The organism is Streptomyces sp. NPDC048751, assembly GCF_043198595.1.
In the GTDB taxonomy this organism is placed as follows: domain Bacteria; phylum Actinomycetota; class Actinomycetes; order Streptomycetales; family Streptomycetaceae; genus Streptomyces.
The window spans coordinates 282,377-338,225 of record NZ_JBICUX010000001.1 but is presented as its reverse complement, the minus strand read 5'-3'; the positions used below and the strand labels follow the sequence as shown (position 1 = coordinate 338,225).

51 protein-coding genes, 1 tRNA gene and 3 pseudogenes (2 of these 55 cut by a window edge) are annotated in these 55,849 nt (G+C 71.4%); 21 read left to right on the top strand and 34 right to left on the bottom strand.

Annotation, left to right across the window (positions count from 1 at the left end; translation table 11 throughout):
* Positions 1 to 110, bottom strand: the 5' portion of a protein-coding gene (locus ACGFNV_RS01495; RefSeq protein WP_393618461.1) for a PPOX class F420-dependent oxidoreductase. The gene continues 337 nt to the left of window position 1, outside the view; only the first 110 of its 447 coding nucleotides appear in the window; it begins with the start codon at positions 108 to 110; the stop codon falls past the left edge of the window.
* 80 nt (positions 111 to 190) lie between these two features.
* Between ACGFNV_RS01495 and ACGFNV_RS01490 the strand changes: the two genes are divergently transcribed.
* The 3 genes from ACGFNV_RS01490 (at position 191) to ACGFNV_RS01480 (ending at position 3,619) form a co-directional block, all read left to right on the top strand.
* Positions 191 to 772 (top strand): TetR/AcrR family transcriptional regulator, encoded by a 582-nt coding sequence (locus ACGFNV_RS01490; protein WP_393618459.1) that lies wholly within the window; start codon positions 191 to 193, stop codon positions 770 to 772.
* Positions 769 to 2,328: an MFS transporter gene (locus tag ACGFNV_RS01485; RefSeq protein WP_393618458.1), complete on the top strand. Its 1,560-nt coding sequence runs from the start codon at positions 769 to 771 to the stop codon at positions 2,326 to 2,328. Before ACGFNV_RS01490 ends, ACGFNV_RS01485 begins: the two co-directional genes overlap by 4 nt.
* A 64-nt stretch (positions 2,329 to 2,392) precedes the next feature.
* Positions 2,393 to 3,619: a serine hydrolase domain-containing protein gene (locus ACGFNV_RS01480; RefSeq protein WP_393618456.1), complete on the top strand. Its 1,227-nt coding sequence runs from the start codon at positions 2,393 to 2,395 to the stop codon at positions 3,617 to 3,619.
* 13 nt (positions 3,620 to 3,632) lie between these two features.
* Here ACGFNV_RS01480 and ACGFNV_RS01475 read toward each other — a convergent pair whose 3' ends face one another.
* The 4 genes from ACGFNV_RS01475 to ribA form a co-directional block, all read right to left on the bottom strand.
* A complete protein-coding gene (locus ACGFNV_RS01475; RefSeq protein WP_393618455.1) occupies positions 3,633 to 4,820 on the bottom strand; it encodes a saccharopine dehydrogenase family protein in 1,188 nt (395 codons plus the stop codon).
* Complete coding sequence (locus tag ACGFNV_RS01470; protein ID WP_393618453.1) at positions 4,813 to 5,883, bottom strand: saccharopine dehydrogenase; 1,071 nt, start codon at positions 5,881 to 5,883, stop codon at positions 4,813 to 4,815. The genes ACGFNV_RS01475 and ACGFNV_RS01470 overlap by 8 nt, the downstream gene beginning before the upstream one ends.
* Entirely contained in the window at positions 5,880 to 7,025 is a 1,146-nt protein-coding gene (locus tag ACGFNV_RS01465) for an NAD(P)/FAD-dependent oxidoreductase (protein WP_393618452.1), read from the bottom strand. Before ACGFNV_RS01465 ends, ACGFNV_RS01470 begins: the two co-directional genes overlap by 4 nt.
* Positions 7,026 to 7,133: 108 nt before the next feature.
* Complete coding sequence (gene ribA / locus ACGFNV_RS01460) at positions 7,134 to 7,793, bottom strand: GTP cyclohydrolase II (protein ID WP_393618450.1); 660 nt, start codon at positions 7,791 to 7,793, stop codon at positions 7,134 to 7,136.
* Between the two features lie 39 nt (positions 7,794 to 7,832).
* Here ribA and ACGFNV_RS01455 point away from each other — a divergent pair, with 39 nt between their 5' ends.
* Positions 7,833 to 8,612 (top strand): creatininase family protein, encoded by a 780-nt coding sequence (locus ACGFNV_RS01455; protein ID WP_393618449.1) that lies wholly within the window; start codon positions 7,833 to 7,835, stop codon positions 8,610 to 8,612.
* A gap of 155 nt (positions 8,613 to 8,767) precedes the next feature.
* Here ACGFNV_RS01455 and ACGFNV_RS01450 read toward each other — a convergent pair.
* The 5 genes and pseudogenes from ACGFNV_RS01450 to ACGFNV_RS01430 form a co-directional block, all read right to left on the bottom strand.
* Positions 8,768 to 9,517, bottom strand: a pseudogene (locus ACGFNV_RS01450) (YbhN family protein); the annotation flags it as partial.
* A 218-nt stretch (positions 9,518 to 9,735) separates the two neighbouring features.
* Positions 9,736 to 10,932, bottom strand: coding sequence for a methyltransferase domain-containing protein (locus tag ACGFNV_RS01445; RefSeq protein ID WP_393618448.1), 1,197 nt, complete (start codon positions 10,930 to 10,932; stop codon positions 9,736 to 9,738).
* Positions 10,929 to 12,125: a glycosyltransferase family 4 protein gene (locus tag ACGFNV_RS01440; protein ID WP_393618446.1), complete on the bottom strand. Its 1,197-nt coding sequence runs from the start codon at positions 12,123 to 12,125 to the stop codon at positions 10,929 to 10,931. The genes ACGFNV_RS01445 and ACGFNV_RS01440 overlap by 4 nt, the downstream gene beginning before the upstream one ends.
* Positions 12,122 to 12,520 (bottom strand): 6-carboxytetrahydropterin synthase, encoded by a 399-nt coding sequence (locus tag ACGFNV_RS01435; RefSeq protein ID WP_133925701.1) that lies wholly within the window; start codon positions 12,518 to 12,520, stop codon positions 12,122 to 12,124. The genes ACGFNV_RS01440 and ACGFNV_RS01435 overlap by 4 nt, the downstream gene beginning before the upstream one ends.
* 116 nt (positions 12,521 to 12,636) lie before the next feature.
* Positions 12,637 to 13,620 carry a zinc-binding alcohol dehydrogenase gene (locus ACGFNV_RS01430; RefSeq protein WP_393618445.1) on the bottom strand — a complete coding sequence of 328 codons (984 nt, stop codon included), beginning with the start codon at positions 13,618 to 13,620 and terminating at the stop codon, positions 12,637 to 12,639.
* 107 nt (positions 13,621 to 13,727) lie between these two features.
* Here ACGFNV_RS01430 and ACGFNV_RS01425 point away from each other — a divergent pair, with 107 nt between their 5' ends.
* Positions 13,728 to 14,537, top strand: coding sequence for a CDP-alcohol phosphatidyltransferase family protein (locus ACGFNV_RS01425; RefSeq protein WP_393618444.1), 810 nt, complete (start codon positions 13,728 to 13,730; stop codon positions 14,535 to 14,537).
* 110 nt (positions 14,538 to 14,647) lie between these two features.
* Here ACGFNV_RS01425 and ACGFNV_RS01420 read toward each other — a convergent pair whose 3' ends face one another.
* Genes ACGFNV_RS01420 through ACGFNV_RS01405 form a run of 4 tightly spaced genes read right to left on the bottom strand, consistent with a single transcriptional unit; the run spans position 14,648 to position 19,757 of the window.
* Entirely contained in the window at positions 14,648 to 15,865 is a 1,218-nt protein-coding gene (locus ACGFNV_RS01420) for an MDR family MFS transporter (protein ID WP_393618442.1), read from the bottom strand.
* Entirely contained in the window at positions 15,862 to 17,673 is a 1,812-nt protein-coding gene (locus ACGFNV_RS01415) for an ABC transporter permease subunit (RefSeq protein ID WP_393618440.1), read from the bottom strand. The genes ACGFNV_RS01420 and ACGFNV_RS01415 overlap by 4 nt, the downstream gene beginning before the upstream one ends.
* Positions 17,674 to 17,693: 20 nt before the next feature.
* On the bottom strand, positions 17,694 to 19,193 hold the full coding sequence (locus ACGFNV_RS01410; protein WP_393618439.1) for an ABC transporter substrate-binding protein: 1,500 nt from the start codon (positions 19,191 to 19,193) through the stop codon (positions 17,694 to 17,696).
* Positions 19,194 to 19,196: 3 nt separating this feature from the next.
* Entirely contained in the window at positions 19,197 to 19,757 is a 561-nt protein-coding gene (locus tag ACGFNV_RS01405; protein WP_393618437.1) for a GNAT family N-acetyltransferase, read from the bottom strand.
* Positions 19,758 to 19,913: 156 nt separating this feature from the next.
* Between ACGFNV_RS01405 and ACGFNV_RS01400 the strand changes: the two genes are divergently transcribed.
* On the top strand, positions 19,914 to 20,873 hold the full coding sequence (locus tag ACGFNV_RS01400) for an ATP-binding protein (protein ID WP_393618435.1): 960 nt from the start codon (positions 19,914 to 19,916) through the stop codon (positions 20,871 to 20,873).
* 82 nt (positions 20,874 to 20,955) lie between these two features.
* Positions 20,956 to 21,348, top strand: a complete 393-nt coding sequence (locus ACGFNV_RS01395) for an SCO5389 family protein (RefSeq protein ID WP_393618433.1) — start codon at positions 20,956 to 20,958, stop codon at positions 21,346 to 21,348.
* Between the two features lie 83 nt (positions 21,349 to 21,431).
* On the opposite strand, the gene fusA is transcribed toward ACGFNV_RS01395, so the two are convergent.
* Both fusA and ACGFNV_RS01385 read right to left on the bottom strand, forming a co-directional pair.
* Positions 21,432 to 23,504 (bottom strand): elongation factor G, encoded by a 2,073-nt coding sequence (gene fusA / locus ACGFNV_RS01390; RefSeq protein WP_393618432.1) that lies wholly within the window; start codon positions 23,502 to 23,504, stop codon positions 21,432 to 21,434.
* Positions 23,505 to 23,850: 346 nt separating this feature from the next.
* Positions 23,851 to 24,552, bottom strand: coding sequence for a DNA polymerase beta superfamily protein (locus tag ACGFNV_RS01385; RefSeq protein WP_393618430.1), 702 nt, complete (start codon positions 24,550 to 24,552; stop codon positions 23,851 to 23,853).
* Positions 24,553 to 24,723: 171 nt separating this feature from the next.
* Between ACGFNV_RS01385 and ACGFNV_RS01380 the strand changes: the two genes are divergently transcribed.
* Positions 24,724 to 25,542, top strand: a complete 819-nt coding sequence (locus ACGFNV_RS01380) for a hypothetical protein (RefSeq protein WP_393618428.1) — start codon at positions 24,724 to 24,726, stop codon at positions 25,540 to 25,542.
* Positions 25,543 to 25,864: 322 nt separating this feature from the next.
* Here the strand turns inward: ACGFNV_RS01380 and ACGFNV_RS01375 are convergent, their stop codons facing one another.
* Entirely contained in the window at positions 25,865 to 26,863 is a 999-nt protein-coding gene (locus ACGFNV_RS01375) for a YdcF family protein (protein ID WP_393618427.1), read from the bottom strand.
* 693 nt (positions 26,864 to 27,556) lie between these two features.
* Here ACGFNV_RS01375 and ACGFNV_RS01370 point away from each other — a divergent pair.
* The gene (locus tag ACGFNV_RS01370; RefSeq protein ID WP_393618425.1) at positions 27,557 to 28,174 is read left to right on the top strand and encodes an SUKH-4 family immunity protein; all 618 of its coding nucleotides are present in this window, start codon (positions 27,557 to 27,559) and stop codon (positions 28,172 to 28,174) included.
* Between the two features lie 270 nt (positions 28,175 to 28,444).
* On the opposite strand, the pseudogene ACGFNV_RS01365 reads toward ACGFNV_RS01370, so the two are convergent.
* The 3 genes and pseudogenes from ACGFNV_RS01365 to ACGFNV_RS01355 form a co-directional block, all read right to left on the bottom strand.
* Positions 28,445 to 28,564, bottom strand: a pseudogene (locus tag ACGFNV_RS01365) (NAD(P)-binding protein); the annotation flags it as partial.
* A gap of 397 nt (positions 28,565 to 28,961) precedes the next feature.
* Complete coding sequence (locus tag ACGFNV_RS01360) at positions 28,962 to 29,132, bottom strand: hypothetical protein (RefSeq protein WP_393618423.1); 171 nt, start codon at positions 29,130 to 29,132, stop codon at positions 28,962 to 28,964.
* A 717-nt stretch (positions 29,133 to 29,849) separates the two neighbouring features.
* Positions 29,850 to 30,074 (bottom strand): hypothetical protein, encoded by a 225-nt coding sequence (locus tag ACGFNV_RS01355; RefSeq protein WP_393618421.1) that lies wholly within the window; start codon positions 30,072 to 30,074, stop codon positions 29,850 to 29,852.
* Between ACGFNV_RS01355 and ACGFNV_RS01350 the strand changes: the two genes are divergently transcribed.
* Positions 30,066 to 30,959 carry a hypothetical protein gene (locus ACGFNV_RS01350; protein ID WP_393618419.1) on the top strand — a complete coding sequence of 298 codons (894 nt, stop codon included), beginning with the start codon at positions 30,066 to 30,068 and terminating at the stop codon, positions 30,957 to 30,959. The two genes, ACGFNV_RS01355 and ACGFNV_RS01350, sit on opposite strands and share 9 nt — an antisense overlap.
* A 60-nt stretch (positions 30,960 to 31,019) precedes the next feature.
* Here ACGFNV_RS01350 and ACGFNV_RS01345 read toward each other — a convergent pair whose 3' ends face one another.
* The 4 genes from ACGFNV_RS01345 to ACGFNV_RS01330 form a co-directional block, all read right to left on the bottom strand.
* Entirely contained in the window at positions 31,020 to 31,775 is a 756-nt protein-coding gene (locus ACGFNV_RS01345; protein WP_358643180.1) for a class I SAM-dependent methyltransferase, read from the bottom strand.
* Positions 31,776 to 31,802: 27 nt separating this feature from the next.
* Positions 31,803 to 32,144 carry a hypothetical protein gene (locus ACGFNV_RS01340; RefSeq protein WP_393618417.1) on the bottom strand — a complete coding sequence of 114 codons (342 nt, stop codon included), beginning with the start codon at positions 32,142 to 32,144 and terminating at the stop codon, positions 31,803 to 31,805.
* 547 nt (positions 32,145 to 32,691) lie between these two features.
* Positions 32,692 to 33,042, bottom strand: coding sequence for a hypothetical protein (locus tag ACGFNV_RS01335; RefSeq protein ID WP_393618415.1), 351 nt, complete (start codon positions 33,040 to 33,042; stop codon positions 32,692 to 32,694).
* Entirely contained in the window at positions 33,039 to 33,476 is a 438-nt protein-coding gene (locus tag ACGFNV_RS01330) for a hypothetical protein (protein ID WP_393618414.1), read from the bottom strand. Before ACGFNV_RS01330 ends, ACGFNV_RS01335 begins: the two co-directional genes overlap by 4 nt.
* 178 nt (positions 33,477 to 33,654) lie before the next feature.
* Here ACGFNV_RS01330 and ACGFNV_RS01325 point away from each other — a divergent pair, with 178 nt between their 5' ends.
* The 8 genes from ACGFNV_RS01325 (at position 33,655) to ACGFNV_RS01290 (ending at position 41,661) form a co-directional block, all read left to right on the top strand.
* Positions 33,655 to 34,806: an NAD(P)/FAD-dependent oxidoreductase gene (locus tag ACGFNV_RS01325; protein WP_393618413.1), complete on the top strand. Its 1,152-nt coding sequence runs from the start codon at positions 33,655 to 33,657 to the stop codon at positions 34,804 to 34,806.
* Positions 34,803 to 35,102 carry a (2Fe-2S)-binding protein gene (locus ACGFNV_RS01320; RefSeq protein WP_393618411.1) on the top strand — a complete coding sequence of 100 codons (300 nt, stop codon included), beginning with the start codon at positions 34,803 to 34,805 and terminating at the stop codon, positions 35,100 to 35,102. Before ACGFNV_RS01325 ends, ACGFNV_RS01320 begins: the two co-directional genes overlap by 4 nt.
* On the top strand, positions 35,095 to 36,507 hold the full coding sequence (locus ACGFNV_RS01315; RefSeq protein WP_393618409.1) for an FAD-dependent oxidoreductase: 1,413 nt from the start codon (positions 35,095 to 35,097) through the stop codon (positions 36,505 to 36,507). The genes ACGFNV_RS01320 and ACGFNV_RS01315 overlap by 8 nt, the downstream gene beginning before the upstream one ends.
* Positions 36,508 to 36,538: 31 nt before the next feature.
* Positions 36,539 to 37,471, top strand: coding sequence for a dihydrodipicolinate synthase family protein (locus ACGFNV_RS01310; RefSeq protein ID WP_393618407.1), 933 nt, complete (start codon positions 36,539 to 36,541; stop codon positions 37,469 to 37,471).
* Positions 37,472 to 37,508: 37 nt separating this feature from the next.
* Positions 37,509 to 38,510 (top strand): proline racemase family protein, encoded by a 1,002-nt coding sequence (locus tag ACGFNV_RS01305; RefSeq protein WP_393618405.1) that lies wholly within the window; start codon positions 37,509 to 37,511, stop codon positions 38,508 to 38,510.
* Positions 38,511 to 38,542: 32 nt separating this feature from the next.
* Positions 38,543 to 39,241, top strand: coding sequence for a GntR family transcriptional regulator (locus ACGFNV_RS01300; protein ID WP_393618403.1), 699 nt, complete (start codon positions 38,543 to 38,545; stop codon positions 39,239 to 39,241).
* Between the two features lie 144 nt (positions 39,242 to 39,385).
* The gene (locus tag ACGFNV_RS01295) at positions 39,386 to 40,081 is read left to right on the top strand and encodes a type 1 glutamine amidotransferase domain-containing protein (protein ID WP_133925735.1); all 696 of its coding nucleotides are present in this window, start codon (positions 39,386 to 39,388) and stop codon (positions 40,079 to 40,081) included.
* Positions 40,082 to 40,347: 266 nt separating this feature from the next.
* Positions 40,348 to 41,661 (top strand): flavin-containing monooxygenase, encoded by a 1,314-nt coding sequence (locus ACGFNV_RS01290; protein WP_393618401.1) that lies wholly within the window; start codon positions 40,348 to 40,350, stop codon positions 41,659 to 41,661.
* A 121-nt stretch (positions 41,662 to 41,782) separates the two neighbouring features.
* On the opposite strand, the gene ACGFNV_RS01285 is transcribed toward ACGFNV_RS01290, so the two are convergent.
* From ACGFNV_RS01285 to ACGFNV_RS01260, 6 genes are all read right to left on the bottom strand, one after another.
* Positions 41,783 to 42,928, bottom strand: a complete 1,146-nt coding sequence (locus ACGFNV_RS01285; protein WP_393618400.1) for a tryptophan dimethylallyltransferase family protein — start codon at positions 42,926 to 42,928, stop codon at positions 41,783 to 41,785.
* Between the two features lie 295 nt (positions 42,929 to 43,223).
* Positions 43,224 to 44,579 (bottom strand): cytochrome P450, encoded by a 1,356-nt coding sequence (locus tag ACGFNV_RS01280; protein WP_393618399.1) that lies wholly within the window; start codon positions 44,577 to 44,579, stop codon positions 43,224 to 43,226.
* 8 nt (positions 44,580 to 44,587) lie between these two features.
* Positions 44,588 to 45,181, bottom strand: a complete 594-nt coding sequence (locus tag ACGFNV_RS01275; RefSeq protein WP_133925739.1) for an ATP/GTP-binding protein — start codon at positions 45,179 to 45,181, stop codon at positions 44,588 to 44,590.
* On the bottom strand, positions 45,156 to 45,533 hold the full coding sequence (locus ACGFNV_RS01270; protein WP_133925740.1) for a DUF742 domain-containing protein: 378 nt from the start codon (positions 45,531 to 45,533) through the stop codon (positions 45,156 to 45,158). Before ACGFNV_RS01270 ends, ACGFNV_RS01275 begins: the two co-directional genes overlap by 26 nt.
* Complete coding sequence (locus ACGFNV_RS01265; RefSeq protein ID WP_037680888.1) at positions 45,530 to 45,931, bottom strand: roadblock/LC7 domain-containing protein; 402 nt, start codon at positions 45,929 to 45,931, stop codon at positions 45,530 to 45,532. Before ACGFNV_RS01265 ends, ACGFNV_RS01270 begins: the two co-directional genes overlap by 4 nt.
* Positions 45,928 to 47,115, bottom strand: a complete 1,188-nt coding sequence (locus tag ACGFNV_RS01260) for an ATP-binding protein (RefSeq protein WP_393618397.1) — start codon at positions 47,113 to 47,115, stop codon at positions 45,928 to 45,930. Before ACGFNV_RS01260 ends, ACGFNV_RS01265 begins: the two co-directional genes overlap by 4 nt.
* A gap of 460 nt (positions 47,116 to 47,575) precedes the next feature.
* On the opposite strand from ACGFNV_RS01260, the pseudogene ACGFNV_RS01255 reads away from it, so the two are divergent.
* Positions 47,576 to 48,970, top strand: a pseudogene (locus ACGFNV_RS01255) (endo-1,4-beta-xylanase).
* 84 nt (positions 48,971 to 49,054) lie between these two features.
* On the opposite strand, the gene ACGFNV_RS01250 reads toward ACGFNV_RS01255, so the two are convergent.
* From ACGFNV_RS01250 to sucC, 4 genes are all read right to left on the bottom strand, one after another.
* A tRNA-Leu gene (locus ACGFNV_RS01250) sits at positions 49,055 to 49,142 on the bottom strand.
* A gap of 176 nt (positions 49,143 to 49,318) precedes the next feature.
* On the bottom strand, positions 49,319 to 50,887 hold the full coding sequence (locus ACGFNV_RS01245; RefSeq protein ID WP_393618396.1) for an aldehyde dehydrogenase family protein: 1,569 nt from the start codon (positions 50,885 to 50,887) through the stop codon (positions 49,319 to 49,321).
* Positions 50,888 to 51,052: 165 nt separating this feature from the next.
* Positions 51,053 to 51,925 (bottom strand): succinate--CoA ligase subunit alpha, encoded by an 873-nt coding sequence (gene sucD, locus ACGFNV_RS01240; RefSeq protein WP_393618395.1) that lies wholly within the window; start codon positions 51,923 to 51,925, stop codon positions 51,053 to 51,055.
* 11 nt (positions 51,926 to 51,936) lie between these two features.
* The gene (sucC, locus tag ACGFNV_RS01235) at positions 51,937 to 53,067 is read right to left on the bottom strand and encodes an ADP-forming succinate--CoA ligase subunit beta (RefSeq protein ID WP_393619960.1); all 1,131 of its coding nucleotides are present in this window, start codon (positions 53,065 to 53,067) and stop codon (positions 51,937 to 51,939) included.
* 144 nt (positions 53,068 to 53,211) lie between these two features.
* Here sucC and ACGFNV_RS01230 point away from each other — a divergent pair, with 144 nt between their 5' ends.
* Together ACGFNV_RS01230 and frc are read left to right on the top strand one after the other, a co-directional pair.
* A complete protein-coding gene (locus ACGFNV_RS01230; RefSeq protein ID WP_393618393.1) occupies positions 53,212 to 54,894 on the top strand; it encodes a thiamine pyrophosphate-binding protein in 1,683 nt (560 codons plus the stop codon).
* A 9-nt stretch (positions 54,895 to 54,903) separates the two neighbouring features.
* Positions 54,904 to 55,849, top strand: partial view of a formyl-CoA transferase gene (gene frc / locus ACGFNV_RS01225; protein WP_393618392.1) — the 5' portion only. 296 nt of this gene lie beyond the right edge of the window; only the first 946 of its 1,242 coding nucleotides appear in the window; it begins with the start codon at positions 54,904 to 54,906; its stop codon lies off the right edge, out of view.

Here is a 55,849-nt window from a genome sequence, read left to right as displayed (position 1 = left end):
CTCACGTTCGACAGCTGGGGGCGGCCGTCGCGTTTGAGGGTGACCAGCACCCCGGTGCGGCCGTCGGAGAGCAGCGCGAGCAGTGCGTTCTGGTTCGCGTCCTGAGTCATGACTGCAACAACCCGTGTCGGCGAGCCGCGATTCCCCCCGCGAGTAGACACTGTCTACGCGCTGCTGGTAGACAGTGTCCATGACCTCATCCGAACCAGGGCTGCGTGCCCGGCTCGTCGACGTCGGTGTGGACCTGGTGACCCGCGAGGGCGCCCAGGCGCTGACCCTGCGGGAGATCGCCCGGCGGGCCGGTGTCTCGCACGGCGCGCCCCGCCGGTACTTCCCCACCCATCTGGAACTCCTGTCGGCCATCGCGCGCCGCGGCTTCGCCGACCTGGGCCGGCGGGCCGCGACGGCGATCGGCGACGGTACGGCGAGTCCGCGCGCACAGCTGACGGAGCTCGGGCGGATGTACCTGGACTTCGCGCTCGGCAACGCCGGGATGTACGAGCTGATGTTCCGTCACGACCTGCTGGAGAGCGGTCATCTGGGCCTGCGCGACACCAGCCTTCCGCTCTTCGGTGTGCTGGTGGACCTGGTCGGGCGGACCCGTCCCGACGTGGACGCCCGGGCCGTCGCGGGCGCGTTGTGGGCGAACCTGCACGGCATCGCCCAGCTGTGGGCCTGGGGCAGTCTCCAACTGGCCACCGGCACGGAGGACTTCGTACCGCTGCTGCGGACGGCCCTGGACGCGCACCTCGGGCCGGAGGACGGCCGGTGAACCGCGCTCTGACGCTGACGAGCAGCGTGGCCGGAGCGGTGATCGTCGCCCTGGACGGCACGGTGCTCGTCATCGCGCAGCCCACCCTGCGGCACGACCTGGACGCCTCCCTCACCCAGGTCCAGTGGACCAGCACCGGGTATCTCATCGCGGTGGCGGGCCTGTTGGTGTTCGCGGGGCGGCTCGGCGACCGGTACGGGCACCACCTGACCTTCGGGGTCGGCATGGTCGGCTTCGGGCTCGCCTCGGCGGGCATCGGGTTCGCGCCCGGGGTCGGCTGGGTGATCGCACTGCGGATCGCGCAGGGCGTGTTCGGCGCGCTGTCGCAGCCGGCCACCCTCGGCATGCTGCGGGCCGCGTACCCACCGGAGCGGCTGCGGCGGCCCCTCGCCCTACGGACCGCCGGCATCGGTGTGGCCGCCGCCGTGGGGCCGGTCGTCGGCGGAGCCCTGGTGACCGGCTTCGGATGGCGGGCGGTGTTCTTCCTCACCGTGCCACCGGCCCTGGTGCTCGGCGTGCTCGCCCTCACCGTCAGGAACCCGCCCAGGGCCTGTCGTTTGGATCAGGCCGGCTGTAAGTCCCGGTGCCTTGCAGCCGACCCGAGCGGGGGCTGGTGCGTGCAGCTGCAAGGCGGAGGAGGGCGTCAACGCGGAGCGTTGGCAACTGACGACAACGCGGCAGATGTGCGTGCCAGCCCCCGCGACGCCGGGCTGATCCAAACGACAGGCCCTAGGCCCGCCCGCAGCGGGGCGCCCGGTCTGGACCTGCCCGGTGCCCTGCTCCTCGCGCTCTGTCTGGCCTGTCTGGTGCACACCCTCGTCGCGCTCCCCGCGTCCGGGCGGCTCCCGGCCGGCGGGCTCGGCCTCGCCGTCGCCGTCGTCGCCGGTGCCGTCCTCGTCCGGCACGAGCGGCGCACGGTGAGCCCGCTCGTGCCGTCGGACGTCGTCGGCGTACCGGCCGTGAGTGCGGCGCTCGGGGTGCTGGTCGCCGCGTCGGCCGCCCTGAACGGCACGCTGTTCGCGTGCGTCCACATCCTCCAGGGCGAGCTGGGCCTCGACGCGTTCCGCAGCGCCCTGGTCAGCGTGCCACTGGCCGTCCTGATGGTGGTCGCGGCGATGGGCTGTCCGGTGCTGCTGCGCCGGGCCGGTGTCCGGCGCACGACGGTGGGGGCGACGGTCGTGCTCGCGCTCGGCGTCCTGGTGCTCTCCCGGGCGGCGGACACACTCACGCTGTGCGCCGGTTTCGCGCTGCTGGGCGCGGGGTTCGGGACCGTGATGGTGGCGGCGACGCATGTCGTCGTACGGCGGGCTCCCGTGGCGTCGGCCGGGGTGGCGGGCGGGTTGCAGCAGACCGCGATGAACGTCGGACCGGTGCTGGGCGTGGCCGTGGCGGCCCTGCTCATGGGGCTCGGCACGGCTCGCTCGCCGATGCTCGTCCTGGCCGCTGTGGCCCTGGTCGGGGCGGTGGCCGGGTGCGCGCTGCCGGGGCGCGCTGTCGCGATGATCACAGATCAGGACGATGCGGAGGACCGCTCAGGTGTTCCTGCGCGACGATGAGTCTGAGGCCGTCCGGGCGAGTATGCCCGAGCGCACCTCGACGAACGCGATGGAGGACAGAGTGATGGCACAGCTGCGGCAAGAGGTCGAGCCGAGCGAGGTCGGGCTGGACGCGAGGGCGCTGGGCCGCCTCGACCGGCACGTCGCCCGCCTCGTCGACGAGGGGCGGCTGCCCGGCTTCCTCACGGCGGTCTCCCGCGGCGGTCGCGTCGCCCACCTCACCACGTACGGTCGTCGTGACGTCACGGCCGGTCTCCCGGTCGAGACCGACACCCTGTACCGCATCTACTCCATGACCAAGCCGGTCACGTCCGTCGCCGCGCTGATGCTGGTCGAGGAGGGCGCGCTGTCGCTCGACGACCCGGTCGCCGAGCATCTCCCGGCCTTCGCCGAGCAGCGGGTGTACGTCGACGGTACCGGTGCCGGGATGCGGACCCGCCCGGTCGAGGACCCCATACGCGTGCGGCACCTGATGACCCACACCGCCGGTCTGACCTTCGCCTTCTACCACTGCCACCCCGTGGACGCCCTGTACCGCGAGGCCGGTCTGGAGTCGGCGGTGCTGCCGGGCTCGGACCTGGCCGGGACCGTCGAGGCGTACGCGCGACTGCCGTTGCAGTTCGAGCCGGGGACGCAGTGGAACTACTCGGTGGCCACCAACGTCCTGGGCCGGGTCATCGAGGTCGTCTCCGGCAAGCCGCTCGACGTGTTCATCGCCGAGCGGATCCTGGGACCGCTCGGCATGACCGACGCCGGGTTCCAGGTCACGGACGAACAGGCCGGGCGGCTGGCCGAGTTGTACGGCGACACCGACAGCGGCATCGAACCGATCGCCGGGCTCCCGCTGTTCGGGCGCCCCCGGTTCCTGTCGGGCAGCGGCGGCATGGTGGCGACCGCACACGACGTGCACCGGTTCATGGAGCTGCTGCGGCGGCGCGGCGAACTCGACGGCGTCCGTCTGCTCGCCCCCGAGACCGTGGACCTGATGACGAGCAACCACCTGCCCGGCGGCGCCGACCTGCGCGAGGTCGGCAGCCGTCCCGCCCACGACGAACCCGGCAACGACGGCGTCGGCTTCGGCCTCGGTGTCTCCGTGGTGATCGACCCGGAGCGCACGCAGGCCCCGTCCGGCCTCGGCACCTACGGCTGGAGCGGGGTGGCCACGACGACGTTCTGGGTCGACCCCGGCCGTGATCTGACCTTCCAGTTCCTGACTCAGCTGCGGCCGAGGAAGTCGCTCAAGCTCTATCCCGAGCTCAAGCGACTGCTCCACGAGGCGATCACGGACTGACCCCGGCCCCGGGTCACTCCTGGGCGCTCAGGGTGAACTCCACTCCGTCCCGGGCGAGTTCGTCGAGCCACTCCTGCGACCGGGCTGCCGTCTCGGCGGCGCGGCTCAGCCCGGCCGGCAGGGAGCCGTCGAGTATGTGGCGGACGCCCAGGGCGAGGGTGCGGGAGACACAGCGGGCCATGGCGCTCTCCCGCGCGTCGCCCTCCAGGTCCAGGAGGTAACTGCCGGACCAGGTGCGGTCGTTGGCGGCCCGCACATCCAGCGACACCGCGAGCACCACACGGTCGCGGTCGGCGTCCGTGGTGGGGTAGGTGTCCGCCAGCTCCCGTGCCAGCGCGGCGATCCGGGCGTCGTCGCCCGCCTTGAGCTCCTCGAACACCGCGTCCCAGGCCCGCAGCCAGCCGTCCAGGCGCAGGGTGCCGCGTACGAAGCGCGACGGCTTCCACGCGGAGGGCAGTTCGTACTGGGCGACGAACGGCACGCTGTCGCGGTTGGGGTAGACCTCGAAGGTCTCGCCGCCGACTGGTGCCGCGGCAGACGTTGCCTGCCGCGGCACCAGGTGCGGACGGGTGGCCTCCCAGGGCCGCTCCGCGACGGTCTCGGCGCCGTCCTCGATGTAACGGGCGGGCGAGCGCAGGGCGTTGAGGACGCCGAGGGGTGCCCAGCTGAAGCGGTAGCGGAAGTCGTTGGGGACGGCCGGGATGCCCCCGCAGTACGAGGTGAGCTCGTACGACGCCGCCGTGCCGTCGCCGATCGCCTCCCGGGCGCGGGCGACGAGGCTGTGCGCGAAGAGGTGGTCGATGCCCGGGTCGAGCCCGGCCTCGGTCAGCACCACGACCCCGGCCGCCGTGGCCGCGGGCACCTGCTCGAGGACGGCGTCCGAGACGTAGCTGGAGCAGGCGAAGTGGGCCCGCCGTCGTACACACGCCGCCAGCAGCGACGCGTGCTCCGGGGCGGGCAGCATCGACACGACGACGTCCCCGGGCGCCAGCTCCGCGGTCAGCGCGTCGAGCGTGTACGCGCGTGGCTCGGCGCGGCCGGTGAGGCCCCGTCGGCCGAGGGACTCGGCGGCGCGCTCCTCGGTGCGGTGCCACAGCCGTACGCGCGCGGCGTCGGCGCACAGCGCGGAAAGGCCGCTGCCGGTGGACAGTCCGGCGCCGACCCAGTGGACGGTGCCGCTCGCGGGAACCGGCTCAGTCATTGCGGAACTCCCTTTGCTCGATGCCGAGTTCACGGCAGGCCTGGTGGAACCGGTCCAGACAGCGTCCCCAGGGGCCGCCGGTGGTGAAGTCGAGCAGCTGGAGCAGCAGGGCCGCCGAGAAGTCCACGCTGGACTCGCGGGGCAGGAGGGAGGGCAGGTTGTCGATGGCGATCAGGTCGAGCGGGGGTTCCTTGCGCAGCCGCCGTACCGGGTCCGTCCACTCGGTGGTGCGGTCGTAGACCGGCAGGACGTTGAGGGGCGAGCCTACGTCGCAGGTGACGTCGGAGAGGGTGCGCAGTCGGCGGGCGAGGTCGTCGAGGTCCTGGTCGCGGACGAAGGGCGGCACCGGGGTGGTGGCGAGCACACAGTTGACCAGGACGTCGTGGTCCAGCAGGGCGCGGCGGTCCAGGTCGCGGGTCTCGGCCAGGTCCCAGCAGGTGGGCTCGATCCCGGCCGCGTGGAACGCGACCCGCGCGCCCCGGCCGCTGCGGCCCAGGGCGCCGATCACGAGCGCGGTGAAGTCCTCGCCCCCGGCGTCCCCGGCGCCCGCGCGCAGCGTGTCGTCCAGCTCGTCCTTGTCGGTGGGCCGCAGCGGCGCCACAAGACGGCCGCGGTGCTGGAGCACGGCCAGGGCGGCGCCCAGATAGCCGGCCCAGAAGCCGAAGGCGGCGAGCCGCCGGCCCTCGTCGTCGACCAGGTACTCCAGGTCGAGCAGCGCCCCTCCCCCGGCGGCGAACCGGCGCAGCAGCTCGACGGCTCCGGGCTGCTGTTTGTAGGCGTGGCCGAAGAAGACGTGGCGGTGCGTCAGTTCGGCGGGCGCGTCGGGGAGTTCCTTCAGGCCGAGGACGACGGCGTCACGGGGCGCCGACACCCACGAGCCCGCGGGGGCGACACGGCAGCCGACCGCCTCGTACTCCTCCACGGGGAAGATCCGCTGCGGGGACTCCTCGACGGTCAGAGCCACTCCGGCCTCGATGAGCCGCCGTGCGTCGTCGGGCACGATCGGGGTGCGCCGCTCGGTGGTGCGGACCTCGTGGCGCAGCCACAGGTGGAGTTCCGTCATACGCAGTTGACCTCCGGACGCGGGGCGTCGGCCGCGAACCGGCCGGCGCTCAGGGGGCTGACGTCCACGAAGGGTACGCGGCCCAGGTACAGGTCGCGGACCACCTCGCCGACGGCCGGTCCCTGGAGGAAGCCGTGCCCCGAGAAGCCGGTGGCATACAGAAAACGGGATACCGAAGTCGCCTCGCCGATCAGCGCGTTGTGGTCCGGGGTGACCTCGTACAGACCGGCCCAGCCGCCGGTGCGGCGCGTGTCGAGCAGGGCGGGGGCGCGGCGCTGCATGGCCGCGGCCAGTCGGGGGATCCAGCGGTCGTGGGTGTCGGTGGCGAAGCCGGGGCGTTCGTCGGGGTCGGACATGCCGACGAGGAGACCGGGGCCCTCCGCGTGGAAGTAGAGGCTGCTGGTGAAGTCGATGGTCATGGGCAGCCCGGCCGGCAGTCCGGGGACCGCTTCGGTGACCGCGATCTGGCGGCGCAGGGGCTGCACCGGCAGGTCCACGCCGACCATGGCGCCGATCGCCCGGGACCAGGCGCCGGCCGCGCAGATCACCGTGTTCGTGGCGATCCGGCCGAGGGTGGTCACGACGGCGGTGATGGTGTCGCCGCGCAGTTCGATGCCGGTGACGGCGGTGTGGCGCAGGATCTGCACGCCCCGCCCGCGGGCGGCGGCCGCGTAGCCGTGGACGACGGCCTCGGGGGTGCAGTGGCCGTCGTCCGGCGAGTAGGCGGCCGCGAGGAGGCCGTCGGTGCTGATCAGCGGGGAGAGGCGGCGGGCCTCGGCCGGGGTGATCATGCGGCTGGGCACGCCGAGGGAGTTCTGCAGCGCGACGCCCGCCTCGAAGGCGGCCACCTCCTCGGGCGTCGACAGCAGGAACAGATAGCCGACCCGGTGCAGCCCGATGTCCTGTCCGAACTCCTCGCCGAACCGCCCGAACGCCTCCAGGCTGCGTGCCCCGAGCTGGATGTTGAGCGTGTCGGAGAACTGCGCCCGTACCCCGCCCGCGGCCTTCGAGGTGGACCCTGCGGCCAGTTCGTCGCGTTCGACGAGAACGACGTCACGGACGCCCGCGGCGGCCAGGTGGTGAGCGATGCTGGTGCCCATCACACCGCCGCCGATGACGACGACCGAGGCATGCGTGTTCACTCGGGCGGCTCCCCTTTGTGTGTGGCTCGGTTCGCCTGTGACGGCGAACGGCCCCGGCAATGGCGCCGGGGCCGGATGCGTACTCCTGGGATACCGCCCAGGCCGGGGTCAGGACCAGTGCGCGACCGCGTCCAGGTGGGGCAGGTGGTGGTCGAGGCGCTCCCGCTTGGTCCTGAGGTAGGTGATGTTGCTCTCGCACGGCGGTATGAGCAGCGGGACCTGCTCGGCGACCTGGATGCCGTTCTGCGTCAGCGCGTCACGCTTGCGCGGGTTGTTCGACATCAGGCGGACGGACCGCACGCCCAGGTCCTTCAGCATCTCCGCGGCCACGCCGTAGTCGCGGGCGTCCACCGGCAGGCCCAGCGCGAGGTTGGCCTCGACGGTGTCCAGGCCCTCCGCCTGCAGGGCCATGGCGCGCAGCTTGGCGAGCAGGCCGATGCCACGGCCTTCATGCCCTCTGAGGTAGACGACGATCCCGCTGCCCTCGGCGACGACGGCACGCAGCGCCGAGGCCAGCTGGTCGCCGCACTCGCAGTGCTGGGAGCCGAAGGCGTCACCGGTCAGGCACTCCGAGTGCAGCCGGGTCAGGACGCCGTCCGTGCCGATGTCACCGTAGACCAGGGCCACTTGTTCGTCACCGCGGTCGTGGTCGAGATAACCGACCGCCTGGAACTGTCCGTACACAGTGGGAAGCGGGGCATTCACCACGCGCTCCACGCCCGTGCGCTGCGGTGACTTCTTGCCGAGCACGCCAATTTTTTCTGTCATGATCTGGGTTCCTAAGCAGAGACGAAAGGCCGTGAAAAGATGAGTGGTTCGGGAATACGGTCGGAGGCGTACGGTCTGGTGCCGGCGGACACTACCGAAGACGTACGGACGCGAGGCGCGAGCGTCTCAACGCAGGTCGCGATCCTTCCCGTCGGAAGCTTCGAGCAGCACGGCCCGTATCTGCCGCTGGCCACCGACACGCTGGTGGCCTGTGCCATCGCCCGGGAGATCGCCGCCGCGTACCCCGTGCACCTCCTTCCTCCGGTGACCATCGGCTGCTCGCACGAGCACGCGGACTGGCCGGGAACCGTCAGCATCTCCTCCGTGACCCTTCACGCGGTGGTACGGGACATCGCGGCGTCGCTCCGCCGCTCGGGCGTCGAGGCCCTGGTGGTCGTCAACGGGCACGGCGGCAACTACGTCCTGGGCAACGTGGTCCAGGAGGCCTCCGCGCGCGGTGAGCGGATGGCGCTCTTCCCGGCCCCGGAGGACTGGGAGGCGGCGCGGGAGCGGGCCGGGGTGGTGACCTCGCTGCTCACCGACATGCACGCCGGGGAAATCGAGACCTCCATCCTTCTGCACGCCCATCCCGAATTGATCCGGCCCGGCTACGAGTCCGCCGATTTCGTCGCGGACGACCGTCGTCATCTCCTCACCGTGGGAATGTCCGCCTATACCGATTCGGGCGTCATCGGCCGTCCCTCCCTCGGTTCCGCGGAAAAGGGGAAGGAACTGCTGGCGAGCTTCGCGGATTCCTTCAAGTCGTATTTCTCGCTGCTCACTTCGGCCGAGCGCGGCTCCGGAAGCGCGGGCGCGTAGGCCTCCACCGGTGTGGCGTCGGGTTCCTGGGCGGTCACCGCCGCCCCGGCGCCGGCACGCAGGCCGGTGTACCAGCGGGCCACCAGGACGAGGGCGCCCGGCAGCGCGGCGACGAAGCTCAGCACTCCGTACACGACGGCCACGGCCAGTCCGGTGTCCGCGCCGAGCCCGGCGGCGCCGAACGCCCAGGCGGTGACACCCTCCCGGGGGCCCCAGCCACCGACGTTCAACGGCAGGCCCATGGCGAGCAGGGCCAGGACGGCGAGCGGCAGCAGCGCCAGGGCGGAGGCGGCGGAGCCGGCGACCCGGGCGGCGAGCACGAACATCGCGACGTGACCGGCCAGGACGGCGACGGACGACACCAGGACGCCAGGGCCGTTGCGCCGGGACAGCAGCCCCTCGCGCGCCTCGGCCAGCATCCCGCGCAGGGCCCGGCCCCGACGCGACATGGACGACGAGCGGTTCATCCGCACGGCGAGGACCACGGCGAGGGCGCCCGCCCCGACCAGCGCGAACAGCGGGACGAGGCCACGCACGTCCTGCCGTACCGGGGAGTCCACGGTGAGCAGGACCGTCACGCCTGCGACCACCAGCACGAGTTGCCCCGCGGTGCGCTCCAGGACCACGGCCTTCACGCCCCGCGCGAGGTCGCCCTCGCTCTGCCCGTGGCGTACGGCCCGGTGCACGTCGCCGAGGACGCCGCCGGGCAGGGCCGCGTTGAGGAACAGCGCGCGGTAGTAGTCGGCGACGGCCGCGCCGAACGGCAGCCGGATGCGCAGGCCGCGGGCCACGAGCGCCCACCGCCACGCGCTGAGCACGGTGGTGGCGACGCCGATCCCGAGCGCCAGCAGCAGCGTCGGTACGTCGATGCGTCGCAGGCCGTCCAGGAAGACACCGGTGCCCATCCGCCACAGCAGCACGGCGAGGATGGCGACACCGGCGGCCGTACCCAGGTGGGTGCGGAGGCGACCGCGGGACCGGGGTGCCTTCGTGGTGCCCTCGGCCTGGTGGGGCGCGGAGGCGAGCACGCCGGTACGGGCCTCGGACCCGGCCGCGTCGTCCCGTTCCCGGGACGTGGTCGCGGCGGGGTCGGCCGAGGCGGCCGGTGCGCTCGCCTCCGCGCTCATGAGGCCCCGCCCGTGGGCCGGGGCAGCGCCAGCAGGTCGCTGTGGTGGACGGTGACGCGCAGGTCCCCGGCGGCGCAGGCCGCGAGGCGGTCGGCGAGGTACTTCTCGGCGCGGGGCGCGAGTTCGGGCCGCTGCTCGACGGCGGCGCCGACCCAGCCGCGAAGCCACTGTCCGGTCAGCGCGGGCTGGTCGGGGCCGAGCCGCCAGGGGCTCGGGTGCAGCCGTACGGTCGCCCCGCGCTCGGCGAAGGCCTCGGCGGCCGCGGTGACCGCGTCGGGGCCGAGGAGGCCGCCGCGCCGCTGGTGGTCGTTGAAGGCGGCGGCGATCTGCGCGTCCAGCGGGTCCTCCTGGGAGAAGTCGACGCGGCCGGCCACGGAGAGCGTCAGCAGGGCCGGGCAGCCGGCCCCGACGCACGCGGCGGCGAGGGTGTCGATCTCCTCCCGGGTGAGGACGTCGAGCAGTGCGGAGGCGGTGACCAGCGAGGCGCCGCGCAGGGCGTCCGGGGTGAGCCGGGCGACGTCGCCGCGGCGCGTCTCGACGGTGACCCGGCTGCCGTCGGCGGCGGCGCGCGGGGAGGCCACGGCGGCGAAGTGCAGCAGGTAGGGGTCGCGGTCGTGCAGGATCCAGTGCTGGGCGCCGTCGAGGCGCGCGGCGAGCCAGCGGCCCATCGAGCCGGTGCCGCACCCCAGGTCGTGGATGGCCAGCCCGCCGGAGGCCCGGCCGGGCAGGTTGGCGAGCCGGATCCGCAACGGGTCCAGCAGATCCAGCGACCGCGCGGCGGCGTCCGCCGGCTCCCGCAACTGGAGCCACTCCGGCGCGTACCGGGGCGCGTCGTCCTCTTCACCGCCGTCCCGCAGCCGTACCGTGGGCCGCTCCCCGGGCCGCGCGACGGGCCCGGCACCGGCGATCACGTCGTCACCGGACGCGACGGCCTCCCCGGAAGGCAGGGCGACCACGGGTATCACGGCCGCGCCGGCCGCGACCGCGTCCGAAGGAGCGGACCCACCGGCCGTCACGGCCTCGTCCGACGTGACCATGCCCCGCACCTCCGATCCGCCGGCGGCGGCCGCCGCCCCCTCGGCCACGGATGCCCCGGACCGGCCCGCGCCATTCGTGTCCCTGGGCCCCGGCTGCGCCGGAATGCGGCCCGTCTGCCGTGCCATGTCGACCGGGGTCGCCGTCGTCTTCCTCATGCCGCCCTCCGGGGATCGCTGGGGAGCCGGCTCAGTACGCCGGCGAGGCTCTTCGCGGTCGTCGCCCAGCCGTCGAGGGCGGCGCGCCGGCCGCGTGCGGCGGCCTTGAGGCGGCGTCGGACGTCCGCCTCGCCGAACCAGCCGCGCAGCTCGGCGGCGAGCGCGGCCGGGTCCTCCGGCGGTACGAGGATGCCGGGGACCCCGCCGTCGGGGGCCCGGCCGACCGCCTCGGGCAGGCCGCCGACGTCTGTCGCGAGGACGGGGATACCGCGCGCGAGCGCCTCGGTGACCGCCATGCCGTACGTCTCGGCGTAGGAGGTGAGGACCATGAGGTCGGCGGTGGCGTAACTGGCGTCGAGCGCGGCGCCGGACCGGGGACCCGCCAGCTCCAGGCGGTCCTCAAGGCCGTACTTCTTGATGAGTCCGCGCAGATGGGCGACGTACTCGGGGTCCTGGTTCAGGCCGCCGACGCACACGCAGCTCCACGGCAGGTCGGTCACCGCGGCAAGCGCCTCGACCAGCCGGTGCTGCCCCTTGCGCGGGGTCACGGCGGCCACGCACAGCAGGCGTGAGACGCCGTCGGTGCCGGAGGCGAGGGGCGCGATGTCGGCGCCCGGCGCGGCCACGTGCACGCGCTCGGGGGCGAGGCCGTGGTGGGAGACGAGACGGCGGACCGCCCACTCACTGGTGGCGATCACCGCGGGGACCGCCCGCAGCACCGCGCGCTCCTTGGCGTCGAGTTCCGTCGCCACCTCGGGCGAGAGCCCTCGCTCGTCACCGAGCGGCAGGTGCACCAGCACGGCCAGGCCCAGCCGGTCGGCCTCGGGGACGATGATCTCCGGGACGCCGCAGGCGACGAGCCCGTCGATGAGGACGGCGGTACCGTCCGGCAACTCGCGCAGCGTCCGCGCGAGTTCCGCACGGGCGGCCGCGCCGGGCCGGGGCCACTCGCCGTCGACCAGGTGCTTGTGGACCTGCCAGCCGAAACCGGGGAGGTCCAGGCAGACCCGGCGGTCGTAGGCGTTGCCGCCGCTGGGCTGGGCCGGGTCGTCGACACCGCCCGGCATGACGAAGTGCACGGAGCGCAGGGACATGGGGATGATGTCGGCGTTCTTGAGAGCGGAGTGCTGAACGGGCACGTAGGCGAGGGACGCCGTCGGCGTGGCCGGCTTCTCCAGGGTCACGTCGGTCACAGCGCACGCTCGTAACTCGCCCAGGCGACGTGCGACTCGTGCAGGGTGACGGAGAGGCCTGCGATGCCCTTGGCGCCCTCGCCGAGGGCGCCCTTGTGGATCCGCTCGGCGAGCCGGTCGGCGATGACCTTGGCCAGGAACTCCGTGGACGTGTTGATCCCGGCGAAGTCGGGCTCGTTGTCGAGGTTGCGGTAGTTCAACTCGCTGACGACGGCACCGAGCTCCTGGGTGGCCAGTCCGATGTCGACGACGATGTTGTCGTCGTCCAGCTGCTCGCGGCGGAATGTGGCGTCCACGAGGAACGTCGCTCCGTGCAGGCGCTGCGCGGGTCCGAAGACCTCGCCGCGGAAGCTGTGGGCGATCATGATGTGATCGCGGACGGTGACACTGAACAACGGACGACCCTCCAGGTGCGGCGCGTCTGGTCCTCCGGCGAAGTCCTGCCGGGGGATGCCGACTAGTACGGCTCTTCGCTTCCCCGTGTTCAGCCGGATCTCACTCTTTTCTCAGGTCAGGCGCTTTTGCCGTACCTGACCCTGTGACACAGCGCCGGGATCTCGCCCGACGCGAGCTTCGGCATCACCTCCGGCAGCTCCTCGAAAGCGCTCTCCCCCGTGACGAGCGCGTCGAGCGCCGGGTCGGCGAGCAGCTCCAGGGCGAGGGCGAGGCGGTCGGCGTAGGTACGGCTGGAGCGGCGGGCCGGGGAGACGGTGCCGACCTGGCTGCTGCGGATGACGAGCCGCCGGGAGTGGAAGGCCTCGCCGAGCGGGAGGCTCACCTGCCGGTCGCCGTACCAGCTGAGTTCGAGGACGGTGCCCTCGGGCCTGAGGAGTTCCAGGGAGCGGGCGAGTCCCTGCTCGGTGGCGCTGGCGTGGACGACGAGATCGCAGCCGTCGAGGGCGTCCGCGGGGGCGGCGAAGTCGACGCCGAGCGCCTGGGCGACCTTGGCGCGCGCCGGATCGGCGTCCACCAACTGGACCCGTACGCCGGGGAAGCGGGCGAGCAGCGCGGCCACCGAGCAGCCGACCATGCCGCCGCCGACCACGGCGATCCGGTCGCCGACCAGCGGCGCCGCGTCCCACAGCGCGTTCACGGCGGTCTCCACGGTGCCGGCGAGGACGGCCCGTTCGGCGGGCACGTTCTCCGGGACCGGTGTGACGGCGCTCACGGGCACGACGTAGCGGGTCTGGTGCGGGTACAGGGAGAAGACGGTACGGCCGACGAGTTCCCGCGGCCCCTCCTCCACCTCCCCGACGGCGAGGTAGCCGTACTTCACGGGAGCCGGGAAGTCGCCCTCCTGGAACGGCGCCCGCATCGCCGCGTGCTGGCTCTCGGGCACCCCGCCGCGGAAGACCAGGGTCTCCGTGCCGCGGCTGACTCCGGAGTAGAGCGCGCGGACCACGACCTCGCCCTCGCCGGGATTCGGAAGGTCGACGTCGCGTATCTCGCCCGCACCTGGGGAGCTGAGCCAGAACGCACGTGCGGCGCGCTTCATCGAGGTCCTCCTGAACGATCGGGAACTTGCGTGCGTACCGAGGTGTGCACAGGCCGCGCAGAGTACGCGGCACTGATCGACTCTGTCACACGGCCGGAGGATGTTCGGTGGCCCTGAACCACACTTACGAGGCGAGGCTGGTCCAGCAGGAGACCGCGGTGGGCGCGGGTGTTCAGATCCTGCTGCTGGCCGTGCTCGGCACGGGGACAGGCATGGGCACCGCGGGCTGGGTGACCGGTCTCGTCTTCGCCCTCGCCTCCTGGGCGGTGCTGTCCCGGGCCCTGCACCGCTCCCGGCCGCGCTCCTTCGGCCCCGCGAACCGGGTCACCCTCGGCCGGGCCACCCTCGTGGGCGGGGTGACCGCGCTGGTCGCCGACTCCTTCGAGAGCTCGACGCCGGTCACCCTCCTCGTGGTCCTGACGACGGTCGCCCTGATCCTCGACGGCGTCGACGGCAAGGTCGCCCGCCGCACCGGCACGTCGACGGCGCTCGGTGCCCGCTTCGACATGGAGGTCGACGCCTTCCTGATCCTGGTGCTCAGCGTCTACGTCTCGACGCAGCTCGGCCCCTGGGTCCTGCTGATGGGCGGCATGCGCTACGCGTTCGTCGCCGCGGCCCGCGTCTGGCCCTGGCTCAACGCCGCGCTCCCGCCGAGCACCGCCCGCAAGACGGTGGCCGCGCTCCAGGGCATATGCCTGCTCCTCGCGGGCTCGCAGCTGCTGCCGTACGAGGCCAACTTCGCGGTCGCGCTGCTGGCGCTGGGATCGCTGGTGTGGTCCTTCGGCCGTGACGTGCTGTGGCTGTGGCGGACCTCGCGGGTCGTCGCCCAGGACGCCGCGGAGCAAGGGCTGGAGCAGGAGCTGGAGAGGGAGCACCGGCAGGGGAAGAAGCAGGTGCTGGAGCTGGCCGCTGGATGAGCCGAGCACACGTCGGAGGGCCCGGATCGCGCGTGCGGTCCGGGCCCTCCGACGTGTAGTGCCGCGGCGGCCGTCGCGGCAGGAGTGCTACGGCCTCGGGAGCAGGAGCGCTACGGCCGTCGCGGCAGGAGTGCGATCGCGGTGGCCGGTACGGCGGCCAGGGCGAGCCAGGGCACGGGGGACGGCAGGTCCGCGTCGAGGAGGGTGCCGGTGGCTGCGCTGCCGAGCAGCACGATCAGCCCGGAGACCGACGAGAGGGCACCGGTGTACAGGCCGAGCCTGCCCTCCTCCGCGAGGTCGGGGACCCAGGCGCGGGCCACGGGCGCGACGAGCATCTGGCCGAGGGTGAGCAGCACGACGAAACCGGCGGCGGGCAGCAACCCCGCGGTCCCGGTCCGGTGGGCGGGCCGGGCGACGGCCACGACGGCGAAGCCGGCGGCGATCAGCGACAGCCCGGCCGCCATGGACCCGCGCAGGGTGATCCGCTCCCCCACCCACCGGGTGACCGGAAGCTGCGCGGTCACCACGAGCAGCGAGGACAGCGCGAACAGCCAGGCCAGCGGCGCCTGGGAACCGGCCGCGCGCTCCACTTCCGCGGGCAGGGCGAGGTAGAGCTGGTTGTAGGCGAGCAGATAGGCGCCGTAGGCACCGCACAGGGCGAGGAAGCGCCGGTTGCGCAGCAGGAGCCCGGTGCCGCCGCGGGCTCGGACGCGTACCCGCCCCGGGATGTGCTGGGGCAGCAGCCACGCGTGACCGGCGAGGACGAGCACGAAGATCCCCGCCCCGGCCAGGCAGACCGTGCGGAAGTCGACCGACAGCAACAACGCGCCCAGCAGCGGTCCGACGAACGCCCCGGCCTGTCCGGCGACCGTGAACAGCGCCAGGACCCGGGTGCGCGAACCGCCGCCCGTTTCCTCCCAGGCCACGGCCTGCCGCGCCACCTCGGACTCCACGGCGGGCGAGAACAGCGCGGCCGCGAACCCGATCAGCAGCACAGCCCCGACGACCGTCCAGGTCCGCTCGGCATACCCGAGCCAGGCGAACCCCGCGATCCGCACCACGCACCCGGCCAGCACGACGGGCCTGATGCCGTACCGGTCGGCGAGTGCCCCGCCCACCACGAACAGCCCCTGCTGGCTGAAGGTCCTCAGCCCGAGCACGAGCCCCACCGTCCAGCCCGCCATGCCGACCGCGCTTCCCAGATGCTCGGCGAGAAAGGGCAGGACCGCGAAGAAGCCGATGTTGAAGGCGAGTTGAGTGAGGATCAGCAACCGCAGGAGGGACGAGAGGCGGGCGGCTCCGCGCAGCGGGGGTGAGAGCGAGGTCATCGCGTGGACGCCAACTCCGGTTCCCGCGCGAGTGGTTGGTCCGCATCGGTCTCGGTCGCCGTACGGTGTCGCGGTCGACGTGCTCGCCATGGTCGCCGTGGTCGCCGTGGTCGTCGCGCCCCACCGCCCGCCGCCGCCACGGCGAGCGCGCCGAGCAGGGCGAGTACGGCGGCGGGGGCGAGGACCGCCCAGGGGGCGCGCTCGGCGTAGGGCTGGTTCTCGGCGAGCAGCAGGCCCCACTCGGGGGACGGCGGCTGGGCGCCGAGGCCGAGGAAGCCGAGGGAGGCGAGGGCGAGGGCGACGCCGGGGAGGCGGAGCAGGGCGTGGCGGGTGACGGGCGGGAGCACGGCGGGCAGGAGTTCGTGGCGCAGCATGTGCCAGGGGCCGGCGCCCAACGCGCGGGTGGCGGTGAGGTGGAGGGTGGCGCGCTCCTGCCGCAGCAGCGCGGAGGTGTGCGCGGCAAGCGGCGCCCAGGCGACGGCGGTCACCGCGAGCGCGGGGGTGAGGGGGCCGCTTCCCGAGGCCGCGGTGGCGAGGAGCGCGACGAGGACGGGCGGTACGGCGTTGACGGTGTCGACGACCGGCCCGGAGAACCGGGGCAGCAGGCCGAGTACGACGCCGGTGAGCAGGGCGGCCCCGCTGATGGCGAGGGCGAGGGCGAGGGTGTCGAGGGCGCCGTGGGCGATACGGGCGAGCATGTCCCGGCCGAGGGCGTCGGTGCCGAAGGGGTGGGACGGGGAGGGGGCTTGGAGGCGTGCGGTGGTGTCGAGGGCGAGCGGGTCGCGGGGGAGGCCGAGTGCGATGACGACGAACAGCGTTGTGCCGTACACACCGTGCAGGATTCCGCGGACGGGCGGTTGCGGACGGTGGAGTGAGGACAGGGCACCGTCGCGCAGCGCCGGTCCGACGAGGCGCCAAGCGGCGAGGCGGGTGGCACCCGTCGTGACGGCCGCGAGCAGGACGAGGACGAGGGTGCCGGCCTGGAGGACGGGCAGGTCCTGGGCGAGAGCGGCCTGGAGGGTGGTACGGCCCAGGCCCGGGATGTCGAAGACCTGCTCGACCGCGACCGAGCCGCCGGTCAGTCCGACGACGAACAGGCCGATGTTGGGCAGCAGTCCGGGCAGGCAGCGGCGCAACGCCTGGCGGGCGATGCTCCTGCGGGGCAGTCCGCGCGCGGCGGCGGCCAGCGCCCAGGGTTCGGCGAAGGCGCCGGGCAGCAGGTCGTCGAGCAGCCGCCCGAGGACGGCACCGGCGGGCAGGCCGAGGGCGAGGGCGGGCAGCACGGTCCATGCGGGGCCGTACCAGCCGAGGGCCGGCAGCCAGCCCAGTTGGACGCCGACGACGGTGGCGAGGACGGACGCCGTCAGGAACTCGGGCAGCGCGGCGAGCACCGCGGAGGCCGAGCCCGCGGTGCGTCGGGGCAGGCCGGTGCGCAGGGTGCGCGCGCAGAGCAGGGCGGCCGTGCAGCCGGCGGCCACGAGGGCCACCGCCATGAGCAGCAACGACACCCCGAGCGCGTGGAGCACCCCGGGCATGACCTCCGCCCCGGAGATCCACGACCGCCCGGCGTCACCCCGTGGCAGCCCGCCGAGCCACTCCCCCAGCAGACGCAACGGCCCGTCACGCAGGCCGAGTTGGGCCCGGATGTCGGCCAGCACCTCGGGGGTGGGGTCCCGGTCCGCCGAGCGGGCCTTGAGCACGGTGAGCGCCGGGTCGGTGTGCGAGAACCAGGGCAGCAGCCCGATCCCGCACACCAGCAGCGCGCCGAGGCAGACACGCCAGAGCAGCGTGCCGAGGGTGCTCCTCATCGTTCAGCGCTCCTCGCGGCTCAGCGCCGCGTGCCGGCGCCGACGAGGGTGCGCTCGTACGGGTCGAGGAGCACACCGCGCACCGAGGTGCCGACGCCGGTGATGACGCGCTGGTGGACCAGCGGGACGACGGCGCCGGTGCCGAGGATCGCCGCCTCCGCGGTCATGGCGGCGTCCTGCCGCTTGCCGGGGTCGGCGGCCTTCGCGGCCTCGGCCACGGCCCGGTCGACACCCTTTTCGCACAGCAGGGCGAGGTTGTAGCCGCCGTCGCAGGTGTAGTCACTGGCGAGGAGGGCGACGGGGTCGCCGGCGTCCAGCAGGCTGTTGCGGGCGCCGACGAACGCGTCGAACTTCCCGGCCAGGGCGTCGCTCTCCAGGCGCGAGTACTCGCGCACCTCGAGCTTGACCGCGAACCCGGCCTTCTCCAGCTGCTGCTTCAACACCTGGGCTACTTCCGGGAGTTCGGGCCTGTTGTCGTAGGTGGCGAGGGTGAGGGAGGTCCCGTCGGCCTTCGCCGCCCGCGCGCGTGAGGCGGGCTTGCTCCGCTTGCCCTCGGCCCAGGTGACCGCGGGGCCGTAGATGCCGACGCCGGGGTCGGCGTGATGCTCGTAGACACCCTGGGCGAGAGCTGCGGGGTCGACGGCGGCGCGGGCGGCGGCGCGCAGTGCCGGGTCCTTGAACGGGCCCGACGTGCTGTTGAGCAGCAGACTCGTGGTCCGGGTGGTCGCGGTCTCCCTGTGCGTGCCCTTGTCCAGGGTGGCGGCCTGGGCCACGGGGATCGCCTCGGCGACATCGACCTGACCGGTGCGCAGGGCGTTGGCGCGGGCGGTGCCGTCGGCGATGAACCGGGCGTCGACGCCGGAGGCGTGGGCGAGGCCGCCCCAGTAGTCGTCGTAGCGGTCGAGGGTGGCGGCGGTGCTGCCGGTGACCTTGGTGAGCTCGAAGGGGCCGGTGGCGGTGCCGACCGGGTCGACGCGGCCCTTGTCGCCGTAGGCCTTCGGGGACAGGACGGCGAGGCTGGGACTGGCCAGCCGTAGCGGCAGAACGGGGTCGGGGTCGGCGGTGGTGACCCGTACGCCGGTACCGCCCCGCGCCTTCGCGGTGAGGGTCACGCCGGAGAGGGCGGCGGGTGCGGGCTTGGCCTCGGTGGCGTGGGTGAGGGCGGCGGCGACCGCGGACGGCGTGACCTCGGTGCCGTCCTGGAAGGTGGCCTCGCGCAGCGTGAACAGCCAACTGCGGTCGTCCTCGCGGCGCCAGGACGCGGCGAGCGCGGGGGCGGCGGCGCCATTGGCGTCGAGGGCGGTCAGCCCCTCGGTGACGCCGAGCCGACTGAGGAGCGTGGCGTCGGCGCCGTACGGGGAGAGGTTCTCGGCGGGCGGGAAGGCGAGGGCGACGCGGAGGCGGGAGCCGTTCTTGCCGCCGGAGGAGGGCGTGGTGCCCTCGCCCTGGGAGGCGAAGCAGGCGGTGAGGAGAGGGGTGAGCACCAGGGCGGCAAGGAGACGGGAACGGGGGACGCGCACGGGTCACCGCCCCTTCGTGGCCGGGCTCGGCGCGTCGAACGGGACCTCGAAGTGGATGATCGCCTGACCACCACCGGCGTCCTCGCGCTCGTCATGCACGACCTTGCCGAGCGACCGCCAGAAGCCCTCGGCGCCGGGTACGGAGGGATCCGTGTGGAGATACACCGACCGGTAGCCGCCGTCCGCGGCCGCGAAGGCGAGGAGTTCGGCGACCAGTCGCCGGGCGAGACCGCGCCTGCGGTGCTCGGGGCGGACGTAGACGCGCCTCAACTGGGCCGTCTCACCGGAGGGGAAACGCTCGGCGACGAAGCGGGGGTTCGGCGGGTGGGCCGGGCCACGGGAGTCGAGGGCGGCGGTGGCGACCACGCCGCCGTCGCTCTCGTCGACCGCGACGAGGAGGGTGTGGCGGGCGGGGGCGAGGTACGCGGCGGCGGGGTCGACGACGTCACCGTGCCAGCGGGGCACGTATCCGGTGCCGAAGTCGCGGTAGACGGTGTCGAGCATGACGGCTCGGGCGCCGTCGAGGTCGTCTGGGCCCGCGGGCCGTATGCAGTAGCTAGGCACTTGCACATCATATGCATTAAGGATCAACGAAGATCACCCGTCCGTGCGTCCGGTCACGACATCCTCACTCCCGACCCGCCCGTCGATTTGACAGTGATCGGGAAGCTGCCTAAAACCTAACCACATGACATTCATTTTCAAAAAGACGGCGCGGTAATGCGCGTCGCGTTCGTCGGCAAGGGCGGCAGCGGCAAGACCACCCTGTCGGCGCTCTTCTCCCGCTGGCTGGCGCATTCCGGTGCGCCCGTGCTCGCCATCGACGGCGACATCAACCAACACCTGGCCGAGGCGCTGGACCCCGCGGACGGCACGTTCACGGCCCCGCCCCTGGCCGCGCACCTGGGCGACATCAAAAACTTGCTGCGCGGTACGAACCCGCGCATCGCCTCCCGCGACGCGATGATCAAGACCACTCCACCGGGCCGCGGCTCCCGCCTGCTGCGGCCGCTCGGCGACGACGAGGTGCACGCGCGTCACGTCCAACACGTGGGCGGCGTACCGCTGATGGTGACGGGCGAGTTCGACGAGAGCGACCTCGGAGTGGCCTGCTACCACTCCAAGCTCGGCGCGGTCGAGCTCTACCTGAGCCACCTGGTCGACGGCCCCGGCGAGTACGTCGTCGTCGACATGACGGCGGGCGCCGACGCGTTCGCCTCCGGCCTGTTCACCCGCTTCGACCTCACGGTCCTGGTGGCCGAACCCACCCGCAAGGGCGTCTCCGTCCACCGCCAGTACCGCGACCACGCCCAGGAGTTCGGCATCCCGCTCGTCGTCGTCGGCAACAAGGTGACCGGCGAGGACGACCTGCTCTTCCTCAAGAGGGAGGTGGGCGACGACCTCCTCACCCACCTGGTGCACTCCCCGTGGGTACGTTCCGCCGAGCAGGGCCGCGCCACCGCCCCGTCCCTGGATTCCCTGGAGCCGGACAACCGCCACGCCCTCGGTGTGCTGCGCGAGGCGGTCGACTCCCGCCCCAAGGACTGGCCGACCCTCCACCGCCACGCCGTCGACTTCCACCTGCGCAACGCCCGCGCGTGGGCGGACGCGGCGACCGGCCTCGACCTGGCGGCACAGGTGGACCCGGACTTCGTACCGGGCCCCTCTTCGCTCACCTGACCCCGAAGTCCCACCCAGCCCCCCAGCCCCCCCAGATCCACCCAGACCCACCCCGGAACCATCCCAGACAGGACACCCCATCATGTCGCTCGACGTCTCCCCCGAGCTCCTCGCCGAAGCCGAGCAGGGCACCCTCCGCGAGGAGGACTTCGTGGACACCGTCCGCACGTCCCTCCCCTACGCCTACGACCTCATCGCCTCCCTCGCCACCGAACTCCACACCGGGGCCCGCGACTTCACCGACAACCAGACCCCTCCCCCCTCCGAGCACGAACGCGGCCAACTCCTGCGCGCCCTCGCCAGCGACGCCATCCGCACCAGCCTGGAACGCCACTTCGACGTGACCCTGGCCTTCCAGAACTGCCACCGCGTCGCCGCGTTCCGTCCCGAGGCGCGGGGCGGGGAGACATACGCCCGGTTCACGTCGACACGGTCGCAGGTGCTGAACCAGTCACCGGAGTTCAGGGACTGCTGACTGGTTCACCCTCGTCGGCCGGGTCATCACGCCGAGCGCACGGGGCGGCCCCGCCCTCCCACAGGCGGGACCGCCCTGTCGCGCTACCGCGCGAGCGGGGCGCTCGGGGCCGGGGCGTACCCCGTCGGCCGGGCGGTGAAGGTGCCGCGGCCCTGGGTGCGGCTGCGCAGGCGGGTCGCGTAGCCGAACAGTTCCGCGAGCGGCACGGTGGCGGTGACGACCGCCGCGCCGGCGCGTGTGGCGGAGGCCGTCACCCGGCCGCGGCGGGCCGCGAGGTCGCCGAGGACGGAACCCACGGCGTCCTCGGGCACGGTGACCGTGACCTCGGAGACCGGCTCCAGAAGGAGCATCGCGCAGCCGCGCAGTGCTTCCCGCAGCGCGAACCGGCCCGCCGTGCGGAAGGCCGTCTCGGAGGAGTCCTTCACATGGGTCGCCCCGTCGTTGAGGGTGACGCGCAGCCCGGTGACCGGGTGACCGCCGAGGGGGCCCTCGGCGAGGGCGTCCCGGCAACCGGCCTCCACGGCACGGACGTACTCCTGCGGCACCCGCCCGCCGACCACGGCCGAGCGGAACGCGAAACCGTCGGCGCCCTCCTCGGACTCCAGCGGCTCCACGTCGAGCACGACATGGGCGAACTGCCCGGCCCCGCCGTCCTGTTTGACGTGCCGGTAGACCAGACCGGACACACCGCGTGCGACCGTCTCGCGGTAACTCACCCTGGGGCGCCCCACGTTGACGTCGAGCCCCTGATCCCGCCGGATCTTCTCCACCGCGACCTCCAGGTGCAGTTCACCCATGCCGGACAGCACCGTCTGGCCGGTCTCCGCGTCGGTGCGGACGACCAGGGACGGATCCTCCTCGGCCAGCCGCGCCAGCGCCGATGCCAGCCGTTCGGCGTCGGTGCTCGTGCGCGCCTCGACCGCCACGGAGACGACCGGGTCGGCGACACCGGGCGGTTCGAGGACCAGTGGGGCGCCGGGTGCGCACAGGGTCGAGCCCGCGCGTGCGGACTTCAGCCCCACCACGGCCACGATGTCCCCGGCGACCGCCCGGTCCAGCTGGGCGTGGCGGTCGGCCCGCACCCGCAGGATGCGGCCGATCCGCTCGGTGCGCCGCGCACCCGCGTCCCACACGGTGTCTGCCTTCTCGATCGTTCCCGAGTACACCCGCAGGTAGGTGAGCCGGCCCGTGGGGGTGGCGTTCACCTTGAAGACGAGCGCCGCGAACGGAGCCGCGGGGTCGGCGGGCCGTCGCTCGTCGACACCATGGTGGGTGCCGCACACAGCCGGCACGTCCAACGGTGACGGCAGATAGGCCACCACGGCGTCGAGCAGCGGCTCGATGCCCCGGTTGCGGTAGGCGGAGCCGCACAGCACGACCACACCGTCGCCGCTGTGCGTCAGGTCGCGCAGCGCCGCGGCGAGGGTGTCCGCGGCGAGCGTCTCCCGGTCGCAGAACTCCTCCAGCGCGGCGGGATGGCGTTCCGCCACGGCCTCCTCCAGCAGGCGGCGCCGTCGCCGCGCCTCCTCCAGCAGGGCGTCCGGCACCGGTCCCTCCGTTGCCGCACCGCCCTCGCCGTCCCAGGTCAGCGCCCGCATGCGCAGCAGGTCGACGACGCCGGTGAAGGCGTCCTCCGCGCCGATGGGCAGCTGCACCACGAGCGGGGCCGGGTGCAGCCGCTCCCGGATCGACGCCACGGCCGTGTCGAGGTCGGCGCCGGCCCGGTCGAGCTTGTTGACGAAGGCGATCCTCGGCACCCCGTGCCGGTCGGCCTGCCGCCACACCGACTCGCTCTGCGGCTCCACACCCGCCACCGCGTCGAACACGGCGACGGCGCCGTCGAGCACCCGCAGCGAACGCTCCACCTCGTCGGCGAAGTCGACGTGTCCCGGGGTGTCGATCAGGTTGACTCGGTGGCCGTCCCAGGCGCAGCTGACGGCCGCGGCGAAGATGGTGATGCCACGGTCGCGCTCCTGGGGGTCGAAGTCGGTGACGGTCGTGCCCTCGTGGACCTCGCCACGCTTGTGCGTGGTCCCGGTGGCGAACAGGATCCGCTCGGTGACGGTGGTCTTGCCGGCGTCTACGTGGGCGAGGATGCCCAGGTTGCGGACGGCGGCGAGCGGGTTGGTGAGGTGACGGTCGAGGTGGGTGCGCACGGCCCGTGGCCTTTCGGAGTGTTCGGGAAAGGGGCGGCGCGATTTCCGGACGAGGCGTGCTCGCAGCCCGCTGACATGCGTCAGCAGGCTGCGAGCAGGAACAGTTGGTGGTGTTCTCAGGCAGTCGTCTCGGCCATCCGGCACCGGCCGCGCAGCGGGCGCCGGACCGCCGAGGACACGAGGATCACCTCGTAGAGGGACGGGGAGACGACGACAGCGGTGTGGTCACGCATGGCCTTCTCCCCTCACTCGTCACGACGACGCCAACGCTGAAGCAGTGGGCGGCGCTGGGTACTTGGCGAGTGTAGGGGTGGGCCGTGCCGTCGCGCACTCCCATTTTTCTCCGTTACGCGCTCTGCTCCGCGTGGGCGTAGAAGTGGCGGCGGACGCGGCGCAGCCACGCGTCGGCGGCCGACTCGTCGGGGTGCTCGGGCAGCACGGAGGGCGTCTCGGTGAACGCCGTCTCGAACCGGCGCAGCAGCGGTAGCGCTGCCGTGGGGTCGGCGGCGACCTGTTCGCCGAAGCGGTGGTAGCTCTCGGGGTCCTCGACCCGGACGGTCAACCGGCCGGTCGCGTAGAGCTCGTGGCCCTGCTCGCACAGCCGCTTGAGGTGGCGGGCGTGCTTGGCGGAGCGCCTGCGGGAGTCCGCGGAGAACGAACCCTCGCCCCGGCTCTGGAGCTTCCTGAACTGCTGGGTGGCGTAGCCGAGATAGGCGTCGCGGACCCGCTTGGCACTGAGGAAGGAGGCGCGGATGCCGATGAGTTCGTCACCGAGAACGGTGCGCGTCTCGTACAACTCGTCGGGCAGCCAGACGAGTTCCATCACCGTCGGATTGCCGCCGAGGGCGAGCCGGCACCATTTGGCCGCCTCGTGCAGGGTGCGGTCCGGTGCGGTGCTGACGTGGGACTCCTTCGGCCCGCGCAGGCCGTGCAGTTCCTCGGTGGGCGCGGCGAACATGCCGAGCCGGTCGATGTCGGAGCCCTCGCGGGCGAGCCCGTACGCGGTCGAGCCGACGACGCCCGACAACAGGATGTTCTCGACGGTCACGACTGCCCCCCGGGTACTGGTGTCACGCCCCGGTGCGGGGCGGCGGACCAGTAATGATGCCGCGCCGAGGGGGTCGGCCACCTGGCATTTTCTCACCCGTACGGCCCCTGTGCGCTGGTCCCGCGCGGGGCCCGGTGGTGCCGTGGGAGGGAGCACCCAGGAGGCTCCGAGATGACCCCATGTCCGTCCCGTCCGGCCCGTGCCCTCGCCGCCGCCCTGGCCGTGGGCACGCTGTTCACCACGGCGGCCTGTTCCTCGGACGGGGACGGCGGTGACACGGACACCGGCGCGGGCGCCGCCTCCCCGGTGGCCGGGCGGACGACCACCGCGTCGGCCGCCGCGCCCCTCACCGAGGCCGGGGCCCGGACGGCGCTCATCACGGAGGGCGACCTGGAGGACGACTGGGCACAGGTCAAGGGCGCGGGCGGCTGGCGGGACTCCCTGCTCGTCGGCAAGGTCGACGTGGCCGACTTCCTCACCGCCGAGGCCGACGCGGCCGCCGACTGCCAGCGCCTGCTCGACTCGCTGTACGACGACGACCTCCTGGCCAAGCCGTTCGGCGCGTCGGCCCTCACCGGCTTCCGCGAGGGCGACGCCCGGCTCCTCCACGAGGTCGCCGAGTACCGCAGGGCCGACCTCGACAAGGCGATGGCCTGGCTCGATTCCCTGCCGCAGACCTGCGACCGGTTCACCGCGACCGGTGCGGGCGGAGAGCGGACCGTGCAGGTCGTGGAGGCCTCCCTGCCCAAGGAGGGTGACGCCCGGCAGGGTCTGACGGTGACCGTCAAGGGCACCGCGGACGGCTCCCCCGTCACGCTCACCCTGGACGTCGCCGCCGTCCGGGTCGGCACGGACGCGATCACGGTCACCAACGGAGGGCTCGGCGGCGCGGATCACGACAGCACCGAGCAGGCGGTGAAGGAGGGCACCCGGCGATTGAAGGACGTCCAGGCCGGCCGGACCCCGGCGCAGGAGCCGAGCGTGGAGTGACGGGCCGGGCAGGCGCACACCCGGCTGCGCTGGATCCCGGATCGTGCCGTCAGCCGGTGCGATGACCCGATGCAGCTCAGCCCTTGCAGGAAGGAGTCCAGCAGGTCGACGGCGAACACCAGGGTGCCGACGAACAGGACGAACACGCTCAGCCAGTCCACCCTCACCGACTCGTAACCGCCGCCGCACGGGTCAGGGCAGGCTTGGCACGTAGATGGATACCGGTCGTCCAGGGCGGCTCAGGAACGCTGAGTGACCGTCCTGGGGGAGCTCGCGAGCGGCGTCACGAGCGAGTGCGACGGGCCGCTCCCGGTCGGCTGCCTCAGTGCCGGAAGACCACCGTCGCCACCGGGACGGCCAGCAGCAGGCTGAGCCCGATCAGGGCGACCCGGTCCAGCCACAGAACGGCGGCAAACTCGCGCAGGGTCGCGGAGAGCCAGTAGGCGAGGGAGGTCGGCGCGCCCACCACGTGGACGGGGACGCCGACGCGGCGGGCCAGCAGGCTCGTGCGGTAGACGTGGAAGCCGCTGGTGACCACCGTGGCGCGGTGACCGGGGGCGGTGCGGTCCATGAGCGCTGCGCTGAAGCGGAGGTTCTGCCCGGTGTTGACGGAGCGGTCCTCCTGCAGGATCCGGTCGGCGGCCACTCCGCGTTCGCGCAGATAGTCGGCCATGGCCTGCGCCTCGGAGCAGACCTCGTCGTCGCCCTGGCCGCCCGAGACGACGAAGATCACACGCCGCGCGCCCGGTGCCTCGGCGGCGTCGATCGCAAGGGCGCGCTCCAGCCTGCGGGTCAGCAGCGGGCCGGGCCGGTCGCCGTCGAGCCCTGCGCCCAGGACGACGACGTGAGTGGTTCCCGGGAGCGGGGCGCCTCGGCCCCGGACGAACACGTAGCCCGTGAAGACGAGGAAGAGCAGGGTCATGTATCCCGCGGCCGCTTCCACCGCGACCACGAGGGCACGGAACACCTCACCGCCGACTGCGCGGAAGACCGCGTCCAGGACGAGGACCGCCAGCAGGGCACAGCCGACGGCACCGGTGCCCAGCAGGGCTGCCTGCGGTCCGTACCGCCGGGTCAGGAGGACGCCGTCGGCCAGCAGCAGGAGACCCAGCACAAGCGCCACGAGCGCGGCGGCGACGGCGAGCACGGTGACGGTGGTGTCGTGGACTCCCGCGCTCCGGGCCGACACCCCGAGTCCGACGGAGGTCAGCGCGAGGGAGAACAGGACGGCCGTGGAGAACCGGTGCGGTGCCAGCAGGGCGTTCACGACAGCGCCCGCGGCGAACACCGCCGCGGCGAGGTACTCCGGGTACTCCGGCATGGTCCGCACCGCTCCGCTCTCCCAAAGGCCGGGCCGCTGCCCGTACCCGCCCGCCTCTCGCCGCCGCCCGCGCGCTCCCGGACCCTGCGCCGCGCGGCGGACCCGGTGCGGACGGCCGCCGCACATCCTCCCAGGCCCAGTGCCGTACGCCAGAGGCGGGCGGACCGCGCGTCCAGCCGGGGCCCGGTGTCCACCACGCCCCTGTGCACGCGCAGCCCTGGCTCTTCCCAGCCGCCGACCGGGCACCCTATGCCCCCGGAAGCCATGACACCTCGGCTCCGGTGATCGCCCGGATGCTCGGTGGACGACGACCGCACCGCCCGGCTCGCCGAGGTGAGCTCCGCCCTGGGCGTGCCGTCGCCCTCGGCCGGCGCATCGCCCCAAGCGGCAGCAAAGCCGCGGACACATGTCCAGGCCCGCTCCCGATCGGACATCCCGCCGTCCAGGAGCCTGGGCCGCGTCGAAGCCGCCACTCCTGCCACGAAACGTGTCGGAACCCCGAGCCGCATCGCCAAAAGGCCATCAGGCCGCCAGAGGGAGCCGCCCTCCACGACCAGTCCGCAGCTTGGGCAGCTCGCCGGAGCGGCCCAGCATGGATCCGACGAACGCCATGCCTCGACGACACCGCCAAGATGGTGTTACGAGTCTATGGACCACGGCACCTGAGCCGCCGTGGAGTTCGGAGTTCCGGCTGTGCTTTTCGACGTCACCCGCAGCGAACTCGCCGACATCTTCGGCGAGGACCAGATCGCGACCCTGCCGCCCACGGTCTTCCCGCCCTCCACCGTGGACACCGAGGGCGCCCGCCTCCTGCAGACCGTCGGCGTCCCCACCGGGACGCTCTGGCTGCGTGAGCCCGACCAGAACTCCGGTCGGCTACCCCTCGTCCAGGACCTCGCCGCCGCCGAGGACTTCGAGAACGCCCCGAAGGACGCGGGCGAATGGCCCGTCATCGGCTGGCTGCTCAACGCCCACCTCGCCCTCGACCCCGGTTCCGGCAAGGTGCACGCCCTCGACGCCGACGAGGAGACCGTGCAGGAACTCCACACGGATGTCTCCTCCCTCGTCCAGGTCACCCTCCGGTTCCAGCGCCTGCTCGAGGAATTCACCTTCACCGGCGACGACGGCGACGAGGAAGCCGACTTCGAGCGCCTGGAGCGCGAGGTCGACCGCATCTGTCAGGAGACGAGCAGCATTGACCCGCTCCCCTTCCTTGACGGGGAGACCGTCTGGTCGGTGGTCGGCGAGGAGATCGCCATGGGCCAGCGCTTCAAGGGCCACAGCCCGGGAGCCCGCTCGCTCTTCGGATGATCGTCGGCCGATGCCGCCCACGAACTCCCCGGTCTGCGCGGTGCCCGCCGGCGCGACCGCGGTGTCGCACTGCGCCGGGCCGGCCAGGCGGCTGCTGCGGTACAAGACGGGCGAGCCCATCGCCTCCTGCGTGCGGGCCGGATTCAGGCCCCACTCCGGCATCCGTCCGGGCGAGCAAGTGACTGCCCCATATCGGGCCGTTGCTCTGGTCTCCCTGCCAGGGCGGGCCGCGCCACCGATGAATATGGCAGTCCGCGTTCGACGTCATCCGCGGGTCGTCGCCGAAGCCTCACCCTCGTAGATCGTCGCGGCGACGCCGTGAGCCTGAAGCACCCGGGCGAGCGTCAGCCCGCCCAGTCCCGCTCCGACGATGGCGATGGTCTTCTGCATGCTGCGCTCCTCTGTAGCGCCGACACGCGTCGGCGTCGGTCAGCGCCGTGAGCGGACGGGATGTCCGGTCTCGGCAGGAGACACTCACCGATCAGAACCATCTGCATCGATGTATGCGCGATGCACGGCGGGTGGACCCGCGAGACATCGTTTTTCGCGACCCTGCGACTGTAGCCCGGCACCCACCTCGCAGCGGCCGGGGCCGCTCACGCTGCGACGCACCGCGCCCGCCACGTTCATCTCCGACAGCCGCCTCGACCGGCTCGGCAGTGTCGTTGGGCGTGGTTGTCCGAGTGCTGCCTTGTCCACGGCCAGGCTGCTGCACTGGTCCATGTGGCGCCGACAGCTTATGAGGGCCTTTCAAGTGTGTCCGTTGTCCGCATGCCCCACGGCCTGTTCAGCTGTCGTGGGGGTCCTTGGGCAGGTGGAAGGGAAGGAAGACGATCTTGATTTCGCGGCTGGTGTCGCCGTTTGCGTGGAACACGAAGACGTGTCGCTCTTCTGTCGAGTGCTGGCCATCGCGCTTGTAGTTCGGGTGCTCACGGAACTTGGCGATCGCCTTCGGCATGACATCGCCTGGGGCGCCTGAACGGATGAACAGCAACAGCGCTGCCTTGGTGTCGCGCCAAGTCAGGTAACCGAGCAGTTGATCAAGGGTGTCCGAGATGGTCTTCGGCCCCCTCCAGATCTTGGCTCACCGCTGCTGACGTCTGTGTGCGCAAGACCGGCACCGCCTTCCCGCCGAACGTGGTCTCGCTCGACCGGACCGTGCGGCCGCGTCGCGCGAACGTCCTCGACGAATAGCGCCGGGAGCAGCGATGGATCCGAAACCGGTCGACCTCTCCCCTCGATCCACCGTGCGCGGACGGCCCCGAACCGACCAGTCGAGGAACGGACGCGACGACCCATGCGCGCGTTGTGGTAGGAACATTCCCCGGCTTGCGGCGCGCTGGCCAGAAGGTCGGCTGTGCAACATCTGCTACTTCGATGCCATTCACACCCGCGGCACCTGCCCAGAGTGCCTCCAGGACCGCCTGCTGCCGGGACCGCCCAATGCCGACGGCCTCCCCATCTGCTCGGCGTGCGCTGACATCCCTTACGACTTTCACTGCGAACGCTGCGACGTCGAAGCCGGCCACCACCGTGGCCGCCTGTCCGCTCGCTGCGCCTTGCGTGACGATCTCCACGGGCTACTCGGCGGCGCGCCCAGCAATCCCGGCTGGTCGGACTCGTCGACGCGCTCTGTGCATCGGACCGGCCTGAGTCGATCATCGTCTGGAAGCGCTCACTCAAGGTCCAGGCACTCCTCCGCAACCTGGGCGACGGAACGATCCCGGTAACCCACGAGGGCCTCGACACTGTCCCCGAGGAACCCACCGAGCATCTGCGGGCCCTGCTCCAGCACCATGGCCTGCTCCCCCAGCGCGACCCGTACCTCCCCCGCTTCGAGCAGTGGATCGACGCGAAGCTCGACGGGCTTCCTGATGAGGTGCGGCAACCAGTGCAGCACTTCGCCACTTGGCACCATCTACGTCGCATTCGGGCCAAAGCGGCAACCGGCGCCGCGACGCGTGGCCCGGTCCACTCCGCGAAGCAGGAGATCACCGAAACGGTGAAGTTCCTCGTGTGGCTGCACGAGACCTACCAGCGCACGGCTGCGACGTGTACCCAGCAGGATGTCGATGAGTGGCTGGCCACTGGCCCGACGACGCGCAGCGCGATCCGGACGTTCTTCGTGCTCGCGAAGAAGTCCCGCCTCAACACCCAGGTCACTGTTCAGCATCGAGCGGCGAAGACGAGTCGTTCTTTGAGTCAGGATCAGCGGCTCGCCTGGCTCCACGAACTCCTCACTGGCACCAGTGAGTCGCTCCCCTACCGCGTGGCCGGCATGCTTTTGCCGCTCTACGCCCAGCCGCTCGTCAAGGTCGTCACCTTCCCGACCAGCATCGTCGACGACAGCGAGCCAGGCATGAGCATCAGGTTTGGCACGCACCCGACTGACGTTCCCGAGCCGTTCGCGTCGCTCATCAGGGAGCATCTCGCCACGCGTCCCAATCTTCGCACCGGCGCCGGAACCGACAGCCCCTGGATGTTCCCCAGCACCCTCGCCGGCCCCGCCACCTACACCCCAACACCGTCATGGACCGACTCCGTGATCTCGGCGTCAACCTCCTTGGCGCGCGTAACCGAGCCATTGGCGAACTCGTCCTCGAATGCCCTCCGTCGCTGGTTGCCGATGCCCTCGGGTACAGCCACCAGGTCACGTTCCCGCATGCCGAGAAGGCTGCAGAACCCTGGGCGCGCTACGCGGGCCGCCGTGTCCGCTCGCCGTAATGCACGCAGCATGGCTCCTCGTCCGAGGCGTAGCGTTGACCGCCTGAACCCGCACCGATGAGAGGGCGCAAGCGTCCTGCGAGCAACCGCGCGGTCCTCCCAGGGACTGAGAGCCCGGTGTCTATACCTTGCTCGCGACCACCATGTAGTTCTCGGCCTCAAGATCGAACGTGCTCACTTCCGTCCGGAGTCCGACCCGGTGCAGCTCGACTTCGAGTTCCTCGTACCGGTAGGGCCAGCAGGACAGCAGTTCCGAGCGGACAAGAACCAGCCCAGTCGCATCAACTTGGGCGATCGCAATCTCGATGTGGTGCTCATCCTCCCAATGCGGCGCAATCTCCCAGCGGTAGACCACGACGGCATCGCGACCGTTTCGTCGGACGAGTCGGTCCCTGATGTCCAGCCGGGAACCTCTGGCCCTCACGAGTTCCCAAGTGCGGGATGTGAGCACCAAGCGCCCGCCAGGGCGCAGAAGCCGTGACATCGACTCCAGAGCAGCACCCCTGCCTGTCGCGCCCGCGGCATGGTGAAGCGAGTTGCCAACGCAGAACACCATGTCGAACGTGTCGTCCTCGAAATGATCGGGCAACTCTTCCCAGTTCGCCCGCACGGCCCGGACGGAGGCCCCGAACTCCTCAGACAGCTCTGCAGTCCGGCGAACCATCGCTTCGCTGGCGTCAGTTGCGACAACCTGCATGCCACGACCGGCGAGGCCAACCGCCAACTGTCCGGTTCCGCACGAACAGTCGAGGACGTGAGCGTTCGACGGCAGGAGACTGAGGACGTCATCGAACGACGCAGCGAACTCGGCGGGAGGCAACTTTGCATCCGAAATGAGCCATTCGTACACCTCGGCAAGCACGTCATATTCCGTCACAACCACTACCTCCGTCACACAGCAGACTCACGGCGGGACGTCAGTCCATCGGAGGAGCAAGCCGGGCACCAATGGTTTTCGCAAGGACAACCCGTCCGCCCATGCCGCGGACAGCGCGAGCTGATCCGCTCGGTCATTCGCCGTGTTCGGCGCTTCGGAACTATCAATACGTCCGAACTTGATACGCAGCGTGTCCAGTACGCGGATGAGGATGTCCGTCTTGCCGGTGTTGTTGAAGACCTCGCCGGCAGCTTGGCCCTCGAAGTGGCTGTTCAGTCCGATGAGAAGAAGATTCCGGATCTCCTCCTCTCCCATCTTGGCGCTCGTGCCCGGAGCCCGCTCCAGCGCGTTTCGCTGGTTTCGCAGCACTTCGAGGGCCGCCTCGTAGTGTGCTTCGGCCAGAGCAGGTTCCGGGCGAAACGGCTTGGCCGGGACCGTCGTCTTCGTGGGAACGATCTTCTTGCGCTTGATCGGAACGCTGTAGGTGGCAGCGTCGGAACGCTCCGCGTCCGGCGGGTTTCTCGCCGCGGCGCCGCCGGGCCGGCATGGACCATCGGTTCAGATGCCGCCATTCCTCGTGGGCGGCCACGATGTCGGCGGCGAAGTCGTCGACGAATCGCAAGGCCCAGACCAGGTAGGGAGCGTGAACCTGCTCGGGGATGCGGTCGGTGACGTTCTCCCGGCGCCGCGAGGTGGCCGAGCGCGACTGAGGCAACCGCATCCGGGCGACCACGACAGCCGGGTCGAAGGCCATGGGGTCGTTGGTCTTCGACCGGCACAACCACAGCAGCCTCATGCCCCTGTGGCGGTGGTCCTTGGTGTCCTGGCTGAGCCGCTGCCCGCCGATGTAGCGGACGAAAGCCTCGACGTCCGCCGGGATGACCGCGGCGACTTCGGTGATGCCGCGGCTCTCCAGTCACTTGAAGGCCACCTTCAGCTCGGTCAGATAGCCGCGGATCGAGTCGATATTGCGGATCGCCTCGCAGCCGGGCGGCAGGTCGCCGCGCAGGAGCGTGAACCAGAATTCCTTCGCCACTGTGCGGAAGGCCGCGGGTATGCGGAGGAAGTTCAGTGCGAACTCGCTCTGGTGGTTCTGCGTCTGAGCGTGCTTGAGGAACCAGGTGTCGTCACTGAATCGGGAGGTCTCGCTCAGCCTCACTCGGGGCCGCACAGGGTGCCCGGCCAGGACGAGGGCATCGGCAGGGATGCGTACTCGTCTGCGGTTGAGCACGTTCGGCTGCACTTCGCCGACGGGCAGGTCGGTCACAAGGGCTCCTTGAGTCCGTCGAGGAGTTCGGTGGGCAGTTCCTCGGAGGCGTTCGCGCGGGCCTGCTCCTGCTGGGCCTCGGTGAACTTGGGCAGGATCAGGCGCGTGATGATCAGCCAGGTGATGCCGTGGCGGGCGATCCAGTCGTCGACCCCGCGTGCGTCGAGTTCGTCCTGAAGCCACCGCAGCAGTGCAAACAGCTTTGGCAGGTGCCGTTCCGCCACCAGCGCGTTCGGGCAGCGCAGGCAGGTCAGGAATGACACGTTGCAGAGCCCGCCGTCGTTCTGGGGGCTGTGCTCGAAGTCGAGGCAGGAGGCCACCAGCGTGTCCAGCTCGCCGCCGATGGCGGCGGTGAGCTTGTCCGCCGTAGTGCCCAGCTTCTCGGCCGCAACCGCGGGGTCGTGCCCGGCTTCCTTGGCCGTCTGCTCGTCCAAGATCCGTCCCCGGAAAGCGCGAGCGGACGCCTCTAAACAGGACAAGTCCGAACCCGCATAAGACAGGACCAGGCGGCAGCCCGGCGCAGCCACTACCGACGACGAGCCCACTGGATAGATCGCGAAACCAGACTGGAGTATCTGTTGGCCCTACAGAAGTGTGTGACATATTACTGCTGTGGCCAACGAACTCTGTGACGTCGTGGTCGTCGGTGCCGGCATGGTCGGCGCCGCCTGTGCGCTGTACGCGGCCCGTGCCGGGCTGGACGTCGTCGTGGTGGATCGTGGCCCGGTGGCCGGCGGCACGACCGGCGCGGGCGAGGGCAACCTGCTCGTCTCCGACAAGGAGCCCGGCCCGGAACTCGAACTGGCCCTGCTGTCCGTTCGGTTGTGGACCGACCTGGCCGAGGAGCTGGGCACCGCCATCGAGTACGAGCCCAAGGGCGGGGTGGTCGTCTCCGCCACGCCCCAAGGACTCACCGCCCTCACGAAGCTGGCCACCGCCCAACGCGCCGCCGGTGTCGAGACGGTGAGCGTCGACACGGACCAACTCCACGAACTGGAACCGTACTTGGCTCCAGGCCTGGCAGGCGGCGTGCTCTACCCCCAGGACGCCCAGGTCATGCCCACCCTGGCAGCCGCCCACCTCCTACGGGCCTCGGGCGCACGCCTGGAGACGGGCCGTACGGTGACGCGGGTGCTGCGCGGCCCCGACGGTGCCGTACGCGGCGTGGCGAGCGACCGGGGCGACCTGTACGCGCCGGCCGTGGTGAACGCGGCCGGCACCTGGGGCGGTGAGGTGGCCCGGCTCGCGGGAGTGCACCTGCCGGTACTACCCCGGCGCGGCTTCGTCCTGGTCACCGAGCCCCTGCCACGCCGGGTGCGCCACAAGGTGTACGCGGCGGACTACGTGGCCGACGTGGCGAGCGACTCTGCGGCGCTCCAGACTTCACCGGTGGTCGAGGGAACCGCCGCGGGCCCCGTCCTGATCGGCGCCAGCCGCGAACGGGTGGGGTTCGACCGGTCCTTCTCACCGCCGGTGATCCGGGCGCTGGCGGCGGGGGCGACCCGGCTGTTCCCGTTCCTGGAGCGGGTGCGGGCGATGCGCACCTACCTCGGCTTCCGGCCCTACATGCCGGACCACCTGCCCGCCGTGGGCCCCGATCCCCGGGTGCCGGGCCTGTTCCACGCCTGCGGACACGAGGGCGCGGGCATCGGGCTCGCCACCGGCACCGGACATCTGATCGCGCAGGTGCTGGGCGGCGCGACTCCCGACCTGGACCTCACGCCGTTCCGCCCCGACCGCTTCGCCGAGGAGGCCGCTTCGTGAATCCCCTGGACCTGGCGCGGGCCCGGCCCGGCACACCGTTCACCGTCGCGTTCGACGGGCGTGAGATCGAGGCGCTGCCCGGGCAGACGGTGGCCGCGGCGCTGTGGTCGGCGGGGATCACCTCCTGGCGCACCATGCGGGGCGGGGGCCGACCGCGCGGTGTGTTCTGCGGCATCGGGGTCTGCTTCGACTGCCTGGTCACCGTCGACGGACGCCCCAACCAGCGGGCCTGCCTGGTTCCGGCTCGACCCGGGGCGGAGATCCGCACGCAGGAGGGGACGGGGCACGGTGACTGAGCGTCCGTGTCTCGCCGTGGTCGGCGCGGGTCCCGCGGGGCTCGCCGCCACCCTCGCGGCCGCCGCGCGGGGTGTGCGTGTCGTCCTGGTCGACTCCGCCCCGGAGCCGGGCGGACAGTTCTACCGACAGCCCGCCCCGGGCCTCGGCGCCCGCAGGCCGCAGGCGCTGCACCACCAGTGGCGCACCTGGGAGCGTCTGCGCGCGGGCCTGGACACGCATCTCGCCGCCGGGCGCGTGACCTACCTGATGGATCATCATGTGTGGTGCGTGGAACGGGAGTCGGCCGGACTCACCGTGCACGCGCTGCTCGGCCCCGAGCAGGAGCGACCCGCCGCCGTACGCGCCGACGCGGTGCTGCTGGCGACCGGCGGCTACGAGAAGGTGCTTCCCTTCCCGGGCTGGACCCTGCCCGGTGTGGTCACCGCGGGCGGCGCCCAGGCGATGCTGAAGGGCGGGCTCGTACTGCCCGGGCGCAGGGCGGTCGTGGCCGGCACCGGGCCGCTGCTGCTGCCGGTGGCGACCGGGCTCGCCGCGGCGGGCGCCGAGGTCGCCGCGCTGGTGGAGTCCGCCGACCCGAAGGACTTCGTACGGCGCACCCGCGCCCTCGCCACCGAGCCGGCCAAGCTCGCCGAGGGCGCCGGGTACGCGGCCGCGTTGCTCCGCCACCGGATCCCGGTGCGCACGCGGCACACGGTCGTCGCGGCGCACGGCGCCGAACGCCTCGAAGCGGTGGGCGTGGCCGCGCTGGACGCCGAGGGCCGGCCCGTGCCCGGCACCGAGCGGCGCATCGCCTGCGACACCCTCGCCGTCGGGCACGGCATGCTGCCGCACACCGACCTCGCGGAAAGCCTCGGCTGCCGGCTCGACGGGGCGAACGTGCACGTCGACGGCGAGCAGCGCACCGACGTCCCGGGCGTGTGGGCCGCCGGGGAGGCCACCGGGATCGGGGGCGCGGCCCTGTCGCTGGCCGAGGGGCACATCGCCGGGCGGTCGGTGGCGGCGCGGCTGGCGGGGACCGTGCCCGACCCGCGCGCCTGGGCCGCGGCCACCCGGGCCCGTAGCAGGCTGCGGGCGTTCTTCGCGGCGGTCGACGGGGCGTACGCGGCGCCCGCGCGCTGGGCGGAACAGGTCACCGACGACACGCTGGTGTGCCGCTGCGAGGAGGTCACCGCCGGTGCCGTCCGGCAGGCCGTCGGGGAACTCGGCGCGGGCGACCTGCGCACCGTGAAGCTGCTGACACGGGCCGGGATGGGCTGGTGCCAGGGACGGGTGTGCGCTCCCGGGGTCGCGGGCGTCGCCGGATGCGAACTCACCCCGGAAAAAAGGATGTTGGCGCGACCGGTACCGCTCGGGGTGCTCGCCGGGCAGGCCGACTCGCCCACTGCGGACCGGACGGATCAGTAAAATGTCACACCCTACTGAAGGGGCCCTTCCGATGACCACCCCGCTGACCACTCCACTGACCACCGCCCCGACCACCCCGCAGCACCGCCCCTGGCGCGGCGTCCTCGTCGCCACCGCGCTCCCGCTCCGCGACGACCTGTCCGTCGACTACGACCGGTACGCCGAGCACTGCGCCTGGCTGGTCGACAACGGCTGCGACGGCGTCGTACCGAACGGCTCGCTCGGCGAGTACCAGGTACTCACCCCCGAGGAGCGCACGAAGGTCGTCGAGACGGCCGTGGCCGCGATCGGCGGCGCACGGGTGATGCCCGGGGTCGCCGCGTACGGCTCGGCCGAGTCGCGCCGCTGGGCCGAACAGGCGCGCGACGCGGGCTGCGCGGCCGTGATGCTGCTGCCGCCCAACTCCTACCGAGCGGACGAGCGTTCGGTGCTCGCCCACTACGCGGAGGTCGCGAAGGCGGGCGTGCCGATCGTGGCGTACAACAACCCGATCGACACCAAGGTCGACCTGGTGCCCGGACTGCTCGCCGTCCTGCACGCCGAGGGTCACATCCACGGCGTGAAGGAGTTCTCCGGCGATGTCCGGCGGGCCTACCGGATCGCGGAACTCGCCCCGGAACTGGACCTGTTGATCGGCGCGGACGACGTACTGCTGGAGCTGGCGGTGGCGGGCGCCAAGGGCTGGGTGGCCGGCTACCCGAACGCGCTGCCGCGGGCGTCGGTGGAGCTGTACCGCGCCGCCGTCGCCGGGGACCTCGACACCGCGCTGCCCCTGTACCGGCAGCTGCACCCGTTGCTGCGCTGGGACTCCCAGGTGGAGTTCGTGCAGGCGATCAAGCTGTCCATGGACATCGTCGGCCGTCACGGCGGCGCCTGCCGCCCGCCCCGCGTACCGCTGCTGCCGGAGCAGGAGACGGCCGTACGCGCGGCGACCGAGAAGGCCGTCGCGGCGGGCCTCGTGTAGCCAGGCTCACCAACGCCACGGCCCGGAAGGGGACTTCATGCGCAGCAAGCTCGTCCTGCACGCCGTCGACTCGCACACCGAGGGCATGCCCACCCGCGTGATCACCGGCGGGATCGGGACCATCCCCGGCGCGACGATGAACGAGCGGCGGCTGTACTTCCGTGAACACCGCGACGACATCAAACAGTTGCTGATGAACGAACCGCGCGGCCACTCCGCGATGAGCGGTGCCGTCCTGCAGCCGCCCACGCGTCCGGACTGCGACTGGGGTGTCGTCTACATCGAGGTCTCCGGCTATCTGCCGATGTGCGGGCACGGCACGATCGGCGTGGCGACGGTGCTCGTCGAGACCGGGATGGTCGAGGTCGTCGAGCCGGTGACCACGATCCGCCTGGACACCCCGGCGGGGTTGGTGGTCGCCGAGGTGGCGGTGGAGGACGGCGCCGCCCGCGCGGTGACGCTCCGGAACGTGCCGTCGTTCTCGGTCGGTCTCGACCGCAAGGCGACGCTGGCGGACGGCCGTACGGTGACGTACGACCTGGCGTACGGCGGCAACTTCTACGCGATCCTGCCGCTGGAGGAGTTCGGGCTGCCCTTCGACCGCTCCCGCAAGGACGACATCCTCGCGGCGGGACTGTCGCTGATGGAGGCGATCAACTCCGAGGAGGAGCCGGTCCATCCGGAGGACCCGTCGATCCGCGGCTGCCACCACGTCCACCTCTACGCGCCCGGCGCCACGGCCCGTCACTCCCGGCACGCCATGGCCATCCACCCCGGCTGGTTCGACCGCTCCCCCTGCGGTACGGGGACCAGCGCACGCATGGCTCAACTGCACGCGCGGGGCGAACTGCCGCTGCACACCGAGTTCGTGAACGAGTCGTTCATCGGCACCCACTTCACGGGCCGGCTGCTCGGCACGACCGAGGTGGCCGGTGTGCCCGCCGTGCTGCCGAGCTTCACGGGGCGGGCGTGGATCACGGGTACGGCACAGTATCTGCTGGACCCGACGGATCCGTTCCCGGCGGGGTTCGTCCTCTGAGCCTCGCGCCCGTCCTCGTCAAGGAGACTCCCATGGCCGCCCAGCGCAGCAGCAACCCGCCGCCTGCCGCCGGCCCCGCCCTGCCCCGGCTGGGCGGCCGCCGGAGCAGCTACCGCGAGCGGGTCGCCGACGCGCTGCGTGCCGCGCTGATCGCGGGTGAGTTGCGGCCCGGCGAGGTGTACTCCGCGCCGGGCCTCGCCGCCCGCTTCGGCGTCTCCGCGACCCCGGTGCGCGAGGCGATGCTGGATCTCGCGAAGGAGGGGCTGGTCGACAGCGTCCCCAACAAGGGGTTCCGGGTCACGGAGGTCTCGGAGCAGCAGCTCGACGAGTACACCCACATCCGTGCGCTCATCGAGATCCCGACCGTCGTGGGGCTCGCGGCCACGGCCGACCCCGTCTCGCTGGAGGCGCTGCGCCCGGCGGCCCGGGAGATCGTCACGGCCGCGGTGGCCGGTGACCTCATCGCGTACGTGGAGGCCGACACGCGCTTCCACCTGGGCCTGCTGGCCCTGGCCGGCAACGCCCACCTGGTCGAGGTCGTCCGCGACCTGCGCGGCCGCTCCCGCCTCTACGGTCTCACCGCGCTCCTCGAGTCCGGCCGTCTGCTGGCCTCCGCGGAGGAGCACCTGGAACTGCTGGACGCCCTGCTGGCTCGGGACGCGAGCGCGGTGCGCGAGGTGATGAGCCGGCACCTGGGGCATGTGCGGGGCTTGTGGGCCGCCGGAGCGTGAGCCGGAGCCGCCCCCTATCGTCGAACCCGTAACGTCAGTTTTTCCACCTCCCTACCGGAGACCCCACACACAGACCTCCACACCCCCCCCACGCACACACCCCCCACGCACAGACCCCCACGCACAGAAAGACTCGGAGGAACCATGTCCAAGATCCTCTTCGTGATGACCGGCGCCGACCACTGGACGCTCGCCGACGGCACCCAGCACCCCACCGGCTTCTGGGCCGAGGAGGCCGTCGCCCCGTACGAGGCGTTCAAGGCCGCCGGACACGAGATCGTCGTCGCCACACCGGGCGGGGTCGTCCCGACCGTGGACAAGGGCAGCCTGGCCGCCGAGGTCAACGGCGGACAGGAGAACGCCGACCGGGTCGCGGGTGTCCTCGCCGGGATGGCCGAGCTGCGGCAGCCGGTCCGGCTGGAGGACGTACGGCTCGACGACTACGCCGCCGTGTTCTACCCGGGCGGCCACGGCCCCATGGAGGACCTGGCCGTCGACACCGTGTCCGGCGGGCTGCTCGTCGACGCGCTGGAGTCGGGCAAGCCGCTCGGCGTGGTCTGCCACGGGCCCGCCGCGCTGCTGGCCGCGGTGAAGGACGACGGCGCGAACGCGTTCGCCGGGTACCGGGTGGCCGCGTTCACCAACGCCGAGGAGACCCAGGCCGGTCTCGCCGGCCAGGCGAAGTGGCTGCTCCAGGACCGGCTCACCGAGGCGGGCGTCGAGGTGCAGGTGGGAGAGCCGTGGGCACCGCACGTGATCGTCGACCGCAACCTCGTCACCGGCCAGAACCCGGCCTCCTCCGCCCCCCTCGCCACCGAACTCCTCAACAAGCTCGCCTGAGTCCCCGGCTCCAGCCGGGCTGCCCTCCTCCCCGGGCGACGACGGCCAGGTGAACCCGCGCCCCGGCACACGGCGAACCCACGCCCGGCCCGAGGCGCGGGCCGCTGGACGGCGCGCCCGCCTCCTCCTCCTTTCCTGGGCGATACGGCCGCTGCCGGCCCGACCGCCACGCCTGTGACGCAGCACTCCTCTGGTGTGAGGCGTGGGGCGGATGGGCAGTCAATGCCGGAAGGATCAAGAGGCGTCCTGTGGGGGGAGCTTTGAGCATGTCATCCGCGGCGGCGGTGTGCGTCATAGGCACGGGCCTGTCGGGCCTCGCGGCGGCGCACGCCCTCGCGGCCAGAGGCATCGAGTTCGTCTGCCTGGAGAAGGCACCGGACGTCGGAGGCATCTGGCGCCGGCCGCAGGCGGGCGAGCCGGGCCCCGGTTACGTGTCGCTGCACCTCAACACGGCCAAGCAGCTCACCGCGTACTCCGCCTTCCCGATGCCCGACTCCTATCCCCTGTATCCCCGGCACGACGCCGTCGCCGCCTATCTGCGGTCCTTCGCCGAGTGGGCGGGCGTCCTGCCGCACGTCGAGCTGCGCACCGAGGTGATGTCCGTACGGCAGGACACCGACGGAACCTGGACGGTCACGAGTCGTGACGCGGACGGCGAGGTGACGTCACGGAACTTCGCCCATGTGCTCGTCGCCTCCGGACACAACTCGGAGCCCGCGCTGCCGGATCCCCTGCCGCCGGGCTCCGACTCCTTCGAGGGAACGATTCTCCACTCCCTCGACTACCGGGACGGCGCCGACTTCGCCGAGCGACGGGTCGTCGTCGTGGGGCTCGGGGCGTCGGCGGTGGACATCGCCGCCGACCTGTCCCGGCACGCCGCGCACACCGTGCTGTCGGTGCGCAGGGGACTGCACATCGTCCCCAAGCAGCTCTTCGGCGTCTCGGTCGACGAGATCGCCGACGCCCCGTGGTGGACCCGGATGTCCTTCGCGGAGCAGCGCCGGTTCGTCGAACAGGCCCTGCTGGTCGCGCGCGGCAGGCTGGGCGACTACGGACTGCCCGAGCCGGACCACCCCATCTTCTCCTCGGCCGTGACCATCTCGGACGAGATCCTCAGCCGCATACGGCACGGCGCGGTGACCCCGAAGCCCGCGATCGAGGCGTTCGAGGGCAACCGGGTCGTGTTCGCCGACGGTACGTCCACCGAGGCCGACGCCGTCGTCTACTGCACCGGCTTCCGGATGGCCTTCCCGTTCCTGCCCGCCGGAGTCCCGGCCGGTCCACAGGGGTCGGTGGAGCTGTACAAGCGGGTCGTCGCACCGGACCACCCCGGCCTGCACTTCGTGGGCCTGGTCCGTCCCGTGGGCGCCATCACCCGGCTGGTGGAGGCGCAGTCGCGATGGATCGCGCGGATCATCGACGGCGAGGCCGTCCTGCCGTCCGCGGAGGTCATGCGCAAGGAGATCAGCGCGTACCTGAGCGGCATCAACGGCCGCTACGGTGCGGCGGAGGGCGCGTCCATCCAGGTCGACGTCGCGCCCTATCTGCGGGAGCTGCGGGACGAGTTGCGGGACGCATAACGGGATCAGGAGGAGGCGGCGCCGGCTCGTCCGGCGCCCTCTGTCATGAGGCTCCTGGTGAACGGAGTCGCCCTGGTGGGGCCCCATTCACCGGGAGCGTCGGCATCGCGCCCGGAGGCGTTCACCCCACGGCTTCGGCCCGCGGTGGCTCCAGAACTGCCGGCGGCCTGACCTCGTAGGCCTCCGAGGAGATGTACGCGGTCACCCGCGGCGGGCGGCCCCGCTGGTGGGCGAGGGCCAGGTAGGCGATGAGCCCCACGCCGTCCTCGAGCCGGCGTGCGGTGACGGCGGTCAGCGACCGGCCGAGCGGGGCGGGATCCACGCCGTACCGAAGGAGCAGGCTCACGGCGCGTGCCAGGGCCTCGCCGTCGTGGCGCACGTAGTCGCGGACCGGGATGTGGAGGGTGAAGCCGCTCGGCGCGCCGCTCGCCGAGTCGGTGAAGGAGTGGCAGGTCAGGACGGGCCGCCTGGCGAGTCGTACGTCGGCCCGGTCACCGGCGTCGGCGTCGAGTCCGGCGGCCGTACGGAAGAAGTCCTCGACCTCCGTGTGCAGGGGACCGGCGTCGGCCCGCGACAGCAGGCCCGCCTCCGTGGCCGCGAGATCCGGGTGCCTGACGTAGACCTTGGCCCGGGGGGTGTCCCAGTCACCGAGGTCGAGGGCGAGGAAGGGGTAGCCGTCGGCCGGAGGGAGCGACTCGAACCCCTCGGGGTGGCCGAGCCGGGTCAGCGCCTCCCGGACCGTGTCGGCGGAACGTTTTGCCCCGGAGGCGGCGGGGTTGAGATACACCTTGACCTTCGGGACACCGCCGGGTCTCAGTTCCAGCGCGCACCACAGGGTCAACGGACCCTGTGGTGCGTCGGGGAAGAACAGGTCCTCCAGTTCGTCGAGCCGGTCGGTGGTGAAGCCCCAGCGCCCGGCCATCTCGCGGACGACGCGCAGTCCGGTCCGGCCGTTCTGCGTCAGGCCCGCGGCGCCGTACCCCGGTTCGATCAACACGCGGAGCGACGGGGCCGCGTCCGGTGAGAAGGAGAGCGAGAACTCCACCGGAGTCTGGTCGTCGGAGAGGAAGGTGGGGGTGGGGGGCGGCAGGTCCAGTGGCCGTTCGGCCACCGGGCCCAGCGCGTCGGTCAGCGTCTGTGCGTAGGACCCGGCCGAGGCCGAGTCCAGTCCCACGACGTCGCACAGGCGCAGCAACTGCCCCGCCGTGTGCCCGCCGAGTGTCTCAGCCCTTGCGGGCGTGGCGTCGCCGAACCGGGAGTCGGTCACCGGCCCTCCCGCCACACACGGGAGCGCACATGAAGATACCCGCCTGCGAAGGCGGGTATCTCGCTGCTGAAGCTGTGGAGTTGGTCCCTGGTGGAGGGGGCGTTCGCACGCCCCCCGGGTATGGGGGGCCGGGGTCGGAGCAACGCGGTCGCGTACCGAACGAAAGCGGCGTCGGTGGATATGTGGTCCACGACACCTCCTTTGCCTCGTAACCAACACGGATAACCGCGTTGCTCACTACCCCCGCGGTTGAAACTTCATGCAACCCGGCGGAGTTGGAGGCGTGTCGTGAGGATCACCTCGTCATCCAGTTGAGGAACTGGCTCCACAGTCCGGACCGTTCGGACCTGCGACCCCCCGGCTCGGGGTGGGCCGCGGCCTGCGCCGGCCGCTCCGTCCTGGTCGGCGCAGCCGGCCTTCGCGCCGCCTGAACCGGCGTGAAGCGCACGGGAAGTTGGGCCAGCGCACGGTGGAACGGCCCCTGCCGCCACGTCAGGCTGTCCGACGGTACGGCGAGCTCGACGTCGGGGAGCCGGTTCAGCAGGTGCTCGAGGGCCGTCACGGTGATGTGCCGGACCGGCTCCTTGGAGGGGCAGGCGTGCGGACCCGCGCTCCAGGACAGGTGGGCCCGGTTGCTGCCCGCCTGGCGTGCGGCGGTCAGCGCCGGCCCGGTGTTGGCCGCGGCGAAGCTGACCAGGACCAGGTCGCCCGCCGTCAGCTTCTGGCCGGCGAACTCCATGTCGGCCGCCGGGTAGTGCGGCGCGTAGTTCGCCATGGGCGGGTTGTCCCACAGCGTGTCGTCGATGGCCTCCTCGATCAGACCGCCCTTGTAGGCGTAGCGGTCGTCGGTGAGCAGCAGGTGCAGGGTGTTGCCGATGAGGTTGCGCAGGGGTTCGACGCCGGAGCCGAGGAGGAGGGCGAGCTGGTGCACCATCTCCTCGTCGGTGAGCCGTGACTGATGCTGCATCAGCCAGGAGGTGACGTCCTCGCCGGGCCTGGCCCGCTTCAGCGCCACCAGTTCGCCGACCGCCTGGAACAGCACCTGGGCGGCCTTCTCGGCGTTGTTGCCGTCGAACATGCCGGAGATGCCGAACAGCACCCGGTCACCGATGTCCGCGGGGCAGCCGAAGAGGTCGTTCAGCACGAACAGCGGCAGCTGCTTGGCGTAGTCGCCGAGCAGGTCGGCCGAACCACGACCACTGAACTGGGAGATGAGGTAGTCCGAGATGCGCTCGGTGCTCTGGCCCAGCCGACGCGAGTCTACGCGGGCCATGCTGTCGGTGACCGCCTGACGGAGCCTCAGGTGTTCGGCGCCGTCGCTGAACATGCAGTTGGGCCGGTAGGCGAGCAGGGGGAAGACCGGGCTCTCCGGGCTCACCTTGCCGTCGTTGAAGTCCCGCCAGCGACGCGCGTCCTTGCGGAAGGAGCTGGAGTCCTGCAGGAGTTGGAGCGCCGCCGTGTAGTCCGTGACGAGGGTCGCCTCCACGCCCGGTGCGAGTTCCACGGGCGCGGTCGGCCCGTAGTGGCGCAGATAGGCGTAGTACGCCTGCGGATCGGCCGCGAACTCCGGCCCGTACAGCGGCACCCGGGCGCCGGTGTTGTGGGCCGGGCACCCGGGCGGGGGGACCGGGGCGGTGGGTTGAGCGTCCATGCTTGCTCCTAGTGAGCGCGTTCCAGCAAATAGCGGACGAGAGTGATCAGGGCGTCCGCAGACGACTTCTCGTCGCGCGCGTCGCAGACCACGACGGGCGTGTCGTCGAGCAGATCCAGTGCTTCGCGCAGTGCCCTCTCCTCGCGAAGCGGTGTGCCGTCGAAGCGGTTGACGGCGATGGCGTAGTCGAGTCCGTACTGCTCGATCAGGTCGATCACGGCGAAGGAGTCCGCGAGCCGCTCGGGGTCGACCAGCACCAGCGCCCCGAGGGCGCCGCGCGCCATGTCCTCCCACATCTGCACGAACCGCTGCTGACCGGGGGTGCCGAACAGGTACAGCACGACCCGTTCGCTGATGGTCAGGCGACCGAAGTCCATGGCCACCGTGGTGGTGGTCTTGCCCCGTACGCCCTTGAGGTCGTCGAACGACTCCCCGGCCCGGGTCATCGTCTCCTCGGTGGACAGCGGGGTGATCTCGGAGATGGCTCCGATGAAGGTGGTCTTGCCCACCGCGAAGTGCCCGACGACGAGGATCTTCACCGCGGTCTGCGTCGCCCCGTCACGGACGTAGTCCTGCTCATCCAAACTTGGCCCTGAGACCATTCAGCACCTCCTCCAGGATCTGCTTGTCGGCGAGCGGAGCGCGCTGAACGGGCGCGCGGGTGATGAGGTAGCCGCCCTCCGTGAGGGCGGACAGCAGGATCTTCACCACGCCCAGCGGCAGCCGGGTGTGCCCGGCGACCTCGGCGACCGAGAGGTAGCCCGCCGAGCAGAGGTCCAGCAGGTTCTGCTCCTCGGGCGAGAGCCGGGTCGGACGCTGCTGGTGGTCGGCCGCCGCGGTGACCAGGGTGATCAGGGAGAGCTGCGCCTCGTCGGGCAGCCCCCGCCCCTTGGTGATGACGTACGGTCGCACTAATTCGGCGGCCTCCGGCTCCAGCGCGTCGGAACCGGTCATGAGCGCGCGCCGAGGTTCTCGCGCGGCGGCGTCGTCAGGGCCTTGCCCAGCTGGCCGACGAGCTGCTGCATACGGAAGGTGATGTCCGCCATGTCGACGTCCGGGGACGCTGACACGCCGAGGTAGGCGCCCTCGCCGGCGGAGATCAGGAAGACCCAGCCCTCGTCGAACTCGACCAGTGTCTGCCGCCAGTGGTGCCGGGTGCCGCCGATGAAGAAACCGAGCGAGCGGCTGAGGGACTGGACCCCGCTCATACCGGCGGCGACCCGGTCGGCGTCGTCCTTGCCGAAGTCCTGCGTCCGGGCCATCAGCAGACCGTCGGCGGAGATCAGTACCGCGTGCAGGGCCCCGGGGATCTCCAGGGCACTGTCAAGCATCCATGACAGATCGTCGTTCACGAGACCTCATGCCCTTCACTGCTCGCATCACGTGTGCTGCTGGTCTGCTCGGCGGTGTCCGCCTGCGTGGCGCGACCGGACTGCGTGCCCCGCTGGAAGGCGCCCATGATCGCGGCCGTCTCCGCACCGGAGCGGGCCGTGCGGGTGCCCGAGGTGCTGCCCGGCACGATGGCCATGGGCCGCTTGCGGCGGCGCTTGGGCAGACCGTCGACGGTCGAGGACGTCAGCGCGGGCTCGGGGCCACCGAGGTCCGGCGCGGGAGCGGCGGGGACGGCGGCGGACTCGGCGACGGGCTCGACCGGTGCCGGCGCCTTCTTCTCCGGCATGTTGGTGAGCAGCTCGTGCGGCAGGAGGACGACCGCGCGGACGCCGCCGTACGGGGAGCTGGAATCCACGGACACCTCGAATCCGAAGCGTTCGCACAGGACGCCGATGACGGCGAAGCCGAACTGCGGCGGGTTGCCGAGTTCGGAGACGCCCGAGACCCGCTCGCTGGACAGGAGCTTCTCCGCCTTCGCCCGCTCCTCGTCGTTCATGCCGACGCCGGCGTCGTCGACGACGATGCAGATTCCCTTGGGCACGGTGCGAATGTTGATTTCGACGATCGTGTCCGGGCTGGAATAGCTGGTGGCGTTGTCGAGGAGTTCCGCGAGGGCCAGGGCGACCGGTTCGACGGCACGGCTGGTGATACCGAAGTCGACCTGGGAAAGAATTTCGACGCGCCGGTAGTGCCGGACCCTGCCCTGCGCGCTGCGGACCACATCGTAAACCGAGGCGACGTCACGCTGACGGCCCAGCCAGCCGTCGCACAGCACGGCGATCGACTGGGCGCGCCGACCGAACTGCGAGTTCGTGTGGTCGATCTCCAGGAGGTCCTGGAGAATCACCGACTCGCCGTACTTGTTCTGCAGCTTGGAAACGATCAACTGCTGCTCTGCGGCGAGACCTTGAAGGGTCCGCATGGCAGACTTGAGTACCGTTTTCGTCGCTTCTTCGGCCCGTTCCTGCGTGGCCTCGACGGATTCCGAGTACTGGTTCTCCAGCTCGGAGTAATGATTTCTGAGCCCCGCGATCTCCTGCCGCAAAGTCTTTGCCGCCCTGCGTTGGCGAACAATGACCGCGATCGTGGCAAGGATGACGAACAGGAGAGCCCAGAATACCGGGTTCTGTATGTATTGCGTCATAAGACTCTCTTCAGGCGACTGACGGCCAGCTGCTGAATTCCCGTCAATAACGGGGGGACCGGCGGACCGCCCATCCGCCCGCTCTACAAGCGCGGTGATCGTATCATCGTAGGAACCGGTCTCTGACCGCCAATATGCTCCCTTTGCTGGACTATTGACGGCCAGTCAGCCCATGTTGGTTGACATCGACGCAAGCTTCACTGGGCCACCGAAGACCCGGCTTCGAAACTTTCGACGAGCCGAGCGAATCTTCGCCGCCCAGCGCCACTCCGACCAACCCGCATCCCGCGCGACGCACTCCATTGACTCCCGTGAGTACTGGCCCTACTGTCTGCGCAGCCATCCGGAAACAGGTCCGAAACTTTCGGAATCGCTGTATCTTTCAAGCATCTGCTCACGACCGGGTATCCGGCCTGCCCTGTCCAGCACCTCGGGAGATCAACCACCAAAAGGAAACGACATGGTTATGAACGCACCTCGCAACGCCCCTTCCAGGCGCCCCCGTTGGCGCCCACGCGTCCGAGGCTTACTGACCCTCGGCACGGCGGGCCTGCTCGTCACGGCCGGCCTGACCGTTCTCGCCGGGACGGCCGACGCCGCGAGCACTCTGGGCTCCGCCGCCGCCGGCAAGGGCCGCTACTTCGGCACCGCGGTCGCGGCGAACCACCTCGGTGAAGCCCCGTATGTCAGCACGCTCGACACCGAGTTCAACTCCGTGACGCCGGAGAACGAGATGAAGTGGGACGCCACCGAGCGCAGTCGGGGCTCCTTCACCTTCGGCTCCGCCGACCAGATCGTCGGCCACGCCCAGAGCAAGGGAATGAAGATCCGCGGCCACACGCTGGTGTGGCACTCCCAACTGCCGGGCTGAGTGGGTGGCTTGGGCGCCGCCGATCTCAGAGCGGCGATGAACAACCACATCACTCAGGTCATGCAGCACTACAAAGGGAAGATCCACTCCTGGGACGTCGTCAACGAGGCCTTCCAGGACGGCAGTAGCGGAGCCAGGCGCAGCTCGCCCTTCCAGGACAAGCTCGGCAACGGCTTCATCGAGGAGGCGTTCCGCACCGCGCGGACCGCGGACCCGGCGGCGAAGCTCTGCTACAACGACTACAACACCGACGGGGTCAACGCGAAGAGCAACGCCGTCTACACCATGGTCAAGGACTTCAAGGCGCGCGGCGTTCCGATCGACTGCGTGGGCTTCCAGTCCCACTTCAACAGCGCCTCCCCCGTGCCCGGCGACTACCAGGCCAACCTCCAGCGCTTCGCGGACCTCGGCGTCGACGTGCAGATCACCGAGCTGGACATCGAGGGCTCCGGGACCGCCCAGGCCAACAGCTACAGCAATGTGGCGAGGGCCTGCCTGGCCGTCTCGCGCTGCACCGGTATCACCGTTTGGGGTGTCACCGACAAGTACTCATGGCGCGCGAGCGGCACGCCCCTGTTGTTCGACGGCAACTACGCGAAGAAGGCCGCGTACACCGCGGTCCTCAACGCGCTCGGCGGCTCCTCCTCCGGTGGCGGCGGGGGCGGGGGCGGAGGCAGTGCGACCTGTACGGCGTCGTACAGCAAGGCCGAGGAGTGGAGCGACCGGTTCAACGGCAAGGTGACGATCACGGCGGGCGCGTCCGCGATCAGCAGTTGGACCACGACCGTCACGGTGACGTCCCCCCAGAAGATCGCCACCACGTGGAACGGCACGCCCACCTGGGACAGCAGCGGGAATGTCATGACCATGAAGCCGAACGGCAATGGCACGCTGGCCGCCGGGGCGTCCACGAGCTTCGGCTTCACGGTGATGAAGAACGGGAACTCCGCCGCGCCGGTGGCCGACGGGTGCACTGCTTCCTGATCCTCGGGGACACCTCGGATACGTCTCGGGTGCGTACAAAAACCTCGTGCGGGTCGAGCTTCGGCTCGACCCGCACGAGGTGAGTGGTGTCCGAGGGGGGACTTGAACCCCCACGCCCGATAAAGGGCACTAGCACCTCAAGCTAGCGCGTCTGCCATTCCGCCACCCGGACAAGGTGTCCGCCGCCTGGCCGGGGGTGTTCCCCGTGGCGACATGGACAACAATACCAAGCTTTCGGAGTGCCTTTCACCTGCGTTTCCCTCTCCTCGGGTGCCCTGGCGGCAGCACGCCGGAGGTCTCACCCGGGGTGATGAATCGGTCACCCCGGGATGCCCGCGCGGGCTCGCTTCACGGTATGAGCTGGTACTCCGGGAAGTTCCCGGGCAGCCGCTCCCCCGCCGGGCCTCGCGTCACCGCGCGCACCAGCAGCTCGCCGCCGACGAAGGCCCCGCGCCAGGACGCGCCGAAGCCGCCGAACAGCTCGTCGCGGTCCCCGCGGGAGCGCGGGACGCCGTGGCCGATCTTGAAGGCACGGATCTGCGGGGCCAGCCTGTCGTAGGTCGCCCGGTCGTCCGTGGACAGCGTCGCGACCAGCGCGCCGTTGGAGGCGTTCATCGCGGCGAGCAGCTCGGCCTCCGTGTCGACCAGGACGATCGTGTCGACGGGGCCGAACGGCTCGGCGTGGTGCAGCGGCGACGAGGGCGGCGGGCCGAGGAGTGTGACGGGTTGGACGTATGCCGAGGTGTCCTGGCCGGGCAGGAAGCGGACGTCCGCCGGGTCGCCGCGGTGCAGCGGGACGGCGCCCCGGTCGATGGCCTCCGCGACCTGGTCGTTCAGCTCCTTGGCCTTGGCCGCGTTGATCACCGGCCCGAAGTCCAGCTTCGGGTGGGGGTCGCCGGGCTGCTCGACCGCCAGGGGGTGGCCGACCCTGAGCGTACGGACCGCCGGGAGGTACGCCGCCAGGAACGAGTCGAACAGCTCACGCTGGACGACGAAGCGCGGATAGGCCGTGCAGCGCTGTTTGCCGTAGTCGAAGAGCTTGGGGATGACCGCCGTGAACGCGTCCCAGTCGGAGAAGTTCCAGATGCCCCAGGTGTTGAGTCCCTCCTGTTCGAGGATGTGCCGTTTGCCCAGGTCGGCGACTGCTGTGGCCACCGCCGCGCCGGTGTCGCGCCCACCGACGAAGGAGACGCAGCCGATCTCGGGCGCCCGCACGAGCGCCTCCGACAGCTCTCCCCCGCTGCCGCTGACGAGGGTCACGGGGAGCCCCTCGCGTGCGGCGAGCGCACAGGCCAGGGTCAGACAGGCGACACCGCCGTCGGTCGGGGTCTTGGCGATGACCGCGTTGCCTGCCAGCGCCTGCACCAGCACTGCGTGAACGAGCACGCTCATCGGGTAGTTCCAGCTGGCGATGTTGGACACGGGGCCGTCCAGCGGGGCCCGGCCCGCGATCATCGGCTCGATGCCGTCGACGTACCAGCGCACCCCGTCGATGGCCCGGTCGACGTCGGCCTGCGCGAGCCGCCACGGCTTGCCGATCTCCCACACGAGCAGCATCGCGAGGAGCTCGCGGTGGGCGGTGAGGGCGTCGAGGGTGGCGGCGACACGGGCCCTGCGCTCCGCGAGGGGGACGTGGCGCCAGGCGCGGTGCTGGTCCAGGGAGGCTCGTACGGCCTGGCGCGCGGTGGCCCGGTCCAGGCGGGGCGGGCTCGCGACGGGGCTGCCGTCGACGGGGCTGGTGGCGGGCAGCGCGCGGCCGTCCGACTGCCAGGCGGTGCCCCAGAGGTTGAGGACACGGTCGTCGCGGAACGCCTCGGGGGCGGCGGCGAGGCAGCGCCGCCAGGCGTCGGACCAGGAGGTGCCTGCTTTGAGGGTGAGAGTGGATGCCGGGACTGCCGAGGGTGTCGTGGATGCCATGGGGTTGCTCCGCTCTCGGGTGCACGGTCGAGAGGTAGAGGGCCGCGGCCCTCTTTGTTTGGAAGAGGGTGGATGGCCCTCCTTGAAAGGGGGTCGTTCGGGAGTCGGGCGGGATCTCGCCCCTCGGGGCACACGCCGCCGCGCACGGCCCGGTGACGCGCGCTCTCAGAGCAGGGCCGCGACCAGTCGGGCGGTCTGTGTCGGGGTCTCGCCCACCCGGACACCGACCGCCTCCAACGCCTCCTTCTTCGCCCGGGCCGTGCCGGACGAGCCGGAGACGATGGCGCCCGCGTGCCCCATCGTCCTGCCCTCGGGGGCCGTGAAACCGGCGATGTAGCCGACGACCGGCTTGGTGACGTGGTCGCGGATGTACGCGGCGGCGCGCTCCTCCGCGTCGCCGCCGATCTCCCCGATGAGGACGATCAGCTCGGTGTCGGGGTCGTCCTGGAACGCGGCCAGGCAGTCGATGTGGCTCGTGCCGACGACGGGGTCTCCGCCGATGCCGACGCACGTCGAGAAGCCGGTGTCCCGCAGTTCGTACATCAGCTGGTACGTCAGCGTGCCGGACTTGGAGACCAGGCCGATGCGCCCGGGCTTGGTGATGTCGGCGGGAATGATGCCCGCGTTGGCCTGTCCGGGGCTGATCAGCCCCGGACAGTTGGGGCCGACGACGCGGGTGCCGCGCTTCTTCGCGTACGTGGTGAAGGCGACGGAGTCGTGTACGGGGATGCCCTCGGTGATGACGACGGCGAGTCCGATCCCGGCGTCGGCGGCCTCCGTCACGGCCGCCTTGGCGAAGGCGGGCGGCACGAAGACGACGGTGACGTCGGCGCCGGTCGACTGCACGCCGTCGGCGACCGACCCGAAGACGGGGACCACTCGGTCGTCGAAGTCGACGGTGCGGCCCGCCTTACGGGGATTGACTCCGCCGACGACATCGGTGCCGGCTGCGAGCATGCGCCGGGTGTGCTTCATGCCCTCGCCGCCGGTCATGCCCTGGACGAGGACCTTGCTCTCCTTGCTCAGGAAGATCGCCATGTCCCGTCTCCTCAGGCTGCGGTGGCGAGTGCGGCGGCACGGCGGGCCGCGCCGTCCATGGTGGTGGCCTGCTGGACCAGTGGGTGCGCGCGTTCGTCGAGGATGACGCGACCATGGGCCGCGTTGTTGCCGTCGAGGCGGACGACCAGCGGCTTGGTCAACCGGACGGTTTCCAGCGCCTGCACGATGCCGTCGGCGACCGCGTCGCAGGCCGTGATGCCACCGAAGACGTTGACGAAGACCGACTTCACGGCCGGGTCGGAGAGGACGAGCGACAGGCCGTCGGCCATGATCCGGGCGGACGCCCCGCCGCCGATGTCGAGGAAGTTCGCGGGGCGCGCGCCGCACCCCGCGACGACGTCGAGCGTCGACATGACCAGACCCGCGCCGTTGCCGATGATGCCGACCTCGCCGTCGAGCCTGACGTAGTTGAGGCCCTTGCCGGCGGCCGCCGCCTCCAGCGGGTCGTCGAGCGCGTCGACGTCTCCGCCCCAACGGGTCTGTCGGAAGGCGGCGTTGTCGTCGAGGGTGACCTTGCCGTCGAGAGCCATGATCCCGCCCTGCGCGGTGCGGACGAGGGGGTTGACCTCGACGAGGAGGGCGTCCTCGCGGACCAGTACCTCCCACAGCCGTACGAGCACGTCGACGGTCTGCGCCGGCAGCCCGGCTGCCTCGGCGATCTCGGCCGCCTTCGCCGAGGTGACGCCCTCCGCCGGGTCGATGTGCATACGGGCGACGACATCCGGTCGACTGGCGGCGACCTCCTCGATCTCCATACCGCCCTCCGCGGAGGCGATCGCGAGGAAACGGCCGGCCGCGCGGTCGAGGACGTAGGAGGCGTAGAACTCGTCCTGTACGTCGACGGGTTGGGCCAGCATGACGGTGCCGACGGTGTGCCCCTTGATGTCCATGCCCAGGATCTGCCGTGCCGTCAGTTCGGCGGCGGCCGGGTCCGCGGCGAGCTTCACACCCCCCGCCTTGCCGCGTCCACCGGTCTTGACCTGGGCTTTCACAACGACCCGTCCGCCGAGCCCGCGAGCGATCTCACGCGCCCCATGGGGCGAGTCCGTCACGCCGGCCCGCGGCACCAAGATGCCGTACTCCTCGAAGAGTTCCCTTGCCTGGTGCTCGTACAGGTCCATCTCGGCTCCTGTCTGGAAAGTGCCGTACGCCCCCTGGACACCACCCACCGGATACGGGATAACAAGCTTCATACAGTATTCGTCGACTGTATGCAATGTACTGCGAGAGCCTCCCAACCCCCTACGAAGGGACAGGACTTCGCCATGCCCGACGACACCCAGGACGTCATCTCCGGTGGTCATCTCGTTGCCAAGGCGCTGAAGGCCGAGGGGGTCGACCGCATCTACACCCTGTGCGGCGGCCACATCATCGACATCTACGACGGCTGCGTCGACGAGGGCATAGAAGTCGTCGACGTGCGCCACGAGCAGGTCGCCGCCCACGCCGCCGACGGCTACGCGCGCATCACCGGCAAGCCCGGTTGCGCGGTCGTCACGGCGGGGCCCGGTACGACCGACGCCGTCACCGGTGTCGCCAACGCCTTCCGGGCGGAGTCCCCGATGCTGCTGATCGGCGGTCAGGGGGCCCTCATCCAGCACAAGATGGGGTCCCTCCAGGACCTGCCGCACGTCGACATGATGGCGCCGATCACCAAGTTCGCGGCGGCCGTGCCCGACACGGCCCGGGCGGCGGACATGGTGTCCATGGCGTTCCGCGAGTGCTATCACGGCGCCCCGGGCCCCTCCTTCCTGGAGATCCCGCGCGATGTCCTCGACGCCAAGGTGCCGACGGCCAAGGCGCGGGTGCCGAAGACCGGCGCCTACCGCGCCTCGACCCGCTCCCCCGGCGATCCCGAGGCGATCGTGAAACTCGCCGACCTGCTCGTACACGCCGAGAAACCGGCCATCCTGCTGGGCAGTCAGGTGTGGACCACCCGCGGTACCGAGGCCGCCGTCGAGTTGGTGCGCACGCTGAACATCCCCGCGTACATGAACGGAGCGGGCCGCGGCACCCTGCCGCCCGGCGACCCGCACCACTTCCAGCTGTCGCGCCGCTACGCCTTCTCCCACGCCGACGTGATCGTCATCGTCGGCACGCCCTTCGACTTCCGCATGGGCTACGGCAAACGGCTCTCCCCTGACGCGACCGTCGTGCAGATCGACCTCGACTACCGGACCGTCGGCAAGAACCGCGACATCGACCTCGGCATCGTCGGCGACGCCGGACTGGTGCTGAAGTCGGTGACCGAGGACGCCTCCGGCCGCCTGAACGGGGGCGCGTCGAAGCGCAAGGAGTGGCTCGACGAACTGCGCGCCGCCGAGCAGACCGCGATCGAGAAGCGGCTGCCGAGCCTGAGGTCGGACGCCTCACCGATCCACCCCTACCGCCTGGTCAGCGAGATCAACGACTTCCTCACCGAGGACTCGATCTACATCGGTGACGGCGGTGACATCGTCACGTTCTCCGGTCAGGTCGTGCAACCCAAGTCGCCCGGGCACTGGATGGACCCGGGTCCCCTCGGCACCCTCGGCGTCGGCGTCCCGTTCGTGCTCGCGGCCAAGCAGGCGCGGCCCGACAAGGAGGTCGTCGCGCTCTTCGGCGACGGGGCGTTCTCCCTCACGGGCTGGGACTTCGAGACCCTCGTCCGCTACGACCTCCCCTTCGTCGGCATCGTCGGCAACAACTCCTCCATGAACCAGATCCGCTACGGCCAGGCCCAGAAGTACGGCCAGGAACGCGAGCGGGTCGGCAACACTCTCGGTGACGTCCACTACGACAAGTTCGCCCAGATGCTGGGAGGTTACGGCGAGGAGGTCCGTGACCCCGCCGACATCGGCCCCGCGCTGCGGCGTGCCCGCGAGTCCGGGAAGCCCTCGCTGATCAACGTATGGGTGGACCCCGACGCGTACGCCCCCGGAACCATGAACCAGACCATGTACAAGTGAGGTGGCCCCATGACTGGAACGCCCACCAAGGCACTCGACGGCATCCGCGTGCTGGACATGACACACGTCCAGTCCGGGCCGTCCGCGACCCAGCTCCTCGCCTGGCTCGGCGCGGACGTCATCAAGCTGGAGGCGCCGACCGGTGACATCACGCGCAAGCAGTTGCGCGACCTCCCGGACGTCGACTCCCTCTACTTCACGATGCTCAACTGCAACAAGCGGAGCATCACCCTCAACACCAAGACCGAACGCGGCAAGGACATCCTCACCGAGCTGATCCGGCGCTCGGACGTCATGGTCGAGAACTTCGGACCGGGCGCGGTCGACCGTATGGGCTTCACCTGGGACCGCATCCAGGAGATCAATCCACGGATCGTCTATGCCTCCATCAAGGGGTTCGGGGACGGCCCGTACACCGGCTTCAAGGCGTACGAGGTCGTCGCTCAGGCCATGGGCGGGGCGATGTCGACCACCGGTTTCGAGGACGGGCCGCCGCTGGCGACGGGAGCCCAGATCGGGGACTCGGGCACGGGCGTCCACGCCGTGGCGGGCATCCTCGCGGCGCTGTACCAGCGGGAGCACACCGGGCGCGGGCAGCGGGTGAACGTGGCCATGCAGCACGCTGTGCTCAACCTCTGCCGGGTGAAGTTGCGCGACCAGCAGCGCCTGGCACACGGCCCGCTCGCTGAATATCCCAACGACGACTTCGGCGACGAGGTTCCCCGTTCGGGAAACGCGTCCGGCGGCGGCCAGCCGGGCTGGGCGGTCAAGTGCGCTCCGGGCGGCCCGAACGACTACGTGTACGTCATCGTGCAACCGGTCGGCTGGCAGCCGATCAGCGAGCTCATCGGCCGGCCGGAGCTGGCCGACGACCCCGAGTGGGCGACACCCCGGGCCCGCCTGCCCAAGCTCACCAAGATGTTCCAGCTGATCGAGGAGTGGTCGTCGACGCTGC

Bases quoted from the DNA above. Each gene is read 5' to 3' on its own strand.
- ACGFNV_RS01490 (WP_393618459.1), top strand. From the start codon at position 191: ATGACCTCATCCGAACCAGGGCTGCGTGCCCGGCTCGTCGACGTCGGT.
- ACGFNV_RS01480 (WP_393618456.1), top strand. From the start codon at position 2,393: ATGGCACAGCTGCGGCAAGAGGTCGAGCCGAGCGAGGTCGGGCTGGAC.
- ACGFNV_RS01475 (WP_393618455.1), bottom strand. From the start codon at position 4,820: ATGACTGAGCCGGTTCCCGCGAGCGGCACCGTCCACTGGGTCGGCGCC.
- ACGFNV_RS01470 (WP_393618453.1), bottom strand. From the start codon at position 5,883: ATGACGGAACTCCACCTGTGGCTGCGCCACGAGGTCCGCACCACCGAG.
- ribA (WP_393618450.1), bottom strand. From the start codon at position 7,793: ATGACAGAAAAAATTGGCGTGCTCGGCAAGAAGTCACCGCAGCGCACG.
- ACGFNV_RS01455 (WP_393618449.1), top strand. From the start codon at position 7,833: ATGAGTGGTTCGGGAATACGGTCGGAGGCGTACGGTCTGGTGCCGGCG.
- ACGFNV_RS01445 (WP_393618448.1), bottom strand. From the start codon at position 10,932: ATGAGGAAGACGACGGCGACCCCGGTCGACATGGCACGGCAGACGGGC.
- ACGFNV_RS01430 (WP_393618445.1), bottom strand. From the start codon at position 13,620: ATGAAGCGCGCCGCACGTGCGTTCTGGCTCAGCTCCCCAGGTGCGGGC.
- ACGFNV_RS01420 (WP_393618442.1), bottom strand. From the start codon at position 15,865: ATGACCTCGCTCTCACCCCCGCTGCGCGGAGCCGCCCGCCTCTCGTCC.
- ACGFNV_RS01415 (WP_393618440.1), bottom strand. From the start codon at position 17,673: ATGAGGAGCACCCTCGGCACGCTGCTCTGGCGTGTCTGCCTCGGCGCG.
- ACGFNV_RS01400 (WP_393618435.1), top strand. From the start codon at position 19,914: ATGCGCGTCGCGTTCGTCGGCAAGGGCGGCAGCGGCAAGACCACCCTG.
- ACGFNV_RS01395 (WP_393618433.1), top strand. From the start codon at position 20,956: ATGTCGCTCGACGTCTCCCCCGAGCTCCTCGCCGAAGCCGAGCAGGGC.
- ACGFNV_RS01380 (WP_393618428.1), top strand. From the start codon at position 24,724: ATGACCCCATGTCCGTCCCGTCCGGCCCGTGCCCTCGCCGCCGCCCTG.
- ACGFNV_RS01375 (WP_393618427.1), bottom strand. From the start codon at position 26,863: ATGCCGGAGTACCCGGAGTACCTCGCCGCGGCGGTGTTCGCCGCGGGC.
- ACGFNV_RS01360 (WP_393618423.1), bottom strand. From the start codon at position 29,132: ATGCCGAAGGCGATCGCCAAGTTCCGTGAGCACCCGAACTACAAGCGC.
- ACGFNV_RS01310 (WP_393618407.1), top strand. From the start codon at position 36,539: ATGACCACCCCGCTGACCACTCCACTGACCACCGCCCCGACCACCCCG.
- ACGFNV_RS01305 (WP_393618405.1), top strand. From the start codon at position 37,509: ATGCGCAGCAAGCTCGTCCTGCACGCCGTCGACTCGCACACCGAGGGC.
- ACGFNV_RS01300 (WP_393618403.1), top strand. From the start codon at position 38,543: ATGGCCGCCCAGCGCAGCAGCAACCCGCCGCCTGCCGCCGGCCCCGCC.
- ACGFNV_RS01295 (WP_133925735.1), top strand. From the start codon at position 39,386: ATGTCCAAGATCCTCTTCGTGATGACCGGCGCCGACCACTGGACGCTC.
- ACGFNV_RS01290 (WP_393618401.1), top strand. From the start codon at position 40,348: ATGTCATCCGCGGCGGCGGTGTGCGTCATAGGCACGGGCCTGTCGGGC.
- ACGFNV_RS01280 (WP_393618399.1), bottom strand. From the start codon at position 44,579: ATGGACGCTCAACCCACCGCCCCGGTCCCCCCGCCCGGGTGCCCGGCC.
- ACGFNV_RS01275 (WP_133925739.1), bottom strand. From the start codon at position 45,181: ATGGTCTCAGGGCCAAGTTTGGATGAGCAGGACTACGTCCGTGACGGG.
- ACGFNV_RS01270 (WP_133925740.1), bottom strand. From the start codon at position 45,533: ATGACCGGTTCCGACGCGCTGGAGCCGGAGGCCGCCGAATTAGTGCGA.
- ACGFNV_RS01260 (WP_393618397.1), bottom strand. From the start codon at position 47,115: ATGACGCAATACATACAGAACCCGGTATTCTGGGCTCTCCTGTTCGTC.
- ACGFNV_RS01245 (WP_393618396.1), bottom strand. From the start codon at position 50,887: ATGGCATCCACGACACCCTCGGCAGTCCCGGCATCCACTCTCACCCTC.
- sucD (WP_393618395.1), bottom strand. From the start codon at position 51,925: ATGGCGATCTTCCTGAGCAAGGAGAGCAAGGTCCTCGTCCAGGGCATG.
- sucC (WP_393619960.1), bottom strand. From the start codon at position 53,067: ATGGACCTGTACGAGCACCAGGCAAGGGAACTCTTCGAGGAGTACGGC.
- ACGFNV_RS01230 (WP_393618393.1), top strand. From the start codon at position 53,212: ATGCCCGACGACACCCAGGACGTCATCTCCGGTGGTCATCTCGTTGCC.